The 57,671-nt window shown below is 73.7% G+C and carries 49 protein-coding genes and 2 tRNA genes (2 of these 51 cut by a window edge); 33 read left to right on the forward strand and 18 right to left on the reverse strand.

Going from position 1 to position 57,671, the window contains the following annotated elements; translation table 11 throughout:
- Positions 1-358 carry the end of a Gfo/Idh/MocA family protein gene (locus ACIP67_RS07975; protein WP_401689030.1) on the forward strand. It extends 593 nt beyond the left edge of the window, so 358 of the gene's 951 nt are visible here — the last part of the coding sequence; its start codon lies off the left edge, out of view; it ends in the stop codon at positions 356-358.
- Here ACIP67_RS07975 and ACIP67_RS07980 read toward each other — a convergent pair.
- A complete protein-coding gene (locus ACIP67_RS07980; protein ID WP_401689033.1) occupies positions 340-1,509 on the reverse strand; it encodes a radical SAM protein in 1,170 nt (389 codons plus the stop codon). The genes ACIP67_RS07975 and ACIP67_RS07980 overlap by 19 nt on opposite strands.
- A gap of 215 nt (positions 1,510-1,724) precedes the next feature.
- Here ACIP67_RS07980 and ACIP67_RS07985 point away from each other — a divergent pair, with 215 nt between their 5' ends.
- The 15 genes from ACIP67_RS07985 (at position 1,725) to ACIP67_RS08055 (ending at position 18,618) form a co-directional block, all read left to right on the forward strand.
- Positions 1,725-2,813: a 3-dehydroquinate synthase family protein gene (locus ACIP67_RS07985; protein ID WP_401689036.1), complete on the forward strand. Its 1,089-nt coding sequence runs from the start codon at positions 1,725-1,727 to the stop codon at positions 2,811-2,813.
- An 8-nt stretch (positions 2,814-2,821) separates the two neighbouring features.
- Positions 2,822-3,667 (forward strand): shikimate dehydrogenase family protein, encoded by an 846-nt coding sequence (locus tag ACIP67_RS07990; protein ID WP_401689039.1) that lies wholly within the window; start codon positions 2,822-2,824, stop codon positions 3,665-3,667.
- On the forward strand, positions 3,664-4,815 hold the full coding sequence (locus ACIP67_RS07995; protein ID WP_401689042.1) for an aromatic ring-hydroxylating dioxygenase subunit alpha: 1,152 nt from the start codon (positions 3,664-3,666) through the stop codon (positions 4,813-4,815). Before ACIP67_RS07990 ends, ACIP67_RS07995 begins: the two co-directional genes overlap by 4 nt.
- A gap of 95 nt (positions 4,816-4,910) precedes the next feature.
- A complete protein-coding gene (locus ACIP67_RS08000; RefSeq protein ID WP_401689045.1) occupies positions 4,911-5,162 on the forward strand; it encodes a phosphopantetheine-binding protein in 252 nt (83 codons plus the stop codon).
- Between the two features lie 20 nt (positions 5,163-5,182).
- Complete coding sequence (locus ACIP67_RS08005) at positions 5,183-5,929, forward strand: FkbM family methyltransferase (RefSeq protein ID WP_401689048.1); 747 nt, start codon at positions 5,183-5,185, stop codon at positions 5,927-5,929.
- Positions 5,930-5,970: 41 nt separating this feature from the next.
- Positions 5,971-7,683: a carbamoyltransferase gene (locus ACIP67_RS08010; RefSeq protein WP_401689050.1), complete on the forward strand. Its 1,713-nt coding sequence runs from the start codon at positions 5,971-5,973 to the stop codon at positions 7,681-7,683.
- Positions 7,684-7,695: 12 nt separating this feature from the next.
- Positions 7,696-8,904, forward strand: coding sequence for a DegT/DnrJ/EryC1/StrS family aminotransferase (locus tag ACIP67_RS08015; protein WP_401689053.1), 1,209 nt, complete (start codon positions 7,696-7,698; stop codon positions 8,902-8,904).
- Positions 8,904-9,950 carry a Gfo/Idh/MocA family protein gene (locus ACIP67_RS08020; protein WP_401689055.1) on the forward strand — a complete coding sequence of 349 codons (1,047 nt, stop codon included), beginning with the start codon at positions 8,904-8,906 and terminating at the stop codon, positions 9,948-9,950. The genes ACIP67_RS08015 and ACIP67_RS08020 overlap by 1 nt, the downstream gene beginning before the upstream one ends.
- Before the next feature lie 21 nt (positions 9,951-9,971).
- Complete coding sequence (locus tag ACIP67_RS08025; RefSeq protein ID WP_401689057.1) at positions 9,972-11,180, forward strand: DegT/DnrJ/EryC1/StrS family aminotransferase; 1,209 nt, start codon at positions 9,972-9,974, stop codon at positions 11,178-11,180.
- On the forward strand, positions 11,173-12,048 hold the full coding sequence (locus ACIP67_RS08030) for an HAD-IA family hydrolase (RefSeq protein WP_401689059.1): 876 nt from the start codon (positions 11,173-11,175) through the stop codon (positions 12,046-12,048). Before ACIP67_RS08025 ends, ACIP67_RS08030 begins: the two co-directional genes overlap by 8 nt.
- The gene (locus ACIP67_RS08035) at positions 12,045-12,515 is read left to right on the forward strand and encodes a type II 3-dehydroquinate dehydratase (RefSeq protein WP_401689061.1); all 471 of its coding nucleotides are present in this window, start codon (positions 12,045-12,047) and stop codon (positions 12,513-12,515) included. The genes ACIP67_RS08030 and ACIP67_RS08035 overlap by 4 nt, the downstream gene beginning before the upstream one ends.
- The gene (locus tag ACIP67_RS08040; RefSeq protein ID WP_401689064.1) at positions 12,505-15,414 is read left to right on the forward strand and encodes an AMP-binding protein; all 2,910 of its coding nucleotides are present in this window, start codon (positions 12,505-12,507) and stop codon (positions 15,412-15,414) included. Before ACIP67_RS08035 ends, ACIP67_RS08040 begins: the two co-directional genes overlap by 11 nt.
- Positions 15,411-16,325, forward strand: a complete 915-nt coding sequence (locus ACIP67_RS08045; RefSeq protein ID WP_401689067.1) for an ROK family protein — start codon at positions 15,411-15,413, stop codon at positions 16,323-16,325. The genes ACIP67_RS08040 and ACIP67_RS08045 overlap by 4 nt, the downstream gene beginning before the upstream one ends.
- Entirely contained in the window at positions 16,322-17,236 is a 915-nt protein-coding gene (locus ACIP67_RS08050) for a glycosyltransferase family 2 protein (protein ID WP_401689070.1), read from the forward strand. The genes ACIP67_RS08045 and ACIP67_RS08050 overlap by 4 nt, the downstream gene beginning before the upstream one ends.
- A complete protein-coding gene (locus tag ACIP67_RS08055; protein WP_401689073.1) occupies positions 17,233-18,618 on the forward strand; it encodes a condensation domain-containing protein in 1,386 nt (461 codons plus the stop codon). The genes ACIP67_RS08050 and ACIP67_RS08055 overlap by 4 nt, the downstream gene beginning before the upstream one ends.
- Before the next feature lie 86 nt (positions 18,619-18,704).
- On the opposite strand, the gene ACIP67_RS08060 is transcribed toward ACIP67_RS08055, so the two are convergent.
- Entirely contained in the window at positions 18,705-19,589 is an 885-nt protein-coding gene (locus ACIP67_RS08060; RefSeq protein WP_401689075.1) for a hypothetical protein, read from the reverse strand.
- Here ACIP67_RS08060 and ACIP67_RS08065 point away from each other — a divergent pair.
- The gene (locus ACIP67_RS08065; protein WP_401689078.1) at positions 19,569-20,402 is read left to right on the forward strand and encodes a hypothetical protein; all 834 of its coding nucleotides are present in this window, start codon (positions 19,569-19,571) and stop codon (positions 20,400-20,402) included. The genes ACIP67_RS08060 and ACIP67_RS08065 overlap by 21 nt on opposite strands.
- 7 nt (positions 20,403-20,409) lie before the next feature.
- On the opposite strand, the gene ACIP67_RS08070 is transcribed toward ACIP67_RS08065, so the two are convergent.
- On the reverse strand, positions 20,410-20,712 hold the full coding sequence (locus ACIP67_RS08070; RefSeq protein WP_401689081.1) for a phosphopantetheine-binding protein: 303 nt from the start codon (positions 20,710-20,712) through the stop codon (positions 20,410-20,412).
- Positions 20,713-21,056: 344 nt separating this feature from the next.
- Here ACIP67_RS08070 and ACIP67_RS08075 point away from each other — a divergent pair, with 344 nt between their 5' ends.
- Positions 21,057-22,403, forward strand: coding sequence for an MFS transporter (locus tag ACIP67_RS08075; RefSeq protein ID WP_401689084.1), 1,347 nt, complete (start codon positions 21,057-21,059; stop codon positions 22,401-22,403).
- On the opposite strand, the gene ACIP67_RS08080 is transcribed toward ACIP67_RS08075, so the two are convergent.
- A tRNA-Arg gene (locus ACIP67_RS08080) sits at positions 22,365-22,446 on the reverse strand. The two genes, ACIP67_RS08075 and ACIP67_RS08080, sit on opposite strands and share 39 nt — an antisense overlap.
- Before the next feature lie 110 nt (positions 22,447-22,556).
- Entirely contained in the window at positions 22,557-22,757 is a 201-nt protein-coding gene (locus ACIP67_RS08085; RefSeq protein WP_401689087.1) for a hypothetical protein, read from the reverse strand.
- A gap of 555 nt (positions 22,758-23,312) precedes the next feature.
- On the opposite strand from ACIP67_RS08085, the gene ACIP67_RS08090 reads away from it, so the two are divergent.
- A complete protein-coding gene (locus tag ACIP67_RS08090) occupies positions 23,313-23,885 on the forward strand; it encodes a hypothetical protein (protein WP_401689090.1) in 573 nt (190 codons plus the stop codon).
- A 279-nt stretch (positions 23,886-24,164) separates the two neighbouring features.
- On the opposite strand, the gene ACIP67_RS08095 is transcribed toward ACIP67_RS08090, so the two are convergent.
- Positions 24,165-24,237 (reverse strand) — tRNA-Arg (locus ACIP67_RS08095).
- Between the two features lie 321 nt (positions 24,238-24,558).
- On the opposite strand from ACIP67_RS08095, the gene ACIP67_RS08100 reads away from it, so the two are divergent.
- The 7 genes from ACIP67_RS08100 (at position 24,559) to ACIP67_RS08130 (ending at position 34,915) form a co-directional block, all read left to right on the forward strand.
- Positions 24,559-26,166 (forward strand): dynamin family protein, encoded by a 1,608-nt coding sequence (locus ACIP67_RS08100; RefSeq protein WP_401689092.1) that lies wholly within the window; start codon positions 24,559-24,561, stop codon positions 26,164-26,166.
- Positions 26,167-27,168: 1,002 nt separating this feature from the next.
- Complete coding sequence (locus ACIP67_RS08105) at positions 27,169-29,451, forward strand: GTPase (RefSeq protein ID WP_401689287.1); 2,283 nt, start codon at positions 27,169-27,171, stop codon at positions 29,449-29,451.
- A gap of 219 nt (positions 29,452-29,670) precedes the next feature.
- Positions 29,671-30,144: a single-stranded DNA-binding protein gene (locus ACIP67_RS08110; RefSeq protein ID WP_401689095.1), complete on the forward strand. Its 474-nt coding sequence runs from the start codon at positions 29,671-29,673 to the stop codon at positions 30,142-30,144.
- 318 nt (positions 30,145-30,462) lie between these two features.
- The gene (locus ACIP67_RS08115; protein WP_401689098.1) at positions 30,463-31,875 is read left to right on the forward strand and encodes a TQXA domain-containing protein; all 1,413 of its coding nucleotides are present in this window, start codon (positions 30,463-30,465) and stop codon (positions 31,873-31,875) included.
- 257 nt (positions 31,876-32,132) lie between these two features.
- Positions 32,133-33,797 carry an energy-dependent translational throttle protein EttA gene (gene ettA / locus ACIP67_RS08120; protein WP_401689101.1) on the forward strand — a complete coding sequence of 555 codons (1,665 nt, stop codon included), beginning with the start codon at positions 32,133-32,135 and terminating at the stop codon, positions 33,795-33,797.
- Between the two features lie 6 nt (positions 33,798-33,803).
- Complete coding sequence (locus tag ACIP67_RS08125) at positions 33,804-34,211, forward strand: acyl-CoA thioesterase (protein ID WP_389512460.1); 408 nt, start codon at positions 33,804-33,806, stop codon at positions 34,209-34,211.
- Entirely contained in the window at positions 34,208-34,915 is a 708-nt protein-coding gene (locus ACIP67_RS08130; protein WP_401689104.1) for a hypothetical protein, read from the forward strand. Before ACIP67_RS08125 ends, ACIP67_RS08130 begins: the two co-directional genes overlap by 4 nt.
- Before the next feature lie 31 nt (positions 34,916-34,946).
- Here the strand turns inward: ACIP67_RS08130 and ACIP67_RS08135 are convergent, their stop codons facing one another.
- A complete protein-coding gene (locus ACIP67_RS08135) occupies positions 34,947-35,360 on the reverse strand; it encodes a globin (RefSeq protein ID WP_401689107.1) in 414 nt (137 codons plus the stop codon).
- Positions 35,361-35,506: 146 nt separating this feature from the next.
- Here ACIP67_RS08135 and ACIP67_RS08140 point away from each other — a divergent pair, with 146 nt between their 5' ends.
- The gene (locus tag ACIP67_RS08140) at positions 35,507-36,490 is read left to right on the forward strand and encodes a methyltransferase domain-containing protein (RefSeq protein ID WP_401689110.1); all 984 of its coding nucleotides are present in this window, start codon (positions 35,507-35,509) and stop codon (positions 36,488-36,490) included.
- A 33-nt stretch (positions 36,491-36,523) separates the two neighbouring features.
- Here the strand turns inward: ACIP67_RS08140 and ACIP67_RS08145 are convergent, their stop codons facing one another.
- From ACIP67_RS08145 to ACIP67_RS08185, 9 genes are all read right to left on the reverse strand, one after another.
- Positions 36,524-38,203: an FHA domain-containing protein gene (locus ACIP67_RS08145; RefSeq protein ID WP_401689113.1), complete on the reverse strand. Its 1,680-nt coding sequence runs from the start codon at positions 38,201-38,203 to the stop codon at positions 36,524-36,526.
- Positions 38,204-38,263: 60 nt separating this feature from the next.
- Positions 38,264-39,610 carry a VWA domain-containing protein gene (locus ACIP67_RS08150; protein ID WP_401689116.1) on the reverse strand — a complete coding sequence of 449 codons (1,347 nt, stop codon included), beginning with the start codon at positions 39,608-39,610 and terminating at the stop codon, positions 38,264-38,266.
- Positions 39,611-39,728: 118 nt separating this feature from the next.
- A complete protein-coding gene (locus ACIP67_RS08155; RefSeq protein ID WP_401689119.1) occupies positions 39,729-41,186 on the reverse strand; it encodes a PP2C family serine/threonine-protein phosphatase in 1,458 nt (485 codons plus the stop codon).
- 3 nt (positions 41,187-41,189) lie between these two features.
- Positions 41,190-43,751 carry a tetratricopeptide repeat protein gene (locus tag ACIP67_RS08160; RefSeq protein ID WP_401689122.1) on the reverse strand — a complete coding sequence of 854 codons (2,562 nt, stop codon included), beginning with the start codon at positions 43,749-43,751 and terminating at the stop codon, positions 41,190-41,192.
- A complete protein-coding gene (locus ACIP67_RS08165) occupies positions 43,748-45,073 on the reverse strand; it encodes a hypothetical protein (RefSeq protein ID WP_401689125.1) in 1,326 nt (441 codons plus the stop codon). Before ACIP67_RS08165 ends, ACIP67_RS08160 begins: the two co-directional genes overlap by 4 nt.
- 74 nt (positions 45,074-45,147) lie before the next feature.
- Positions 45,148-46,119: a glutamate ABC transporter substrate-binding protein gene (locus tag ACIP67_RS08170; RefSeq protein ID WP_401689290.1), complete on the reverse strand. Its 972-nt coding sequence runs from the start codon at positions 46,117-46,119 to the stop codon at positions 45,148-45,150.
- Between the two features lie 104 nt (positions 46,120-46,223).
- Positions 46,224-47,579: a hypothetical protein gene (locus ACIP67_RS08175; protein ID WP_401689128.1), complete on the reverse strand. Its 1,356-nt coding sequence runs from the start codon at positions 47,577-47,579 to the stop codon at positions 46,224-46,226.
- A 321-nt stretch (positions 47,580-47,900) separates the two neighbouring features.
- Complete coding sequence (locus ACIP67_RS08180; protein ID WP_401689293.1) at positions 47,901-48,173, reverse strand: zinc ribbon domain-containing protein; 273 nt, start codon at positions 48,171-48,173, stop codon at positions 47,901-47,903.
- A 109-nt stretch (positions 48,174-48,282) separates the two neighbouring features.
- Complete coding sequence (locus tag ACIP67_RS08185; RefSeq protein ID WP_401689131.1) at positions 48,283-49,377, reverse strand: mechanosensitive ion channel family protein; 1,095 nt, start codon at positions 49,375-49,377, stop codon at positions 48,283-48,285.
- A gap of 342 nt (positions 49,378-49,719) precedes the next feature.
- Between ACIP67_RS08185 and ACIP67_RS08190 the strand changes: the two genes are divergently transcribed.
- The 4 genes from ACIP67_RS08190 to ACIP67_RS08205 all read left to right on the forward strand — a co-directional run bounded on the left by ACIP67_RS08190 (position 49,720) and on the right by ACIP67_RS08205 (position 53,377).
- Positions 49,720-50,256, forward strand: a complete 537-nt coding sequence (locus tag ACIP67_RS08190) for an HNH endonuclease (protein ID WP_018545075.1) — start codon at positions 49,720-49,722, stop codon at positions 50,254-50,256.
- A gap of 409 nt (positions 50,257-50,665) precedes the next feature.
- Positions 50,666-50,878, forward strand: coding sequence for a hypothetical protein (locus tag ACIP67_RS08195; protein ID WP_401689135.1), 213 nt, complete (start codon positions 50,666-50,668; stop codon positions 50,876-50,878).
- A complete protein-coding gene (gene malQ / locus ACIP67_RS08200) occupies positions 50,879-52,984 on the forward strand; it encodes a 4-alpha-glucanotransferase (RefSeq protein ID WP_401689138.1) in 2,106 nt (701 codons plus the stop codon). It abuts the gene before it with no gap.
- Between the two features lie 108 nt (positions 52,985-53,092).
- A complete protein-coding gene (locus ACIP67_RS08205) occupies positions 53,093-53,377 on the forward strand; it encodes a hypothetical protein (RefSeq protein ID WP_401689141.1) in 285 nt (94 codons plus the stop codon).
- A 271-nt stretch (positions 53,378-53,648) separates the two neighbouring features.
- Here ACIP67_RS08205 and ACIP67_RS08210 read toward each other — a convergent pair whose 3' ends face one another.
- Positions 53,649-54,224 (reverse strand): TetR family transcriptional regulator, encoded by a 576-nt coding sequence (locus ACIP67_RS08210; RefSeq protein WP_401689144.1) that lies wholly within the window; start codon positions 54,222-54,224, stop codon positions 53,649-53,651.
- Between the two features lie 271 nt (positions 54,225-54,495).
- Between ACIP67_RS08210 and ACIP67_RS08215 the strand changes: the two genes are divergently transcribed.
- A complete protein-coding gene (locus tag ACIP67_RS08215) occupies positions 54,496-55,965 on the forward strand; it encodes an FAD-dependent monooxygenase (RefSeq protein WP_401689147.1) in 1,470 nt (489 codons plus the stop codon).
- 290 nt (positions 55,966-56,255) lie between these two features.
- Here the strand turns inward: ACIP67_RS08215 and ACIP67_RS08220 are convergent, their stop codons facing one another.
- Entirely contained in the window at positions 56,256-56,765 is a 510-nt protein-coding gene (locus ACIP67_RS08220) for a MarR family winged helix-turn-helix transcriptional regulator (protein ID WP_401689150.1), read from the reverse strand.
- Positions 56,766-56,929: 164 nt separating this feature from the next.
- Between ACIP67_RS08220 and ACIP67_RS08225 the strand changes: the two genes are divergently transcribed.
- On the forward strand, positions 56,930-57,671 hold the 5' portion of the coding sequence (locus ACIP67_RS08225) for an EamA family transporter (RefSeq protein WP_401689153.1). 344 nt of this gene lie beyond the right edge of the window; only the first 742 of its 1,086 coding nucleotides appear in the window; it begins with the start codon at positions 56,930-56,932; its stop codon lies off the right edge, out of view.

Consider the following 57,671-nt stretch of genomic DNA (forward strand, 5'->3'; position numbering starts at 1 on the left):
CCGCGTCGACGCGGTGGGCGTGGAGGAACGGGTCGTCGCCGACCTGGAGTTCCCGGCCGGGCCGGGCCGGCTGCGCATCGACCGCCGCAGCCGGGTCATGGGCCTGACCCTCGAGGCCGCGGCGGCGAACGGCGAGAGCGCCGTCCTCGACCTGCGCCGCGGCGAGGTCCGCGGCCGCGACGGCACGGTCGTGGCCGAGGACCGCAGGCCCGAGCTGGCGGCGATCCGCGGCTTCCTCGACACGGTCGCCGGCCGGGTGACCGGCCGGACGGTGACCCCGGCGCAGGCGCTCCAGGTGCAGGAGATCGTCTCCGCCCTGTACGCCCGCGCCGAGACCGATCAGGAGCTGACGCTGTGAACCGCGTCCGGGCGGTCCTCGGGAGCACCGGAGAGGACCGGCCGGAACCTCTCCTTCAGCTCCCGCAGCCGGGCCCGTGACCGCTCGCCCGAGTACAGGTGCGTCGCGCCGATCTCCTCCTCGGTGATCCGGTCGAGGAAGTACAGGTTGATGACGTCGGACGGTGTGGCGCACGTCTTGCAGAAGCCGAACCGCGGCCGGTCGTGCATGAACAGGTCGTAGTGCTGGTGGCTGCCGTACTGGTCGAGCAGCAGGGTGCGGTTCTCCGCGAGGTTGCCCATCGGCTTGACCCAGGCGTGCGGGCAGGCCGAGACGTCGCCCTGGCCGAAGAGCTGTGCCATGGTCGCGGTGACGAAGCAGCCGAGCGTGCGGACGTTCGTCTGCAGCTGGAGGGCCATGTGCTCGACGTAGGCGCGCGGCGGCAGGACGCCGGCGAACTCGTCGTAGCGCTCCACGAGCGGCATCAGGTGGTCGCCGGGCGGCGGGCCCATCCGCTCGGCGGTCTCGCCCCGCACCGGGAAGAAGTACAGGGTCGTGCTGCCGTCGACCCGGTCGCGCAGGTACTCGGCGAACTCCAGCTGGCCGGCGTAGTTGGCATCGGTGAGCACCGACTGGATGTCCAGGCGCAGGCCCGCCTCGGCCGCCGCGTGCAGGGCGCGCATGATGACGTCGTGCAGCCGGGCCTGTTTCGGGGGGAGCCGGTGCCGGTTCAGCTCGAGCGTGTGTCCGTCGAGGGAGATGTTCAGCTGGACGTTTCCCAGCGCGGCCAGTGCCTCGATGCGCCGTTCGTTGAGGAAGACGCCGTTGGTGATGACCTGGACGGTCTCGTAGCGGCGGCTCGCCTCCTCGACGAACTCGGTGGAGCCTTTCAGCCAGAAGAACTCCCCGCCGGACAGCCGGAGAATGGGGGCGTCGACGTGGGCGTGATACAGATCGAGTATCTCGTGCCAGTCCTGTCGGCGGTCGGTGGTCAGCCGCAGCCGGGCGTCGGGCACGTTCATGAGGAGGTTGTACTCCTCGGTGAGGCAGTAGGAGCACCGCATTTGGCAAAGTTGTTCCTCGATGACCATGTCGTTCATCAGGAACGGCAGTCGGCCGCCCTCGGCCGCCGAGGCGGTGAGGGCGGCACGAAACTTTTCCTTAAGGCGCATGAAAGTCCCCGTATTCGGCCGTCGGCTTCCTGCGGGCACCCTAACGGCTCGTCAAGTGCGCTACCAGAGCGCGCGTTCCGGACAGGAGGCTCGTGAAACAGTGTGCGTGCAACGAGAATTGGGCCAATCACTCTCTCGGGGGGTGACCATGATCAGTACCTGTGCGCTAGCATGCCCGTCGGTGAAGGCCGGACAGCCACGGGGGCATTGAAGGCATGAGCGCAATCCGTTCACGGGCGGAGGGCGGCGGGGGTGCGGAATCCGGCCTCAGCCGTGTCGACGTCACCTCGAAAGATCATGATTACGCCGTCCACGTCGGGCCGGGGGCCCGACGGCTGCTGCCCGCGGTGCTGGAGGAACTCGGCGTCGGCCGCGTCGCCGTCGTCACCGCCGTCCGGGAACCACGGCTCCCCGACCCCGGCGTGCCGTTCACGGTCGTCCCGGTCGCCGACGGGGAGCACCACAAGACGCTCGCCACGGTCGAGACGTACTGCCGGGCGTTCGTCGCGGCCGGGCTCACCCGGGCCGACGCGGTCGTCGCCTGCGGCGGCGGGACCACCACGGACACCGTCGGCCTGGCCGCCGCCCTCTACCATCGCGGGATCAAGGTCGTGCACCTGCCGACCACGCTGCTCGGGCAGGTCGACGCCAGTGTCGGCGGGAAGACCGCCGTCAACCTCCCCGAGGGCAAGAACCTCGTCGGCGCCTACTGGCAGCCGAGCGCGGTGCTCTGCGACACCGACTTCCTGCACACCCTGCCCCGGCGCGAACTCGCCAGCGGCTACGGCGAGATCGCCCGCTGCGCCTTCATCGGCGCCGGCGACCTGCGCGGCCTCGGCCTGCGGGAGCAGATCGTGGCGAGCGTCCGGCTCAAGGCGTCCGTCGTCGCGCGGGACCAGCGCGACCAGGGCGTCCGGCACCTCCTCAACTACGGTCACACCCTTGCCCACGCCGTCGAGCGGGCCACCGACTACACCTGGCGGCACGGCGAGGCGGTGGCCGCCGGAACCGTGTTCGCGGGACTCCTCGCGGGCCGGCTCGGACGGATCGGCACCGACCGCGTGACCCTCCACCGGGAGATGGTGGAGAGCTTCGGCCTGCCCACCTGGCGGCCCGCGGACGTCCCCGTGCCGGCCCTGGTGGAGCTCATGCGGCGGGACAAGAAGGGACGGGACACCGACACCGGGCTCACCTTCGTCCTCGACGGGCCGGACGGCGCGGAACTGGTCACCGGCGTCGACGAACGGCTCGTCGCCTCCGTCCTGGCGGACCTGCCCACGGGCCCCGCCCCGGCCGCCGCCTGAGGAGCGCCATGACCGACCCCCGGCCCGCCGTCTCCGGCACCACCCGCCTCTACGTCGTCCTGGGCGACCCGGTGGCCCAGGTGCGCGCCCCCGGCCTGCTCAACGACCTGTTCGCCCGCACCGCGACGGACGCCGTGCTGGTCCCCGTCCACGTCGGCCCCGACGGCCTCGACGAGGTGATGCGCGGACTGCGCCGCACCCGCAACCTCGACGGCATCCTCGTCACCGTCCCGCACAAGATCGACGTGTGCCGGTACGCCGACGAGCTGGGACCGGCCGCCGAGCTCGCCGGCAGCGCCAACGCCCTGCGCCGCACCGCGGACGGCACCTGGCGGGCCGACAACTTCGACGGAGCCGGCTTCGTCCACGGGCTGCGCGGCCACGGCCACGACCCCGCCGGGGAGCGGGTCGCCCTGTTCGGCGCCGGGGGAGCCGGGCGGGCCCTCGCCGCCGCCCTGCTCACCTCCGGCGCGGACCGGCTGCTGCTGTTCGAGCCCGACCCGGGGCGCCGTACCGACCTCCTCGACCGGCTCGCGGCACACCGGCCGGGCTGGGCGCGGGCGGGCACCGACGGCGACCTCGCCACCGCCGGTCTCGCGGTGAACGCCACCCCGCTCGGCATGCGCCCCGACGACCCGCTGCCGTTCGACCTCGTACACCTGCGCGCGGACTGCACGGTCGCCGACATCGTGATGAAACCCGCCGAGACCGCCCTGCTCCGGGCCGCCGCGGACAGCGGCCGACCCATCGTGCCGGGCCGCTCCATGCTGGACAGCCAGGTCCTGCTCTACCAGCGGTTCTTCGGACTGCCCGGCGGAGAAGGACACCGAGGAAACGGGAGGTTGGAGCGGTGATCGACCACGCCCGGGCCGTGGCCCTCGCACAGCGGGCCCTGGTCCACCTGGAGGCCGGCACGACCGATCAGGCCGACGACGTGATGCAGGTCCCCGTCGAGGAGTACCTCGACCCCGAACGCTGGCGGCGCGAGCTCGACACCGTGTTCCGGCGCGTCCCGCTCGCCCTCGCGCTCTCCGCCGAACTGCCCGCCGCCGGCACCTACAAGGCCCTCGACGCGCTGGGCACCCCGGTCCTCCTCAGCCGCGGCCGGGACGGCGCCGTACGGGCCTTCCTCAACGTCTGCCGCCACCGCGGCGCCCAGCTCTGCCCCGTCGGCACCGGCACCCGCCACCGCTTCCGCTGCCCGTACCACGCCTGGGTCTACGACGACCACGGCTCCCTCGTCGCTGTCCACAAGCCCGGCACCTTCGGCGACGTCGACACCGGTGCCCTGGGGCTGCGGCCGCTGCCCGCCGTCGAGGGGTACGGGTTCGTGTGGGTCTCCCTCACCCCGGACCGGCCGATCGACCTCGACTCCTGGCTCGGCGACTACGCGCGGGAACTGGAACGGCTCGAACTCGACCGGTGGCACGTGTACGAGCAGCGGGAACTGGACGGCCCCGGCTGGAAGGTCGCCTACGACGGCTACCTGGAGAGCTACCACATCCAGGCGCTGCACCGGACGACGTTCGCCCCGACCTCCACCTCCAACCTGATGGTGGTGGACGCCTTCGGCCCGCACCAGCGGATCCTGTACCCCGCCAAGTCGATCCGGACCCTGCGCGAGGTGCCGGTCGAGGAGTGGGACCCCGCCCCGCACTGCGGCACCGTCTACACCGTCTTCCCCAACGTGTCGGTCGCCGGCGCCTGGGAGGGACACGGGGTGGTCTCCCGGATCATGCCCGGACCCACCCCCGACCGCAGCCGCACCGTGCAGACCATCGTGACCCGCGTCCCGCCGGTCACCGAGGAGGACAAGAAGTACACGGCGGAGTTCAGCGAACTCGTCGAACGCGGTGTGCTCGAAGAGGACTACCGCACCGGATTCGACGTACAGGCAGCCTTGTCCTCGGGGGCGAATACGCACTTCGTCTTCGGCCGGAACGAGATGGCGCTGCAACATCAGCGGAGATGGCTCGAACGTCTCCTTGCCGATGCCAAGTAGCGTGTCAAGTCGCCTTTCTGATGGACATTCAGCATGGACAGCTCTGGTTCCCGCCCACTAGATTGTGATCAGACCGATCGAATGAAAGGCTGCGTGTGAACCGCGACGAAGTGCTTCAGGAGATACACCAAATCGCCAAGGAGTTCGCCGCCTCCAGTGGTCGTACGGTGAATGAGAACAGCAGCAACTTCCTCGAGGCGTACGGCTTCACTTCACTGGACGCGCTGGAGTTCCTGCTCCTCCTCGAAGAACGCTTCGGTGTCACCTTCGAGGACGAGGATCTGACCGAGGACACCCTGACGTCCGAGGACCGCCTCGCCGACTACGTCGTCGAGCGTCTCGACTGAGTCCCGGGAGAGCACCGGAAATGACGCCGCCGAAGCTGACGGAAGTGGCGGACGGTATCTCCGTGCACGCCGTCAGCGCGCTGGACGCGCGCTTTCTGTACGGGGAGATATTCGAGGGCGGCACCTATGCGGGCATTTCACTGCCCGACGATCCGTTCGTCGTCGACGTCGGCGCGAACATCGGGCTGTTCACGCTCTTCGTGAAGCAGCGGCGCCCCCGGGCGCGCGTACTGGCCTTCGAGCCGCTGCCCGAACTCGTCGCCGCCCTGCGCGCCAACGCGGCCCGCTTCGGCCTGGACGGCGTCGAGGCGCACGACGTGGCCCTCGGCGCCGAGGCGTCGGACGGCGTCTCCTTCCGCTACTACCCGCTGCTGCCCAGCAGTTCCACGCGGTACCCGCAGGACCAGGGACAGCTGAAGGAACTGCTCGGCCGGAGCTTCCCGCCGAGGGTCGTGGAGCGGATGTTCCAGGGGCGGGAGACCACCGTCCGCGTCGACCGCCTCTCCCGGTACCTCGGCACCGAGCGTCCCGTCGACCTGCTGAAGATCGACGCGGTGGGCTCCGAACTGGACATCCTGCGGGGGATCGACGAGCGGCAGCTCCCCCTGGTGCGCACCGTCGTCATCGACGCCCAGGACGTGCGCGGCCGGGTGGCCGAACTCTGCGCGTACCTGACGGAGATGGGGCTGGAACCGAACGTACTGACACCCCCGGCGGCGGCCGGCGACGACGGACTGAACTGCCTGATCCACGCCGTGCGCCCGTGACCACGGCCCACGCGCAGAGCTCGAAGAGGGGAAACCAGGGGATGCTGACGCTCGGCCTCGGCGGCTCCAACCACGACTTCGCGGCCTGTCTCGTCTCCGACGGCACCATCGCCGCCGGCATCGAGGAGGAACGGGTCCGCCGGGTCAAGTACTCGGTCGGGGTCAACTCACTGTTCAACCAGTCCTGGCGGTACTGCCTCGACATGGCCGGGGCGCGCCTCGCCGACGTCGACGTCGTCGTCGCCGACGACACCCTGCTGGCCCCCGCCTGGTTCCCGTTCCGCAAGCGGATCCACCTGATACGGCATCACATGGCGCACGCGGCCAGCACCTTCTTCCCCTCGCCCTTCGAGCGGGCCGCCATCCTCGTCGTCGACGGCGCGGGCAGCCTCATCGACGACCGGGGCGTGGAGACCCTCACCACCGCCGTCGGCGACGGCACCACCATCACCGAGCTGACCAAGGTGCTCGGCACGAACTGGTCCACCGACGGCCTCAGCGCCCTGCGCGTCTACCAGGCCGGCGACAGCGACCACTCCCTCGGCTACCTGTACAAGGCGGTCAGCCGGGCCATCGGCTTCGTTCTCTACGAGGACGAGTACGAGGGCCGGCACTGGTACCTGTCCGAGGACGGCAAGACGATGGGCCTCGCGCCCTACGGAACCCCCCGCTACCGCAAGAAGTTCGCCGAGTACCTCACCCTCCTGCCCGACGGCCGCTACGAACTCCACCTGAAGAACGGCGGCCTCCTCGACTTCATCGAGCACGCCCTCGACGGCTACGAGGGCGAGGAGCGCTTCGCCCGCGCCGCCGACCTCGCCTGGGCCGCGCAGGACACCCTGGAGGAGACCCTCCTGCACGTCGCCCGGCGACTGCACGCCGACACCGGCCTGACCGACCTGTGCCTGGCCGGCGGCGTCGCGCTGAACTGCGTGGCCAACGGTCGGCTGCTGCGCGAGACGCCGTTCGAGAACGTCTTCGTCCAGCCCGCCGCGGGCGACGGCGGCTGCGCCGTCGGCACCGCCTACTACGGCTACCACGTCATCGCCGGGCAGCCCCGCAAGGAGCCCGCCCGCACCGCCCAGCGCCACGCCTACCTCGGCCGCACCTACGACGACCGTGAGGTGCGGGCCGCCCTCGACGCCTCCGGCCTGCCCTACCGCAAGGTCGCCGAGCCCGCCCGCACCGCCGCCGAGCTGCTCGCCGACGGCAAGCTGCTGGGCTGGTTCACCGGAGGCTCGGAGTTCGGGCCGCGGGCGCTCGGCCACCGCAGCATCCTCGCCGACCCGCGGCACGCCGAGACGAAGGACGTCATCAACGCCCGCGTCAAGCACCGCGAGGCGTTCCGGCCGTTCGCCCCGGCCGTGCTGCGCGAGCACGCCGCCGACTGGTTCGACCTCGACATCGAGTCGCCGTACATGCTCATCGTCGCGCCGGTACGGCCCGAGAAACAGGCGCACGTGCCGGCGATCGTGCACGTCGACGGGACGGCACGGGTGCAGACCGTGACGGCCGCCGACAACGGCGCCTACCACGAGCTCATCGCGCACTTCCACCGGCTGACCGGAGTGCCGGTGGTGCTGAACACGTCGTTCAACGACAACGGCCAGCCGATCGTCGAGACCCCCCGGCAGGCCCTGGAGTTCTACGGCTCCAGCCAACTGGACCTGCTGGTCATCGAGGACTACGTGGTCGGGCACTCCGCCGACGACCTGGACGCGTTGCCGTCGGCCGGCAACCGCACCACCGACTGAGAGGGACGCACAGTGGTTCTGGCACTCGACGGCGGCACCCCGGTCCGCCGCCACGACTTCCCGGCCTGGCCGTACCACGACGACGCCGAACGCGAGGCGCTCGTCCGGGCCGTCGACCAGGGCCAGTGGTGGCGGGTCGGCGGCAGCGAGGTCACCTCGTTCGAGGCGGAGTTCGGCGCGTACCACGGCGGCACCACGCTCGCCGTCACCAACGGCACGCACGCCCTGGAGCTCGGCCTGGAACTGCTGGGCCTGGAGCCGGGCGACGAGGTGATCGTCCCCGCGTTCACCTTCATCTCCACCTCCATCGCCGTGCAGCGGGCCGGCGGCGTCCCGGTCCCGGTGGACGTCGACCCCGACACGTACTGCCTCGACCCGGCCGCGCTGGAGGCCGCGCGCACCGAGCGGACCCGGGTGGTCATCCCCGTGCACATGGCCGGGCACATCGCCGACATGGACGCCATCGGCGCCTGGGCGGACCGGCACGGCGTCGTCGTCTTCCAGGACGCGGCGCACGCCCACGGCGCCGTCCGCTCCGGGCGGCGCGTCGGCGACTTCGGCACGCTCGCCGCGTTCAGCTTCCAGAACGGCAAGCTGATGACGGCGGGCGAGGGCGGTGCGCTGCTGCTGCCGTCGGCGGACCGGTTCGACGAGGCGTTCGCGCGGCACAGCTGCGGCCGGCCCATCGGCGACACCCACTACGAGCACCGCAGCCCGTCCTCCAACTACCGCATGACCGAGTTCGCCGGCGCGGTGCTGCGCGTCCAGCTCGGCCGGCTCGCGGAGCAGAACGAGCGCCGGGAGAGCCGCTGGAAGACCCTGTCGGCGGCGCTGCGCGAGATACCCGGTGTGGTCCCGCAGGGCCGCGACCCGCACTGCGACCTCAACCCGCACTACATGGCCATGGCCGCCCTCGACCCCGAGGTGCACGCCGACGTCGACCGCGACCACCTGGTGCGGGCCCTGGTCGCCGAGGGCATCCCCGCCTTCGTCAACTACCCGCCCGTGTACCGCACCGAGGCCCACGCCGCCCTGATCGGCAACGGCCTGCCCGGCGTCGACGAGCTCGCCGAGCGCAACCCGGTCAGCGAGCACCTCGGCGCACGGGGCTTCTGGCTGCACCACCGGGTGCTGCTGGGCACCGACGCCGACTGCGCCGACGTCGCCGAGGCACTGGCCAAGGTGCTGTCCGCGGCGGCGGGGAAGAAGCGTCCCGCTTGATGAGGGTCGCCGTCGTGGGACTGGGCTGGGTGGCCCGCGAGGTGTGGCTGCCCCGGCTGGTGAAGCACCCCGCGTTCGAGGTCGTCGCCGTGGTGGAGCCGCGGCCCGAGGCCGTCGAGCGGGCCGGGGAGCTGATCGCCGGGGCCCGGCGGTGCGCCGGCCCCGGGGAGATCGGGCGCGACGACGCCGACCTGGTCTTCGTCCTCACCCCCAACCACACCCACGGCACCCTCGCGAGCGGCTTCCTCCGCCGCGGCCTCGACGTCTTCCTGGAGAAGCCCACCGGCACCGCACCGGGCCACCTGCGGCTGCTGGAGGACGCGGCCCGCGAGGGCGGCGGCCGGCTGCTGCTGTCCACCGCCGCCCGCCACCGCGCCGACATCGGGGAACTGGCCCGGATCGTCGCCACCGGGGCGCTCGGTACGCCCCGCCTCGCCGAACTGAGCTGGGTGCGCTCCCGGGGCATCCCCGGCAGCGACTGGTTCGCCCGCCGGGAGACCGCCGGCGGCGGCGTCCTGGTCGACCTGGGCTGGCACCTCGTCGACGTCCTGCACCATCTGTGGGGCGCCTCCGCCGTGCGCGGCGCCACCGCCCTCGCCTCCAGCGACTTCCTCACCCGCGAGGGCTGGGGCGCCGAGTGGCACGCCGGCGCGGCCGCCCGCCCGGCGGCCGACGTCGAGGACCAGCTGACCGCCCTGGTGGCCACCGAACGGTACGGCCTGCACCTGAGGTGCGCCTGGGCGTCGTACGAGACCGTCGACGTCACCCGGCTGGTGCTGCACGGCACCGAGGGCACCGCCGAGCTGACCACCACCTTCGGCTTCAGCACCCGCCGGGTGACCGAACCGGCCCTGACCCTGCGGGACAAGGACGGAGAACGGCGCGTACCGCTGCCCCCGGCCGGCATCGGGGACGAGTACGACCTGCACCTGGACGCGCTGCGGGACGAGGCGGTGCGCGCCGACGCCACGGAGCGCGCCCTGCGGGAGGCCCGCGACGCCCTGGCCGTCGTCGACACCTGCTACCGCGCCACGGCTGCCCTCTAGACAGCACCGGAGACGAATGCCATGACCACATCCCTGTCCGAGCCCACCGCCCTGCGCTACGAACCGCTGCGCGGACTGGCCCTGTGGGGCGAGGAGGAGAAGGCGGCCGCGCTGGAGGTGCTGGAGAGCCGCTCCCTCTTCCGCTACTACGGGCCCGCCCTCCAGCGTCGCGTCGAGACCTTCGAGGAACGGTTCGCCGCCCTCCACCAGGCGCCCCACGCGGTGGGCGTGTCCTCCGGCACCGCCGCCCTGACCTGCGCCCTCATCGGCATGGGCATCCCCGAGGGCGGCGAGGTGATCGTGCCGTCCGCCACCTTCATCGGCTGTGTCAACGCCGTCGTCGCCGCGCGCGGCGTCCCGGTCTTCGCCGACATCGACGAGTCGCTCACCCTGGACCCGACGGCCTGGGAGGAGCTCGTCACCGAACGGACCTTCGCCGTCATGCCGGTCCACCTCAACAACGCCGCCGCCGACCTGGACCCGATCCTCGCCGTCGCCGCGCGGCACGGCCTGCGGGTGCTGGAGGACGCCGCCCAGGCCTGCGGGGTCGGCTACCGGGGGCGGCCCGTCGGGGCGATCGGGGACGCGGGGGCGTTCAGCTTCCAGCTGGAGAAGAACATCACCGCGGGCGAGGGCGGCGCCGTCGTCACCCGTGACGCGGACGTCCACGACCGCGTCGTGCGCTACCAGGACCAGGGCGGGCAGTTCACCACCTCCCGCGGCGGGGACCGCGGTGGCACGGCGGGCGAGGCCTTCCTCGGCGCCAACCTGCGGATGACCGAGATCGCGGGCGCCGTCCTCGCCGTCCAGCTGGAGCGGCTCACCCCGATGCTGCGGCGGCTGCGCGACACCGCCCGCACCGTCCGCGCCGAACTCGCCGACCTGGGCCTCCAGTGGCGGCGGCTGCCGGACGAGGAGGGCAGCGGCGGCGACCTCACCCTGCTGCTGGAGAACCGCCTGGCCGCCCGCCGCTTCGTCACCGCGCTCACCGCGGCGGGCATCCCCGCCGGCACCCTCTACCAGGGCCGCCTCGTCCACCAGAACCCCGCCGTCCGGGCCGGCCGCACCGCCTGGGGCACCGCCTGGGACGCCCCCGGCCGGCTGCGCGCCAGCGAGGCGATCCTCGGCCGGTCGGTCACCGTCGGGCTCGGCGCGACCATGACCGACGACGACGTCGCCCACCTGGTGAGCAGCCTGCGGGCGGCCGCCGGCGGAGCGACCGGTGAGTGACGTGCCGCCGGAGGGGCCGGTGGGCGATCTGTCGTCGCGGGTGCCGGTGGGCGGCCTGTCGTCGGAGGGGCCGGTGGGTGGTCTGTCGTCGCGGGTGCCGGTGGGCGGCCTGTCGTCGGAGGGGCCGGTGGGTGGTCTGTCGTCGCGGGGGCCGGTGGGTGGTCTGCCGTCGCAGGGACCGGTGGGCGGCCTGCCGTCGCAGCGACCGGTGGGTGAACCGCCGCTCCGGGCCGTCGTCCTGGACCTCGACGGCGTCCTCATCGACAGCATCCACGTGATGCGCAGGGCCTTCCAGCGCGCGTACGCCCTCACCGTCGGCGCCGGCGAGGCGCCCTTCGAGGAGTACCTCGCCCACCTGGGCCGGCACATGCCCGACACGCTCCGGATCATGGGCCTGCCCGTCGCGATGTACGAGCCGTTCGTCATCGAGAGCCGCAAGCTCGTGCACGAGATCGAACCCTGCCCCGGCGCCGCCGAGCTGCTCACCGGCCTGCGCGAGGCCGGCCTCGCGCTCGCCGTCGCCACCGGCAAGACCCACGGGCGGGCCGTCGAGGCGCTCGCCGCGACCGGACTGCTCGACCTGGTGGACGCCGTCTGCGGCAGCGACGAGGTCGCCCACGGCAAACCCGCCCCGGACATCGTCCTGCTCGCCCTCGACAAGATCGGCGCCACCGCCGAGGACGCCGTCATGGTCGGCGACTCCGCCCTCGACCTGCGGGCCGGCCGCGCCGCCGGCACCCGCACCGCCGCCTGCCTGTGGGGCCAGGGCGACCGGGAGGAACTCCTCGGCCACCGGCCCGACCTCGTCGCCGCGTCCTGCGCCGAACTCGCCGTCCTCCTGCACCACCGTGAAGGGACCCCCGCGTGACCACCGCCCCGACCTCCCGTGACGTCCTGCTGCTCAACGGACCCAACCTGGGCACCCTGGGCACCCGCGAACCCGGGATCTACGGCACCACCACCCTCGCCGAGATGGAGGAGGCGGTCGCCGCCCGGCTGGCCGCGGCCGGGTACGGGCTGCGCAGCGAACAGCACGACGGCGAGGGCGAGGTGATCCGCGCCCTGCACAAGCACCGCGACACCGCCGCCGCGATCGTCAACCCCGGCGCGCTGATGATCGCCGGCTGGAGCCTGCGCGACGCCCTCGCCGACTACCCGGCGCCCTGGGCGGAGGTGCACATCTCCAACGTCTGGGCCCGCGAGTCCTTCCGGCACAACTCCGTCATCTCCCCGCTCGCCGTCGGCGTCATCGCCGGCTTCGGCACCCACGGGTACGAACTGGCGGCGGACGCGCTGCTGCGACGGCTGGCGGAGGCGGGCGGCGATGGGCGCTGAGCGGTCACGACCGCGGACACGTCCGACAGCCCACCCCGGGACCGGTCCGAGGACGCCCCGGGGTGGGCCGGCGGACGTACCCCGGGATCTGTGGGAGGCGTTCTCCCGGCCGGGCCTCGATCCGGACGCGCCCGCGCTGGGCGAGCTGACCCGGCGGGAAGCCGTCGCCCGGGTGGAGGAGCTGGCGGAGCGGCTGCGCGCGGCGGGTGTGCGTCCGGGCGAGTCCGTCGGCCTGCACGGCCCCAACCAGCCGGAGTGGGTCGTCGGACTGCTCGCCCTGACCGCGGCCGGAGCGTGCCCGCTGCTGCTGCCGGCCGACGCGCCTCCGGCGGAGGTACGACGGCTGTCCCGGGCCGTCGGGGCGGCACGACGGCTGCTGACGGACGGGGGGACACGGATCGAGGAGGGCGGGGACGCGGGGGGAGGGGACGCGGAGGGCGGTCCGGTGGGCGGGGACGGCCTGGTGGGGGCCTGTCATGAGCCTGGCACCCTGCTCCTCGCCTCCTCCGGCTCGACCGGTACCCCGAAGGCGGTGGCCCGCACCCCGGCTTCGGTGATCGACGAGGGCCTCCGCTACCACCGCGCCGGCCTGGCCCTGCCCGACGACTCCGTGCTGCTGCCGCTGCCGCTGAGCCATGCCTACGCGCTCGGCTGGCTGGCCGGTGCGCTGGTCGCCGGGGCGCACGCCGACCCCGTGCCGCCCCGCGCCGTCGGCGCCGTGCACGCCCGGCTGCGGCAGGGGGCGACCGTCCTGGTCACCGTGCCCGGCCTGGCCCGCGTGCTGGCCCGGCGCCGGGCGCTCGCCGAGGACGCGCCCTACCCGGCCCTGCGGCGCGTGATGGCGGGCGCCGGCTATGTGGACGCCGAACTGGACGCCCTGTGGACCCGCGCCCTCGGCATCGGCGTCTCCCGCAACTTCGGCTCCAGCGAGACGGGCGCCGTGCTGTGGGGCGACCCCGGGCTGCCCTCGGGAGCCGTCGGCCACCCGATGCCAGGAGTCCGCGTCGATCTGCTGGGACCGGACGGCGAGCCCCTGCCGGGCCCGGCCCAGGGAGAGCTGGCGGTCGTCCTGGAGGACGGCTCGACCCACCGCATGCACGACCTCGCCGAGCGCGACGAGCACGGCGTCCACCGCATCCTGGGCCGGGCCCGTCGCGGAGTGGTCCGCCGGGGCGCGCGCTGGGTCTCCACCCTGGAGGTCGAGTCGGTGCTGCGCGGCGCCCCGGGCGTCGCCGACGTCTCGGTCACGGCGACCGGTCCGGACGACTCCGACGACCAGGGCCTCACCGTCGAGTACGTGCCCGCCGACGCCGGTCTCGCCGCGCCGGAGCGCGTCCAGGCGTACGCCCGCGCCCAACTGGCCGCCCACAAGGTCCCGGACGCCTTCCTGCCGCGGTACCGGCTGCGCCGCTCCGCCGTGGGCAAGGCGCAGGCGGCACCCGTGTACCGCCTCGCCCGGCCCGCCGGTGACACCGCCGAGCGGGTCCTCGCGGCCGCCCTCACCGACCTCGGCCTGCCGCCGCGACTGTCGACGGGCGCCACGGCCGCGGACCTGGCCCGGACGGACACGGTGCGCGCGGAGGTGCTGATCCCCCTGCTGGACACGGCATGCGCGCTGGGCCTGCTGGGGACGGACACGGGCGCCGCGGTGCCGGCCGAGGCCTGGGAACGGCCGACGCGGGCCGGCACGACGGTGACGGAGCCGGCGGCCACGGCAGTGGCGGCCACGTCGGTGGCGGTGACGGGGGCCACGGCGGTGGCGGCCACGTCGGTGGCGGTGACGGGGGCCACGGCGGTGGCGGCCACGTCGGTGCCGGCGACGGAGGCCACGGCGGTGCCGGCGACCGCGGTGACGTCGACGGCGGTCGTGACGTCGACGGCGGCGGCGGAGACGGCGGCAGGGCGGATGCTGGCCGACCGGGTGCGGTACGGCGCCGCGTACACGCCGGGCGGCGGCCCCCTGCCACCGGCCGCTGCCGTGAGCGGGCCCGACGGCGAGGGCTCGGCCCGGACCGCCGTCGACGAGCCCTGCGTGCCGGCCCCCGCCGGTCCGCCCTCCGCAGAGGCTGTCGTCGACGAGCCCTGCGTACAGGCTGCCTCCGACGGCTCCCTCGCAGGGCCCGCCGCCGTCGAGGACGTGTCCTGCGCGCGTGCCGTCGTCGAGGGCCACCTCGCGCATGCCGCCGTCGACGACGAGTCCTGCGCGCGTGCCGTCGTCGAGGGCCACCTCGCGCATGCCGCCGTCGACGACGAGTCCTGCGCGCGTGCCGCCGTCGAGGGCCACCTCGCGCATGCCGCCGTCGACGACGAGTCCTGCGCGCGTGCCGTCGTGGACGACTTCCTCGCGCGGGCCGCCGTGGACGGCCCGCTCCTGGAGGTGGGCGCGGGCGGCCTCCCGCCGTCCGCCGGTGCGGGGTACGACGAGTACGGCGGGTCCGGTGAGTCCGGCGAGTCCGGGGAACACGGCGGGTCCAGCGGATCCGGTGAGTCCGGCGAGTCCGGGGAACACGGCGGATCCGGTGAGTACGTTGGGTCCGGTGGGTCCGGTGGGTCCGGTGGGTCCGTTGGGTCCGGCGGGTCCGGTGAGTCCGGCGGGTACGGCGCCTGCGTCGTCGTCGGCGGGGTGCACGACCCCGTGCCCCGGCTCGGGGCCCTCGCGGCGCTGCTGAGCCCCGGCGGCCTGCTGGTGCTGGCCGACGCCTTCGTGGCCGACGCGCGGGTCCTGCCCGACGGGGCGAGCCGTACGGCGGCCGTCCGATGGCTGGCCGGGGGACGCCTGCACTGGTGGACGGTGCCGGAGCTCCAGGCGGGACTGGAGTCCGTGGGGCTGCGGGTGGAGGAGAGCCGGGCCGTGGGAGCGGGCGCCTGGTCGGTCGTGATCGCGCGGAAGCCGGCATGACCGGCGCGGTCCTCGCCGTGGACATCGGCGGCACCAAACTCGCCGTCCGCGCCCTGGCCGACGGCGTCACCGTGCACGAGCGCACCCTCCCCTGGCGCGACGACGCCGACCCGGACGCCGACCTGGACCTGCTCGGGGCGTCGGTGTCCGAGGCGGCCGGGGCGCTCGGGACCGCGCCGGTGCGGATCGGCGTGGCGGCGGCGCCCAACGTCGACGGTGACGGGCGTGTCGTCGGCTGGCCCAACCGGCCGGGCTGGACCGGCCGTTCCCTGCGCGTGCCGTTCGCGCGCACCGGTGCCGAGGTCCTGTTCGGCGACGACGCGACGCTCGCCGCACTGGCCGAGGCCCACGCCACCGGCTGCCGCGACCTGGTCTACCTGGGCCTCGGCACGGGCGTCGGCGGCGGCCTGGTCTGCGGTGGCCGGCTGCTCACGGGGGCGTGGGGGACGGCGGGCGAGGTCGGCCATCTGGTGGTCGACCCGGCCGGTCCGCTCTGCCGGTGCGGCCGGCGCGGCTGCCTCCAGGCCGGCGTGTCGGGCCCCGCCCTGGCCGCCCACGCCGCCGCGCGGCGCGGCCGTACCACCACGACCGCGGAGCTGGTGGCGGGCGTGGCGGACGCCGAGGACTGGGCGGAGCACACCCTCGATCACGCGGCCGACCTGATCGCCCGTGCCCTGGCCGTCCTCACGGAGCTCGTGCAGCCGGCCCGCGTCCACATCGGCGGCGGCCTCGGCTCCGCGCTCACGGCCCTGCCGGAGCGGGTGGCGCCGCGGCTGGCCGCGACGGTACGGGCGGGGCGTCCGGTGCCGGAGGTCCGGCCCGCCGTGCACGGTGCCCACGCGTCTCTCGCCGGAGCGGCCCTGCTCGCCGCCCGCGGGGCGGCCCTGCTCGGTGAGGAGAGCGTGGCATGACCCGTCCGGTGCTCAGCGTGGTGATCCCCACCCGCGACAAGGCCGCCAGCCTGCGGCTCGTACTGGCCTGTCTGGCCCGGCAGACGGGGGCGGGCCCGTACGAGACCGTGGTGGTCGACGACGGGTGCACCGACGGCACCCCCCGGGTCGTGGCGGACGCCGCGGGCCGGCTGCCGCTGCGGACCGTCCCCGGGCCGGGGGCGGGCCGGGCCGCGGCCCGCAACGCCGGCGCCCGGGCCGCGCGCGGGACGCTCCTGCTCTTCCTCGACGACGACATCCTGCTCCCGCCCGCCGCGCTGGCGGCCCACGTCGCCGAGCACGCCCGCCCCGGCCCCGCCTGCGTCCACGGACCGCTGCGCGAGCTGCCCGGCGCCCGGCGTCTGCTGGCGTCGGCGGACGAGGCGCTCGACGACCCGTACGGGACGGCGGCCGGCGGCCGCTTCGGACGTACCGTGTCGACCGCGCTGGAGCGCCTGGTCCTCGGCATGGCCGACGGCGGGCTGCCGCCCGTGTCGCCGTGGCTGACGTGCGTCGGGGCCAACACTTCCATGCCGTACGAGGTGTGGGAGGCGGCCGGCGGGTACGACGAGGGGTTCGGGACCACGTGGGGCTGCGAGGACCTCGAACTCGGACTCCGGCTCTGGCGGTCGGGGGCGCGGATGCGGCTGGCACCCGCCGCGCCGGGCATCCACCTCACCCACGAACGCGCGGACCGCTGGGAGCAGCACACCGTCAACCTCACCCGCTTCACCGCCAAGCACCCGATCCCCGCCGTGCGGGCCCTGCCGGAACTCCTCGGCCCCTCGGGCGACGCCCGGCGCTACGTCACGGCCGTCCGCACCCTGGACGAGACGCGGCAAGAGGCCGTCCGCACCCTGGACGAGACCCAGGAAGAGAGCGACCGCTCATGACGCACACCTCCGCGAGTGCGGATGCGCTGCCCCTGTACTCCCGCCAGGACTGGTGCTGGCAGTGGATGCGCAGCTACCCCGTCGACTCGGCGCCGATCGAGTCGACCGAGACGCTGCTGCTGCGGGGCCCTCTCGACGTGGGTGCGCTGCGGGACGCGCTCGCCGAGATCGAGACCCGGCACGACGCGCTGCGCCTGCGGCTGACGGCCCTGCCCGGACCCGACCCGTCCGCCGTGTGGCCCGGCCAGACGCTCCGGCCCGACCCGGGGCGGCTGACCACCGTCCGGGTGCGGCCGGAGGAGCTGACGGCCGAGGCGAAACGAATACTCGGCCGGCCCCTCGACCTGACCGACCGCATGGTGCGCGCGACCCTGCTCCGGGCGGGCGAGCGGGAACACCTGCTCGTCGTCCAACTGCACCACCTGATCTTCGACGGCTCCTGCCACCACCTCTTCCGCGCCCTGCTCGCCGAGGCCTACACCCGGCGTGTCGCGCCCGGCCGGAGCGCCACGCCCGGCACGCGCCGTACCGAGCCGGAGAGCTACACCGGGCTGATCCGGCGCGAGCGGGAACCCGAGGCGCGGTCCCGGGTGCGGAAGCGGGCGGCCGTGCTCGCCGCGGAACTGCGTGCGCACGGCACCAGGGAGCCGCTGCCCGGCGATGCCGCTGCGGTCGTCGCCGACACGCGGTTCGCTTCCGTGTCCCTCGATCTGACGGCGGACCGGACGCGCCGGCTGCTGCGGAGGTCGCGCGCCGAACGGGTCACCCCGCACACCGTCCTGCTCGCGGCCCTCGCCCGTGCCGTGGCCACGGAGTACGGCCGGGACCGGCTGGTGTGCTCGGTGTACACGCACGGGCGGACCTCACCGGCCGCCCACGAGACGCTCGGCCTGTTCAGCAACGTCGTGTCGGTGCCGCTGGAGACGGCCGGCGGGCCGCTGCCCGAGTACGTCCGGTCCGTCCACGAGGGCGTACGACGGGCCTCGGACACCGCCGACCTGCCGTTCACGGAGGTCGCCTCCCGCATCCTGGACCGCCCGTCGGACGACGGGGCGTACTGCCGCAGCGCGCTGGCCCACCTGGAGCTGAGGCTGACCGGGGTGACGGGCCTGCTGCCGGTGGACCAGTACCGGTCGACGGCGCTGGCGCCGGAGGTGGAGGTGATCCCGCAGATCATCACCGCCGACCACCCGGTGCCCGTCTTCAACGGCCTGGAGCGGGCCTTGGCGTGCGCCGCCACGCTCTTCACCGACATGCGGCTGAAAGGCGGAGCCCTTATCGGCGAACTCTGGTTCGAGCGGGGCTATCACGACGCCGAACGAATCGCACGTGTGGCCGAGAATTACCACGACTTCGTGGGCCTGTTGTCGGACGACGTCTGAATTACCGGGCCCCGGGGGCGCCGATTGCCACTCCCGGAAGCTCCGAAAATCGGACGCCCTTTTCCAAAGAGCGTGTTGACGGCGGATCATCCAGGCTGGAAGCATTTCCCTGCCACCGTTCGGTGGCAGACGGAACAGCGTCGATAGGAGTCGAAATGGTCAAGGTCAACTCGGTGAGCCTCGCCCTGATCGATGTCAAGCAGCTGCGTCGTCAGGCCGCGGCCAAGTAGAACCCTCGGAGGGTGCCGCCCGGCGGCCTCGGGCACCGGGTGGCACTCGCCGCACCTTTCCGGGAAGCGGGGCGCATGCGACGGGCGAGCGGGACAGAAACGGTTTTTCACGCGACGGAATTGAGTCGGCACCAGCTGCGGCTGTGGCAAGTGGAATGCGCGGTCCGGGGAAGTGCGCTGCTGCATACGGGCATTGCGCTGAGACTCGACGGCGAACTGGACGAGAAACGGCTCACCCGGGCCGTGGCTTCCGTCTTCGGCCGTCATGAACTGCTCGCCACCGGATTCCACGCGGACGGCGAGACCCTGACCCTCGGCCCCGCGGCCCCCCACGAGACCCGTGTCCGGTACCGCCCCGACCTGCGTCCCGACGACACCGGGCACCTCGCGGAGGTCCGCCGGTGGGCGACCGAGGCCCAGACGGAGCCCTTCCCCCTCACCGGGGAGGCACCGGCCCGAGCGGACCTGATGATCCTCGGCGACGGTCACGGTGATCGTGACGGCGACGGTCATCGGGACGGCCAGGGCCACCGTGACAGCCAAGGCCACCGTGACAGCCAAGGCAACTGTGGCGGCCAGGGCCACCGTGACAGCCAAGGCAACTGTGGCGGCCAAGGCCACCGTGACGGCCAAGGCAACTGTGGCGGCCAAGGTCTCCGTGACGGCCAAGGCCGCCATGACGGTTGTGCCGTCCTCGTCCTGACCTTCCACCGCCTCGTGATGGACCTCTTCTCCCTGCACCAGGTGGTGGCGGACCTCCAGGAGGCCTACGCCGCCGACGGGCCGCCCGCCCGCGCCGACCGCTACTCCGCCCTCCTGGCCGCCCGGGAGAACCGCCGGTCCCGCGACTGGGAGTTCTGGCGGGGCGCACTGGCCGACTTCCCCACGCCGTGGATCGGCGAGCGGCGACCGGAACCGGGCTGGCTCCCGGCCGGCGCCGAGCTGCGCCTCCCCCTCCCCGCGGACCTGCCCGCCGTACTCCGGGCCGGCGCCCGGGCGGCCCGCTGCACCCCCACCGTGCTCGTCGTCGCCGCGGCCGCCCGCCGGGTCCTGGAACACTCCGGTGCCGACGACCTCGTCCTCGGCACCATGTCCGCCAACCGGATGAATTCCGACGCCGTGGGCCCGCTCGCCCAGGCCGTCCTCGTCCGTGTCGGCGCCCGCGCACCGTACGGCGAGGAAGGGCCCCTGGCCCAGGTCAGGCGGGGGATGCGGGAGGGAATGGCGCACCAGGGGGTGGAGTTCGAGGAGATCGTCGAACTGCTCACGGACGAGAAGGGCGTGGCCCGCGACGACCTGGCCCCGCTGAGCGTCACCGTGACCGACGACTCCTGGCGGACCTCCGCGGCCGGTCTCACCTTCACCCCGTTCGACCCGGAGGAGGACGACGGCACGGCCCCGGCCGCGCCGGTGGTGCGCCCGTCCCAGCTGGACGTGGAGCTGAACCTGTCCGACACCCGGCCGGAGCTGGTCGTCACCTACGACCGCGCGTGCTTCGGCCCCGACTGGTGCGCGCGGTTCGCGGCCGGCCTCCTGGCCGACCTGCGGACCTGACCGCGGCTCAGGCGGCGCCGTGCGTCAAGTCGATGAGCTCCTGAGCCAGCCGCCGTACGTCGCCGAAACGGGCCTCGTCGAGCAGCGCGGTCATCAGGCAGACGTCCAGGTCCTCCACCTCGGGGGCGCACTCGGCCGCCTCGGCGGCGATCCGGGCGGCGTGCAGGGACGTGCCGCCGGCCTCGTAGAAGTCCGTGTCCTCCTCGGCGGGCGTGCCCAGGACGCCCTGCCAGGCCGCCGCGAGGGCCGTGGCCAGCACGTCCGGGCCGACGGGGTCCCTCGGTGTCCTCGGAGTTGCCGCATGCGCCATGGCAGGAACATAACGCAGCCACGGACACGTCGTCCGCCCCTCGCGGATCACGTGGGTGGTGCGGTGAGGGAGAGGTCGGGGATGCTGACGGGGACGCGGGTGCTGACGGGGACAAGGACGCAGACGGGGATGCGGATGCCGGCGGGAACGAGAGCACGAACGGGGACGAGGACGCGCACCGGGACAGGAGTGCGTACGGAGGCACGAACACGGACCGGAACACGAACGCGTACGGAAGCACGAACGCGGACCGGAACACGAACGCGTACGGAAGCACGAACGCGGACCGGAACACGAACGCGGACGGGAACACGAACGCGGACGATGACGGGAAGGGCCGCCCGATGACGGCCGCCGGCCGACTGGCGGCCCGACTGCCCCTGGACCTCCTGCGCGAGCGCACCCTGCGGCGGCTGTTCGCCGCTCACGCCGCCTCCGTGCTGGGCAGCAGCATGATGCCCATCGCCCTGTCCTTCGCCGTGCTGGACAACGGCGGCGGGGCGAGCGGAGTGGGTCTGGTGCTGGGGGCGCAGACCGCGCCCCTGATGGTGTTCCTGCTGGCGGGCGGGGTGCTGGCGGACCGGTGGGGGCGCCGGGTCACGATGATCGGCAGCGACCTGGTGCGGGCGGCCGTCGAGATCACCATGGTCGTCGTCCTGCTGACGACGGGACTGCCGACGGCCGGGTTCGTGGCGTTCGCGGCGGTGCTCTCCGTCGCCGCGGCCTTCTTCCACCCCGCCTTTCACGGGTTCGTCCCCGAGGTGGTCCCGGAGAAGCGGCTCCAGGAGGCCAACGCCCTGGGGTCCACGCTCCAGTCGATCGGCTCCCTGGTGGGCCCCGCCGTCGGCGGTGTGCTCGTCGCCTGGACCGAGCCGGCCTGGGTGATCGCCATCGACGCGGTGACCTTCCTGGTCAGCGCGCTGCTCCTGGCCGGCGTACGGACGACGCCGGCAGCACGTGCCGACCGCGCGGACGAGAGCTTCCTGCGGCAGCTCAAGGAGGGCTGGCGGGAGTTCCGTTCGCGGACCTGGCTGTGGTCCCTCCTCGCCTACACCTCCCTGGCCTGCACTTTCGTCCTCTGCCCGGTGATGGTCCTCGGCATCACCTCCGTCGGCGGCAAGGAGCACGGCGCCGCCCAGTGGGGCACCGTCCTCGCCGCCGAGGGCGTCGGCGCCCTGCTCGGCGGTCTCCTCGGCATGCGCGTGACGTTCCGCAGACCCCTGCTCGCCTCCGTCTTCTGCACCTTCGGCCTGGGCCTGTTCGCCGCCCTCCTCGCCCTGGACGCCCCGGTCCACGTCCTCGTCGTCGGCTCGCTCCTGTCCGGCGCGGGCTTCGCCCTCCTGCACATCCTGTGGACGAGCAGCCTCCAGACGGACGTCCCCTCCGAGGTCCTGTCCCGCGTCAGTGCCTACGACGGCGTGGCGACGGTCCTGTCCATGACCGTCGGCTACTGGTGGGCCGCCCCGGCCGCCGCCCGCGTCGGCACCGCGCCCCTGCTGTGGTTCGGCGTGGTCTGGACCGTGGCGAGCGCGGCCGTCATGCTCGCCGTACCGCAGATTCGCCGCTCGGCGATCGGGGCGGCCCAGGAGCCGCGCGACGGCCGGAACGCGGCGGCCACGGAAGAGCCCTCCCAGGGGGAAGGCGGAGACTCGCAGCCCCGGCAGGCCTCGAACCTGCGGCCAAGCGCTTAGAAGGCGCCTGCCGGGTCACGCCCCACACCCCCGCTGAGCTGCTGCTGTCCCTGTGTGCTGTGCCTCTGTGCTGTCCCTCTGTTCGGGCTGCCCTCTCCCGGCTTCCTGGGGAGGGAAGGCCGGGGGAGGGGGCTCGTCGGAACTAGTCGGCGGTCACGCGAACGTCTGTGGCCGTCGGGCTGATGCTGCGCTCACCGCAGAGCCGCAGACCAGGACCGCTGACAGTGCGATCAAGCTGGTCAGGACGTCCTGGAGCTGTGCGACGGGGCCGTAGACGACCAGGATGACGACGAGGACGGTCGTCCAGTCTCGCAGTCGGGGGATTGAAAGCGGGTTCGTCGGGGTCACACTCACGGCAGTACCTCCTTGGTGCTCGCCCACCGTCGCTGCTCTTGCCGGTAAGCCTGCGCGGCGACCGGTGGGCGTGAGCGTTGGGACACTGTGATGCGGGTCTCCCCTCAGCGTGCGGCGGAGTAACGGCCCGTAAGCGTGACCTTCGCGCGCATTCGGCCCCAAGTGCCGCGAGGCGCTCTTCACCCACGAGTCCGGTGGCGACCCGCACATCGAGTTGTCCCCGAACCCCCGGCGTCGCCGACGGCGGCCCGCCACACTCCATGCCGACAAGGCTCACGAAAACCGCCGCTTACGGCGATGGCTCCGCTTACGCCACATCACGCCGCGTCTCACCGCGCGGGGTTGAGGTGATCTCTCAGTAGGTGACACGCCCGATGCGGACTTCCCGACGAGACCACTGTCATGTCACGAACGTGTCTTGACGACGATCAAAAGGCAACTCGGGCAGCCGCAGCGGCCGTCTGAGGAAACAGAAAGCCACTCGGGCGAACAGTCGCCCAGCTCACTCGCCCGCTCCCCAGGAGCGCCGGCCCCACGCAGAGGACAGCCACCAGCATGCGCACTCGGAAGATCTCGGTACTGGCCATGACCGCAGTGGCCCTCGGCCTGGCGCTGACGGCATGCAACAACAACGACGCCGGCGACAACACGTCCTCCTCTGCGAGCAGCTCATCGGCGACGGCCACGACCACCCCGCAGTCCGGCACCGCGGAGGGAACGTCGTCCGGCACGCCCGCCAAGTCCGGCACGAAGTGCACGGACCAGGTCGACTACACGGGCGACTCCCGTTCGAACGCGGAGATCAATTCCATCGGTGAGGACACGGGTACCTGCCCGCCGGTGCAGACGTCCGACGAGACGTCGGGTACACCGAAGGACCCTGACACGAAGTGCACGGACCAGGTCGACTACACGGGCGACTCCCGTTCGAACGCGGAGATCAATTCCATCGGTGAGGACACGGGTACCTGCCCGCCGGTGCAGACGTCCGACGAGACGTCGGGTACACCGAAGGACCCTGACACGAAGTGCACGGACCAGGTCGACTACACGGGCGACTCCCGTTCGAACGCGGAGATCAACTCCATCGGTGAGGACACGGGCACCTGCCCGCCGGTGCAGAAGTGAAGCGCTGATCGTCCCTGGAAGAAGGAGTCCCGGGGCCGGCCGGCGGCGAACGGAATCAAGCCGCGGGCTGCCCTGGCACTCGGGAGCTGCCCTGGCACCACGGTCAGCCCCGGTCGCAGGGTGGGGAACCAGGTGGCGAGGGCGCGACTGCGTCATCCGGGCGAAGTGCGGGCACCTCGCCCAGGCGGAATCCCGGACGGTGTCCCTGTAGATCGCTGTGATCTGCATCCGGACATGAAAAGGGCCCCTCACACGTCACCGCCGGTGAGAGGCCGTTTGCGCCCCCGGCAGGACTCGAACCTGCGGCCAAGCGCTTAGAAGGCGCCTGCTCTATCCACTGAGCTACGGGGGCCGGTGTGGTGGCCTCGTACCTGGTGCCCGGGGTGCGGGCGGACCCTCGACGTTGCCGGGGACAAGGATAGGGCTCCCGGCTCCTTGTCCTGAGCGCTTCGCCTCCGTGGCTCGATGTGGAGGTTCAGTGAAGCGGTCCTGATAATCGCAGGCAGGTGCGAATCGTGCACCGCTTTTGGCGTCCCGAGCCCCGGGTGTTGTGCACTCGTTATGCCTGGGCTGTGCCTGTGTCCCGGTCGCCCCTTCCGTCCCTTGTGTCCTATCGGCGCGCAGGCATGCTCATATGCTTCATAAATCCCCCGAAATTGGGCATTCTTCGCATGTGGTGACCTTGGACGTACGGCCTCAGCTGCTCGACGCACTCTCCGCCCTGCGCGACCGTGTCGCCGCCGCACGCTTCCCGCTGCCCCTGGCGGGGGCTCCACGCGCGCGTGCCAACCGCGACGAACTGCTCGCCCAGCTCGACGACTATCTGGTGCCCCGGCTCAGGCAGCCCGAAGCGCCCCTGCTGGCCGTCGTGGGCGGTTCCACCGGCGCCGGGAAGTCGACACTCGTCAACTCCCTCGTGGGGCGGCGCGTCAGCGAGGCGGGTGTGCTGCGGCCGACGACCCGGACCCCGGTGCTGGTGTGCCACCCGGAGGACCATCACTGGTTCAGCGGCATGCGGGTGCTGCCCGACCTCGCGCGCGTGTGGGTTCCCCACCGGGAGGCGGCGGACGAACTGCTGCTGCCCGGCGGGGAGGGCAGACGCGTGCTGCGCATCGAGACCGCCGAGAGCCTCCCGCCCGGCCTGGCCCTCCTCGACGCCCCCGACGTCGACTCCCTCGTCGCCGACAACCGCTTCCTCGCCGCCGAACTGATCTGCGCCGCCGACATCTGGGTGATGGTCACCACGGCCGCGCGGTACGCCGACGCCGTCCCCTGGCACCTCCTGCGCACCGCCAAGGAGTACCGGGCGACCCTGGTCACCGTCCTGGACCGCGTGCCCCACCAGGTCGTCTCCGAGGTCTCCCGCCAGTACGGCGCCCTGCTCACCAAGGCGGGACTGGGCGACGTACCGCGCTTCACCGTTCCCGAACTGCCCGAGTCCGCCTGGGGCGGCGGGCTGCTCCCGGCGACCGCCGTGGCCCCCCTGCGGGCCTGGCTGGTCCAGCACGCGGAGGACCCCACCGCCCGTCGGCAGGCGATGGCCCGCACGGTCGACGGCGTCCTGGACTCCCTGAAGTCCCGCATGCCCGAACTGGCCGGCGCCGCCGCCGCGCAGTACGCGGCCGCGCTGCGGCTCACCTCCGCCGTCGACGCGGCGTACGACAGCGAGTACGCGCGCGTGCGGGGACGGTTGCAGAGCGGTGCCGTGCTCGCCGGGGACGCCCTGAAGCGCTGGCGGGCCTTCCCGCTGGACTGCACCGCGCGGGAACTCCTCGACGCCCTGGTGGGGAGCCTGGCCGCGCTCCTGCTGTGCGCGGTGACCGCGGCCGACGAACGCATCGACGAGGCCTGGCGCCTCGAACCCGCCGCGGACGCACCTGACCTCCTGGACCGCGACCCCTCCCTGGACACCGCCGAACACCGCATCGGCCTGGCCGTACGGCGTTGGCGGCGCGAGTTGGAGGAGTGCGCCGAGGACGAGGTGCGCGAGCTGGAACGCGGGAGCGCGCCCGACCCCGAACTGGTCGCCGCCCTCGTCGCCACCGCCCTGCTGGGCGGCCGCAGGGCCCGTTCGGCGGGCGAGCAGCTCGCCGACCGTCTCGGAGCCCACGGCGCGCTGCGGCTGCGCGACCGGGGCGGACGGCTGCTCGCCGAGCAACTGGACCGGGTGGTGCACGCCGAACGCGAGCGCCGGCTCGCCCCGCTCGACGGGCTCGACGTCCATGCCGAACCCCAGGCCGAGCTCATCGCCGCGCTGTCCGTACTGCAGAAGGAGAGGTGACCGGTGACGGCCGTCACGGATCACGACCACACGGATCACCCCGATCACCCCGATCACCCCGATCTCCCCGATCACCCCGATCTCCCCGATCACCCCGATCTCCCCGATCACCCTCACGCTGAACATCCCCATCACTCGGACCGCTCCGACCACGCGGATCCGCGGACGCAGCCCCTGGGGCACGTCGGCCGTGCCGGTCTCCCGGGCCGCCTCTGTGGCCCCTCCCTCCCCTCCAGTCACCCCGGTGGGCCGACCGTCGCCGACGCGGCGCCGTCCGAGGAGGGCGCCGGAGAGGAGTCGGACGGCAACGCCGGTGGGAACGCCGCGGACAGACCCCCCGCGGCGGACACCGAGACCGGGCCGGACACCGGTGAAGCGCACCGCGCGGCCGCGGGCGCGGAGAAGGCGTCGGACACGGACGGGGTGGGCGGGGCCATGACGGACGTGGACGAGACGGACGTGGGCAAGACGGACGTGGGCAAGACGGACGTGGGCAAGACGGACGTGGGCAAGACGGACGTGGACGAGACGGATGCCGGCGAAGCGGACGTTACTGAGGCGAACGTGACCGAGGTGGACGTGACCGAGGCGGACGTGACCGAAGCGGACGTCGCCAAGCGGGACGAGGGTGAGGCGGACGGGGAGGGAGCCCGGGGGACGCCGCGCGGCGGGCGAGCCGAGACGGGCGGGAACGGCGGGGACATCGGGAAGGCCGGGGCCGCCCGGGACGCCGGGGCCGCCGGGGAGCCCGAACGCGCCGTCGGGCGAGTGGAGGCCGAGCCTGCTCCCGTGCGCGGGGAGGCTGATCGGGCGCCAGGACGCGCGGAGGCCGAGCATCCGCCCGTGCACACGGAGCCCGAGCGCGCCCCGGGACGCGGGGAAGCGCCGCACGCGCGCGTGCCACAGGGAGAGAAGGAGCACGCGGACGGGCGGAAGGGCGAGGAGCCTGCGCGCGGACCGCTCGGCGGCGACCGTGCGCGGGGACCGCTCGGCGGCAACCGTGTGCGCGGACTGTTCGGCGGCGACCGGACCCGCGGACAGCGGGACGAGCACCGGACACGCGGACGAAGGGGCGAAGACCGGCCACGCGGCCGCCGCCACGACGGCGACGGCTCCGCCCCGGACCGCGCCCCCGACCGTTCCGGCGACCGCGCTCGTGATCAAGCTGGCACCCGCGCTCCGGACCGGGCCTCCGACCGTTCCGGCGACCGGGCCTCCGACCGAGCCGGTACCCGCGCTTCGGACCGGGCCTCCGACCGTTCCGGCGACTGGGCCTCCGACCGAGCCGGTACCCGCGCTCCGGACCGGGCCCCCGTCCGTTCCGGCGACCGGGCCTCAGACCGAGCCGGTACCCGCGCTCCTGACCGGGCCCCCGTCCGTGCCACGGACCGGACCCCCGTCCGCGCCACGGACCGGACCCCCGTCCGTACCCGGCCGGACGACGGCCCCGTACGCGCCCGGGAGGGCGAGCGGCGTGCGCGCGGGGGGCCGAAGGACGGTCACGCGCGCGTGCGTGAGGACGACCGCCGCCCGCGCGGACGGGACGGCAACGGCCACGCTCCCGCCGCGGCCCCGGACCCCGCCGACACCGGCCCCTGGGACGACGGTCTCATCGCCCGCCGCGTGAACGAGACCGCCGAACAGCCATCCGCCGTGGAGATCCGCACCGGCGGCTCCCAGGCCGTCCCCCCGCTCGCCTACGACGGCCCCCTGCGCTCCCGCCTCGATGCGCTGCGTGAACTCGTGGGACTCTCCCGGGCCCGGCTCGACAACCGCACGCTCGCCGAGGCCGGCCGCGTCCTGGACGAGGCGCAGGCGCGGCGCAGACTCTCCGGCCAGCACACCGTCGTCGCCATCGCGGGCGCCACCGGCAGCGGCAAGTCCCTGCTGTTCAACGCCCTCGCCGGGGTGACCATCTCGGAGACCGGCGTACGCCGGCCGACGACGGCCGCGCCGATCGCGTGCAGCTGGAGCGACGGCGCGGCGAGTCTCATCGACCGGCTGGGCATCCCCGGCCGGCTGCGCCGGCGCCCGGTGCAGAGCGCGGACGCGGAGGCCCAGCTGCGCGGGCTCGTCCTGATCGACCTGCCCGACCACGACTCGGCGGCCGTGCAGCACCGCGAGCAGGTCGACCGCGTCCTGGCCCTCGTCGACGCCGTCATCTGGGTCGTCGACCCGGAGAAGTACGCCGACGCCGTCCTGCACGAGCGGTACCTGCGTCCCCTGGCGGGCCACGCCGAGGTCATGTTCGTCGTCCTCAACCAGGTCGACCGGCTGCCCGGTGAGGCAGCCGAGATGGTCCTCGACGACCTGCGGCGGCTGCTCGACGAGGACGGCATCGCCCTCGGCGAGTACGGCGAACCGGGCGCGACCGTGCTCGCGCTGTCCGCGCTCACCGGGGACGGCGTCGGGGAACTCAGGGAGCTGCTCGGACAGTTCGTCTCGGAACGCGGTGCTCCGGCGCGGCGCATCGCGGCCGACGTGGACGCCGCCGCGTGGCGGCTGCGGCCCGTCTACGCCACGGGACGGCGCACGGGGCTGAGCGAGGAGGCGCGCGAGGAGTTCGCCGCCCGGCTCGCGGACGCGGTGGGCGCCACCGCCGCGGGGGAGGCCGCCGAACGCGCCTGGCTGCGCAACGCCAACCGCGCGTGCGGGACGCCGTGGCTGCGGCTGTGGCGGTGGTGCCAAGGCCGGAGCGACCCTGCCACCGGCCCGCTTCCGGCCCGTGCGCAGGCCGACGAGGAGGCCACGGCCCGCCAGCGCGTCGAGCAGGCGGTGCGCACGGTGTCCGAGCGGGCCTCGGTGGGGCTGCCCGCGCCCTGGGCCCAGGCCGTGAAGGAGGCGGCGGTACGAGGTGCCCAGGGGCTGCCCGAGGCGCTGGACGAACTGGCCCTGCGGGCCGGGCTGCCCCCGGGGCGGCCGCCGCGTCCGGGCTGGTGGCCGATGGCCGTCCTGACGCAGGCCGCGATGACGATCCTCCAGGTGGTCGGCGGTACGTGGCTGGTCTGCCAGATCGCCGGCCTCGTGTCACCGAACCTGGGCGTGCCGGTGCTGCTGATGGTGGCCGGCATCGTCGGCGGCCCGCTCGTCGAGTGGGGCTGCCGGATGGCGGCCCGCGGCCCGGCCCGCAGATACGGCCAGGACGCGGAACGGCGCCTGCGGGAGACGGCCGCCGGGTGCGGCCGGGCCCGGGTCCTGGATCCCGTGGCCGCGGAGCTGCTGCGGTACCGGGAGGTGCGGGAGCAGTACGGGCGGGTCACGGGGGTGGAGGCCGTGGCGAGATGAGTGCCGCCCGGAGGGTTCTTCCCTCGTCCGGGTGACGAGGTTCTCCACAGACCCGGGCTGGTCCACAGCGCTCGGCGGGCCCGGCCCGGCGGCGGCAGTCTGAGGGCACGGCGATCGCGGCGGACGCGGCGGCCGCCGTGCCAGAGACAGCCGTACGGGACGGGCCCGTACGCGTATCCGCCCGGCGTGCGCGTCCGGGCGAGGGAGGGGTTCGCGACGATGAACGAGACGATGGTGTGCGCGGTGGGGAACGTGGCGACGCAGCCGGTCTACCGGGAGCTGTCGGCGGGCGGGTCGGCGAGGTTCCGGCTGGCGGTGACCGCGCGCTACTGGGACCGCGAGAAGAGCACCTGGACCGACGGACACACCAACTTCTTCACGGTGTGGGCCAACCGCCAGCTCGCCTCGAACGCGATGGCGTCCCTGAACGTGGGCGACCCGGTGATGGTGCAAGGCCGGCTGAAGGTGCGCACCGAGACGCGCGAGGGGCAGAGCTGGACCTCGGCCGACATCGACGCCGTGGCGATCGGCCACGATCTCGCGCGGGGCACCTCGGCCTTCCGTCGCACGGGCCGCACGGAGCCGGCGGCGGCCGGCTCGCCTCCACCACCCGAACCCGCCTGGGAGACACCGGCCGGCGACAGCCCGGAGCGGGAGAACCGGCAGCGACGGGAACCGGTGGCGGTGGCCTGACGGCCGGTGGCCTGACGAAGGGGCCTGACGGCCGGTGGCCTGACGGCCGGTGACGCGATGTCAGGCGAGGTCCCCCGGTGAGGTGATGGCGGCTTATCGGCGGATCCACCCGGAAAGATCCAGTGGATTTGTCGATAAGCCCGGCCAGTGAACGATCTTGGGGATAACGATTCCGATTCGGATCGCCCCTCCGCCGACCTCATCGGGAAGGGTGGTGCGTCGCCTCTCTAGGATGCCGCACGTGGCTCTCGGGGCTTCTGATTCTGCAGGTGGGACCGTACCCCCCACGTCAATGGGTCCCGCTCGAAGGGGAATTACGTGATTTCTTCGTTCTCCGCGCCGTTCACGCGCGGGCGGGGCGCGGTCCGCCTCGCCGCCGGGACGCTGGTGTCCGGACTCGTCGCCGCCGCTGTCGTCGCCTCCGCGGGCACGGCCGCCGCCGAGGGGACGACGCCGAGCCGAAGCGGAGCGACGGCGACCATAGGCGGCCTCAAGACGTACGGCGCCGCCGTGATCCACGACGACGGCGGGGACCAGGAGATCTCCGCGGGCCTGTTCGAGATGTCCGTCGACGGCGGCGGCACCCTGCAGACCTACTGCGTGGACCTCTACAACCCCACGCAGAAGGACGCCCAGTACCACGAGACGCCCTGGAGCGGCACCTCGCTGGGCGTCAACGAGGACGCGGGCCGGATCCGCTGGATCCTGCAGAACTCCTACCCGCAGGTCAACGACCTCGCCACGCTCGCCGGGAAGGCCGGCATCGACGGCGGCCTCACCGAGCAGGACGCGGCGGCCGGCACCCAGGTGGCCATCTGGCGCTACTCCGACGGCGCCGACGTCGACGCCGTCGACCCGCAGGCCGAGCGGCTCGCGGACTACCTCCAGAAGACCGCCCGGAACGTGGCGGAACCCGAGGCCTCGCTCACCCTCGACGGGGCGGCCGTCTCCGGACGCCCGGGCGGACTGCTCGGCCCCGTGACGGTCCGCACCGACGCGAACACGGTCACCGTCACGCCCCCGCTGGACGCCGCCACCAGCGGGGTGCGGATCGTCGGCCTGGACGGCCAGGACGTCACGTCCGCCGCGGACGGCACCCAGCTGTTCTTCGACGTGCCCGCCGACGCCGCCGCCGGATCGGCCGAACTGACCGTGCAGGCGTCGACCACCGTCCCCGTCGGCCGGGCCTTCACCTCCGACAGCCGCAGCCAGACCCAGATCCTCGCCGGTTCCAGCGAGTCCACCGTCTCGGCCACCGCGACCGCGACCTGGGCGGCGAGGGGTGCCGTGCCGGCCCTGTCGGCGGCGGAGGACTGCACCCGCAACGGCGTGGACATCACCGCCGCCAACCAGGGCGACGAGGCGTTCACCTTCGACCTTCTGGGCACCCAGCACAGCATTCCGGCCGGTACGTCCCAGACGGTGACCCTCCCCCTCCAGGAGGACCAGGCCTACGACTTCACGATCGACGGCCCCCAGGGCATCACCACCCGCTTCACCGGCGTCCTCGACTGCAAGACCCAGGCCGAGGAAACCGCCCTCACCACCCAGACCGTCGCCGAACCCAGCCCCGCCACGGTCGGCGGCACCACCCCCACGGACACCAACCTCGCCGAGACCGGCAGCTCCGACGCCACCCTCCTCATCGCCGGCACGGCGATCGGCCTGGTGGTCGTCGGCGGAGCGGTACTCCTGCTGCTGGGCCGCAAGGACACCCCGGTACGCGAGTGAGGAAGCCCGCCCCCCGGGGCGACCGGCTCCGGCCCCTCCCGGGGCCGTCCTGGGGCCGCCCTCGGGCCGTTCCGGGCCGCGCGAGGTCCCCTAAGCCGCTCGACGACGGCCGGCCGTGACAGGTCGGCCGCCGTCGTCGGTGGAGAAAGCCGAGGTCACAGGGGTCCGGTCGGATGAGTTTCCCCCCAGGGGTGGCCGTCCGGCAAGATGGGGTGTATCTGCCCACTGCCGTATTTCAAGCTGCCGGACGGTTTCTCTTGGCTGAGTACATCTACACCATGCGCAAGACGCGCAAGGCACACGGCGACAAGGTGATCCTTGACGACGTAACGCTGAGCTTCCTGCCCGGCGCGAAGATCGGTGTGGTCGGGCCGAACGGCGCCGGTAAGTCCACCGTTCTGAAGATCATGGCGGGGCTCGAGCAGCCCTCCAACGGTGACGCGTTCCTGTCGCCCGGATACACCGTCGGCATGCTGCTGCAGGAGCCCCCGCTCGACGAGTCCAAGACCGTTCTGGAGAACGTGCAGGACGGCGCCGCCGAGGTCATGGGCAAGCTCAAGCGCTTCAACGAGGTCGCCGAGCTGATGGCGACCGACTACTCCGACGCGCTGCTGGACGAGATGGGCAAGCTCCAGGAGGACCTGGACCACGCCAACGCGTGGGACCTGGACACCCAGCTGGAGCAGGCCATGGACGCCCTGGGCTGCCCGCCCGGAGACTGGCCCGTCACCAACCTCTCCGGTGGTGAGCGCCGCCGCGTCGCCCTGTGCAAGCTGCTGCTCGAGGCCCCCGACCTGCTGCTCCTCGACGAGCCCACCAACCACCTGGACGCCGAGTCCGTGCAGTGGCTGGAGCAGCACCTCGCGAAGTACCCCGGCACCGTCGTCGCCGTCACCCACGACCGGTACTTCCTCGACAACGTCGCCGAGTGGATCCTGGAGCTCGACCGCGGTCGCGCCCACCCCTACGAGGGCAACTACTCCACCTACCTCGACACCAAGGCGACCCGTCTCAAGGTCGAGGGCCAGAAGGACGCCAAGCGCCAGAAGCGGCTCAAGGAAGAGCTCGAGTGGGTGCGGTCGAACGCCAAGGGGCGTCAGGCCAAGTCCAAGGCGCGTCTGGCCCGGTACGAGGAGATGGCCGCCGAGGCCGACAAGATGCGGAAGCTGGACTTCGAGGAGATCCAGATCCCGCCGGGCCCGCGGCTGGGCTCGATCGTCGTCGAGGTCAACAACCTCGCCAAGGCCTTCGGCGAGAAGGTGCTCATCGACGATCTCAGCTTCACGCTGCCGCGCAACGGCATCGTCGGGGTCATCGGCCCCAACGGCGCCGGCAAGACCACCCTCTTCAAGATGATCCAGGGGCTCGAGGAGCCCGACTCCGGTTCCATCAAGGTCGGCGAGACCGTCAAGATCTCGTACGTCGACCAGAGCCGCGAGAACATCGACCCGAAGAAGACCCTGTGGGCCGTCGTCTCCGACGAGCTGGACTACATCAACGTGGGCCAGGTCGAGATGCCGTCCCGGGCGTACGTCTCCGCCTTCGGGTTCAAGGGCCCCGACCAGCAGAAGCCGGCCGGTGTGCTCTCCGGTGGTGAGCGCAACCGTCTGAACCTCGCGCTCACCCTGAAGCAGGGCGGCAACCTGCTCCTCCTCGACGAGCCGACCAACGACCTCGACGTCGAGACGCTGTCCTCCCTCGAGAACGCGCTGCTGGAGTTCCCGGGCTGCGCCGTGGTCGTCTCCCACGACCGCTGGTTCCTCGACCGGGTCGCGACCCACATCCTCGCCTACGAGGGCGACTCCAAGTGGTTCTGGTTCGAGGGCAACTTCGAGTCGTACGAGAAGAACAAGATCGAGCGGCTCGGGCCGGACGCGGCGCGTCCGCACCGCGCCACCTACAAGAAGCTCACCCGGGGCTGATCGAGCTTGCGGCACATCTACCGCTGCCCGCTGCGCTGGGCGGACATGGACGCGTACGGCCACGTCAACAACGTGGTCTTCCTCCGCTACCTGGAGGAGGCGCGCATCGACTTCCTGTTCCGCCCGGAGAAGGACTTCCAGCAGGGGTCCGTGGTGGCGCGCCACGAGATCGACTACAAGCGGCAGCTCGTCCACCGGCACTCGCCCGTGGACATCGAGCTGTGGGTCACGGAGATACGGGCCGCGTCCTTCACCATCGCCTACGAGGTGAAGGACGGCGACCAAGTCTACGTCCGCGCGTCGACGGTGATCGTGCCGTTCGACTTCGAGGCGCAGCGGCCCCGCCGGATCACCGGCGAGGAGCGTGCGTTCCTCGAGGAGTACCGGGACGACAAGGAGGCCGTCGCCGCATGACGGTGCTCCACCTGGCCGACGAGGGGGAGGCGGCGGATCTTGCGGCCTTCCTCTCCCGGCTGCTCCGCTACGACCGCGGAGCGGCGGTCCGGCTACAGGCGGCCGGCACCGCGCTGGCCGTCTTCGGACGGCCGCCGTCCTTCGAGGTCCTGGCGATCCGGGCGGTGCGGCTGGCCAAGCCGTACGAGAACGGGCTGGACGTCTCGCTGGACGTGACCGTGTCCGCCGGTGAGCTGCTGGAGGGCGTGGACGAGACGGCGGTGACGGCCGTCGTGCCCGCCGCGGTCACCGGGCCGCCCTGGGCCGGAGTGCTGCCGCCGCGCGGCGGCTGGCGGCCGGAGCCGGGGCTGCCCGCACCGGACGCGCTGCGCACGCTGGTCGGCGCCGCGGTCGCCGAGTTCCGGCGCCGGACCGAGGAGCTGGCGCCCGAACGGCGCAACCGCGCCGAACTCGACCGCATCGGGCGGGAGATCTGGTCCCGGACGGTCGGCGGCACCGGCCTGCCCGTGCGGGCCGTCCACGCCGCCCAGTCCCTGGGCTTCCTGCGCCCGGCCGCCACCACCGCCCCCCGGCAGACCGACCCGCAGGCCGCTCAGCCCGCCGGACTGTTCTCCTCCGGGGCGTGGCTGCGGCTGCGGACACCGTACGGGTCGGTCGCCGTACGGCGGTCGGGCCTCGGCGGGCTGGACCTCAGCGTCCGCTGAGCGCCGCCGGGAGCGCGGGAGCGCCGAAGGTTCAGTCGGGGGTGTTCACCATGGATGCCGCCGCGTACGTCAGGTACCGCCACAGCGTCTCCTCGTGCTCCTCGGAGAGGCCGAGCTCGTCGACCGCGTCCCGCATGTGCCGCAGCCAGGCGTCGTGCGCCGCCCGGTCCACGACGAAGGGGGCGTGCCGCATCCGCAGCCGGGGGTGGCCGCGCCGGTCGCTGTACGTCGTCGGACCGCCCCAGTACTGGATCATGAAGAGCAGCATGCGCTCCTCGGCCGGACCCAGGTCCTCCTCGGGGTACATGGGCCGCAGGATCGGGTCCTCGGCGACTCCCTCGTAGAAACGGTGGACGAGCCGGCGGAAGGTCTCCTCCCCGCCGACCTGCTCGTAGAAGGTCTGCTCCTGAAGCGTGCCGCGCCGAATCTCTTTCACGTCCCCCATGCTCTCAGACCCGGAGACCGAGGACCGCAGGCTTAGGACCGCAGGCCTAGGACCCCCGGTCCGGACCGGGGGTCGTCCCGTCCCTCCGGCCCCCCGGGAACGCGGGGGCACTCGCCTCCGGCGGTGTGGCGCAGCACAGTGGAGGCATGGGTGCGCACGCAGTCGACAAGGACCTCGAGCAGCTCGCCGCCTCGGCGCGGGCGGCGCTGGTGCGGGAGATCGAGGCGAGCGGGGCCTTCGTCGCCGATCCGGCGTGGAAGGAGGCCTTCGCCGCGGTCCCGCGCCACCTCTTCGTGCCGTACTACTACGCGGGCGGAGCCGGCGGCTACGAGCGGCGCTGGGGGGAGAGCCCCGACCCGCGCGTGCGGGAACGCTGGGTGACCGGCGCCTACGAGGACGCCCCGCTGGCGACCCGGTTGCGCGACGGCGAGCTGCTCTCCTCCAGCAGCCAGCCCTCGCTGATGGCCCTGATGCTGGCCGAGCTGCGGGTGGAGGAGGGGGACCGGGTGCTGGAGATCGGCGCCGGCACCGGCTACAACGCGGCGCTGCTGGCGTACCGGCTGGGGGACGAGCAGGTCACGACGGTGGACCTCGATCCGGAGATCACCGAGTCGGCCCGGCGGCACCTCGCCGTCGCCGGCCGCCACCCGGCCGTCGTCACCGGGGACGGGGCGCGGGGCGTCCCGGAGCGGGCGCCCTTCGACCGGATCATCGCCACCTGCCAGCTGCCCTCCGTCCCGCGCGCCTGGCTCGCCCAGTGCCGGCCGGGCGCCCTGATCCTGACGCCGATGGCGACCGGGCTGGTCGCGCTGACGGTACGGGACGCGGGGTACGCGGAGGGGAACTTCCTGCACACCCCCGCCTTCTTCGTGCCGTTGCGCGGCGCGGAGCGGCACGATCCGGCGCCGGTGGCGCTCGGTGGGGTGCCGCAGCCGGCCCGGGGGAGCGATCTGTTCCAGTTCCTGCTGTCCCTGACCCGGGCCACCCTGGACCCGCAGGAGGCGTACGCGCTGTGGGAGCGGGAGGGCAGGCCCCGGCGGGAGCGATACGGCATCACCGTCGGCGGCGAGCACGCGTGGGCCTGGCTGGACGACCCGGAGGGGCCGTACGCCTGGCCCCTGCCGGGTTAGGACGGGGGAATCCCGCCCCGCCCGTCGGTGCCGTCAGCCGCGGCGGACCGTGATCGTCGTCCAGGCGCCGACGTGGACCCGGTCGCCGTCCTGGAGCGGTACCGGCACGAAGGGCTGGATCGGCTCCTCCGAGCCGTTGACCGTGGTGCCGTTCGTCGAGTTCTGGTCGACGACCGCCCAGCTCCCGTCCGGCTGCTGCACCAGCACCGCGTGCTGGTGGGAGACGCCGGGGTCCTCCGGCGGCACCGACAGGTCGATGTCGGGGGTCTCACCGGTGGAGTGGCGGCGGCGGCCGATGGTGATCTGGTTGCCGGCGAGCGTGCGCTGCTGCTCCGGCGAGTACGCGGGCAGGTTGAGCCCCGCGGCCTCGGGGCCGGAGCGCTGCATCATCGCCATGAAGTACTCGCGGTCCGGCCCTATCGTCGCCGTCCAGGTGGCCGGCTGCTGCGGGAACGCCGGTCCGGGCGGGGGCGGCGCCTGGGTGCCACCGGGCTGGGGGGAGCCGTAGCCCCCGCCCTGGGGGCCGCCGGGGCCGCCCGGGCCGCCGGGGGCGTGGTGGGACGGAGGGGAGATCACCCAGTCGTCGTCACCGCCGAACGCCCCGCCGGAGGGGCCGCCAGGCTGCGGGCGGCCGGTCTCCTGGGGGAATCCGGGCGGCGCCTGCGGACCGGACGGCTGGAAGGCCTGCGGAGCGCCGGGCGCGGCGCCACCGGGCCCGCCGGGTCCACCGTGCGGCGGGCCCGGCCGTGCGGGGTCGCCGCCGAAGCCCGAGGGGCCGGCGGGCGCACCCGGACCACCCGGACCGCCGGGGCCGGTGGGCTCGTGTCCGAAGGGCGGCGCGGGGGGCCGGCCGGACGGCTCGCGGCGGAAGGGGTCCCCGGACGGGCCCGAGGGCTCCCGTCCGAACGGGTCCGCGGACGGCCCGGAGGCCGGACCGCGACCGAACGGGTCGCCGGGCGCACCCTGCGGACCACCGGCGGGACCTCCCGGACCTCCCGGCACGCCCGGTTCCCGCCCGAACGGCTGCTGGCCGCCCGGAACGCCCGGAGCACCGGGGCCGCCCGGAGCACCGGGACCTCCCGGACCGCCCGGCTCATGTCCGAACGGCTGCCGACCGCCGCCCGGGCCCGCGGGCCGCGACGGCTCGCCGCCGAAGGGCGGGCCCGGCGGGATCGGCTCGGCGGGACGGTTCACCTGGGACGGACGGGAACTCTGGTACTCGAAGGAGTCGCCGCCGCCGAACGACGGCGGCGGCTGGAACCGCCCACCCGGCCCGCCCGGCCCGGCACCGGGACCCGCGCCCGGCCCGCCCGGCCCGGCGCCATGGCCGCCCGGAGCACCGGGACCACCGGGACCGCCCGGGCCCGCTCCCGGCCCCGAGGGCACCGGCGGGCGCGGGGCGGCCGGGGTGTACGAGGTCGCCGTGTTGGTCAGGAAGTTCCACCGGCACTCCTCGCAGAACGGCGCACCGCCCTCACGGGGCGTACGGCACTGCGGGCACAGCTCCGGCTCGGCGTTCGGCACGGAGGACAGGTGACGGCCGTCGGGACGGCCGCCGGGGCCGCCCGGCGGGGGCGGCGGGAAGCCGTACCCGCCACCGGCCGGGGGCGGCGGCGGGGGAGGGGGCGGCGGTACGGCACCGGCCATGCGGTGACCGCAGACCTCGCACCAGTCGTCGGAACCCGACTGGTGTCCGTTCGGGCAGGTCGGCATGTCGGCGCGTCCCCCTTTCCTTCCGTGTCCCACCAGGGTGCTGCGGCGGGTGCTGCTGGGTCACTTCTTTACACGAACAGTCTTTGTGGACCGGGTCTCGAGGGTCATCTCGTCGGCCTCGGCGACCTTCGCCTTCAGTCGCACAGTACCTGTCGTGGCATCGACGACGTCCACCACCTTCGCCAGCAGTTTCGCAGTATCGGCGTTGCCCGAGACGCTGGCGAGCTGAACCGCCCGGCCCAGTTTGGCCGTTGCTCCGTCCATATCGCCCGCTTTGCGAAGGTCCAGTCCCTGTTGGATGACCCGTGCCAGTTCGGCCTGCCCGGTGTAGTGCGCGACCTGCGGGTTGATCGAGGTGGAGGCGGCCATGTCGTCCGTCCACACGGCCCGTACGAGACCCTGGGCGCCCAGGTTCCGCACCGTGCCGTCGGGCTGGGGCACCACCAGCGACACCCGGGCGGCCAGCATCTCCTGCCCGAGGTGGGCGGCGGGGACCTCGACGCACACGTGGTAGTCGCGGGACTCGTCGCCCCAGGAGCCGGTGGGGTAGTCGCCGGAGCGAGGCCCGGACTCGGTGCGCCGGTCGGTCAACTCCTCCACGGTGGGAGCGACTTGCTTGACGAACCTGACGGTGGTGCCGACCGGGGTCCACAGCCGCAGGGCCACGTCCGCGACCTCCTTGCCCATGGCCGTCTCCATCATCCGCGTGAAGTCGGCGGCGAGGCCGGCCGGGTCGGCGACGATGTCGGCGGTGCCGAGCAGGGCCGAGGCGATCCCTGTGACTTCTTTCACTTCCCAGTCGGTGCCCACGCCGCGGGCGTCACAGGTGAAGCGCCCGGCGCAGGAGTCCAGGGTGGCCTTGAGGTCCTCGGGCGACTCGTGTTCGTTGCGGCCGTCGGTGAGCAGGATGCCGTGCCGGATGGCGACGTCGGCCGAGGACAGCAGCCGGTCGGCCAGGCGCAGCCAGGTCCCGATCGCGGTGCCGCCGCTCGCATTGAGCCGGCGCAGGGCCTGCTTGGCCTGTTCGCGGGTGGTGGCGTCGGCGACCGCGAGGCGCCCGCCGCCCGGGTACACCTCCGTGGCCACGTGCGTGCCGCCGATCACCGCGAAGTGCACGCCGTCGCGGAGGGTGTCGACGGCGGCGGCCGTGGCGTCACGGGCGTTGCGCATCTTGGTGGGCGGGTAGTCCATCGAGCCGGAGCAGTCGACCATGACCGCCACGGCGGCGGAGGGGCCCCGGCCCGGCGCGTAGAGGTGCGGTGCCGCGACGGCGCTGCCGACCGTGCCGCCGCCGGTCGCGGTGACCGTGACGATCGCGTTGACCTCGCGGCCGCCCTCGGGCAGGTACTCGTTCTGGTAGACGTCGACCGAGAACTGCGGCACGTTCGACTTCGAGAAATTGGCCATGCCTACTCACATCCCCCTAGTCCCCACGGCCGTGGGGCGATGACGGTGGGCGGACCGGTCCCCTCCGGTCCGCCGCTGCTTCCCCGTGTGCGGCGTGTGCGAAGCGCTGTGCGTGGCCTCAGGCCGATCCTGCCCCCTGCGCGGGGGCGGGGAACGGCAGGACGGCCACTGTTACGTTGTCGTGCCCGCCGCCGTCCAGGGCGTGCCCGACGAGCACCCGGGCGGCGTGCAGCGGCCGTACGGCGGCGTCGAGCGGGAGCGCCTCGGCCATCTCCTGGGCCGCCTCGGCGTAGTTCCACAGCCCGTCGGTGCACACGACGACCACGCCGGGACGGTCCGGCTTGAAGGACGCGGTGTGCGGCTCCAGTTCGTAGGCGTCGGCGCCGAGCCAGCCGGTGATCGCGTGGGCGCGGTCGTCGGCGTAGGCCTCCGCCTCGTTCATCAGGCCCGCGGCGACCATCTGGGCGGCCCAGGAGTCGTCCTCGGTGAGCCGGGCCGGGGGCGCGCCGCGGTCCGCCGGGACCCAGTAGACGCGGCTGTCCCCGACCCAGCCGACGACCAGCAGGCCGGCGGTGACGACCGCGCCGACGAGGGTGCAGGCGGGGGCGTTCTGGTGCGGGGCGTGCTCGCGGGCCGTGGCGGGTTCCTCGGCGAGGGCGTTGACCGCGTGCGAGGCGGCGACGATCGCGTCGTGCATGGCCTGCTGCGGGTGCGTGCCCTGCGGCAGGGCCGTCAGCAGCGACCGGCTCGCCACCCGGGACGCGGCGAGGGAGGCGTCGTCCGGGCGGGTCGCGGAGGACACGCCGTCGCAGACGATCGCCACGGACACGGGGGTGCCGTCGGGCAGCGCGGTGTGGCCGACGCCGAACGCGTCCTCGTTGCGGTGGTGGCGCAGACCGCGGTCGCTGACGGCGGCGACGGGGCCCGACTCCTGCTCCATGTGGTCCCGTTCACGCGGCTGGGCGTGCCCGCAGTTCTCGCAGTAGCCGTCGTCGTCGACCCGGCCCGCGCGGCAGGCCACGCACACCGTGCCGCTCTCGGCCACCGCAGCGGCCTCGGCGGCCACCCGCGGGTCGGGCGCCTGGAGCGGGTACTCCTCGGGCTCCGCGGGCCGGTCGAAACGGACACCGGCGGAGGGCGCGGCGGGGGCCCCGGCTGCTCCGGGTGCCCCGGGTGCGGCGGACGCCGCGGGAGGCGGGAGCGGTGCGCCGGGGTGCACAGGTGTTCCCTGGTGCACAGGTGTTCCGGGGGACACCTGTGCACCACCGGAACCACCGAAGGCTCCGGGAGCACCTGGAACACCTGGAGTGCCTGCGGTACTCGGAGTACCGGGAGCAGCACCGGCAGCCCCGGAGGTGCCCGCGACACCAGGAGCACCGGAAGCACCAGGGGCCTTTGCGGCGGACGTCCCGCCGGGTTCCGGGGAGTTCATCATGAGGGTCGGGCTGTCGTCCGGGCGGGGCGGCACGGCGGACAGGTCGCATCCGCACGCTCCGCAGAAACGGTCGCCCGCGTCGAGCGGCTCCGCGCAGCTCGGGCAGGTCGGCAGGGCGGCCTGCCGGGGCATCTGGGACATCAACTACACCCACGTCCGGGGGCGGTAACGATTGGCACGTTCCACCAGGTCGATCCTCTCCTCACCGCCGGTCGCCAGCCGGGCCAGCGTGCGGTACGAACGCTCCAGGCCGAAGCGGAGCCCCCGCTCGTCCAGGTCACTGCCGAGCAGCACCCGCCGGTGGCCGGGGCCGGCGCCCTGGCCACCGGAGAGTATCCAGTCCAGGGCACTGCCGAGCACCTCCGCGGACAACTCCTCGCGCCGCGTCGGGTCCAGGCCGTACGCGTCCAGCGCCTCGACCTGCGCCGCGGCGGCGGTGAGGTCCTCCAGGAAGGGTACGTCGGCGGCGGCCGCCGTTCGCTGCCGGAGCCGGGCGCGGACGGCCGCGACCCGGGCGGCCGTGTAGTGGATGGAGGACTCCGGCACCGACTCCAGCGTCCGTACGGCGCTCGCCCGGTCGCCGGCCGCGAGCCGGACGCGGGCCAGGCCGAACGCGGCGCTCACATAGCTCGGGTCGGTCGACCACACCAGCCGGTAGTACTCGGCGGCGTTGTCCAACTGGCCCAGCACCTCGGCGCACACGCCCAGCGCCAGCTTGGGCGCGGGCTCGCCCGGGAAGGCGTCGTAGATCGCGTCGAAGGCGAGCGCGGCGACCTCGTGGTCGCCGGTGACCAGCGAGGCCAGGCCCCGGTACCACACCACCCGCCAGTCGTCGGGCCGTTCGTCCTCCAGCTCGGTCAGGGTCGTGAGGGCCGCGCCGGCATCGCCGTTCTCCAGCCGGGCGCGGACCTGGCGCAGCCGGGTCTCGACGGACGGCGCCGGCGCGGCGGCCAGGGCCGTGAGCAGCTCCGCCGGGGCGGAGGCGGACAGACCGGCGAGGAACCCCGCGTTGGGGTCGCCCGCGTCGACGAGCGGGGCGGGCAGCGCGAGGGAGGCGGCGGGGGTGTCGACGGGCCGGACGAGACCGGGGGCGGCGGGAACCTGTGCGGGGAGGGCGGTGAGCGTCGGCGTGGGACGGCCCGGCGCGGGGGCGGCCGGGAGGGCCGCCGGACCGGTGGCCCTCCCGGCCGTCCGGCGCGCGCCGGCCACCCGGGCGCCCAGCCGGGACACCTCGCCGTCCAGCCGGGGGAACAGCTCCCGGTCGGTGACCTTGATCTCCGGCCCGAACAGCGTCGACAGCGCGGGCCGCGCCCGCCCGCTCTGGAGGGAGACGACCTCGCGCAGCACACCCGTCAGCTGCTCCGCCATCTCCTGCGCGGAGCCGAACCGGCGGGCCGGGTCGGGGTCGGTGGCCCGGACCAGCAGCCGGTAGAAGGACTCGTACCGGCGGAAGACCTCGATGGTGTCGGGGTCGGGCAGCGAGTCGACGAAGGCGGTCGTGTAGCCCTGGAAGTCGAAGGTCAGGACGGCGAGCGTGCGGCCGACCGTGTACAGGTCGCTGGCGACCGACGGGCCGACGTCGGCGACCTCCGGGGCCTGGTAGCCGATCGTGCCGTAGATGGCCGACTCCTCGTCGTCCATCCGGCGCACCGCGCCCATGTCGATCAGCTTGAGCTGGTCCTCGGTCTGGATCGCGTTGTCGACCTTGAAGTCGCAGTACAGCAGGTTGCGGCTGTGCAGGTGCCCGAGGGCCTCCAGCGCCTCGATCCCGTAGGCGCACGCCTGCTCCACGGGCAGCGGGTCCCGCCGGCCGTCCGGGGTGCGGCGGGCGTTGGCGATCTCCTTGAGGGACTTGCCGCCGACGTACTCCATGACGATGTAGCCGTCGAGCGAACCGGTGCGCTGGTCGAGGTGTTCGACGAAGTTGTAGATCCGCACGATGTTGGCGTGCTCGATCTCGGCGAGGAAGCGCCGTTCGGAGATCGCGGCGGCCATCGCGTCCTGGTCGCCGGTGTCCAGCAGGCCCTTCAGCACCACCCAGCGGTCCGCCACCGCCCGGTCCACGGCCAGGTAGATCCAGCCGAGGCCGCCGTGCGCCAGGCAGCCCGCGACCTCGTACTGGCCATGCACGACGTCCCCGGACGTCAGCTTCGGGACGAACGAGTACGGGTGGCCGCACTTGGTGCAGAAGCCCTCCGTGCGCCCGGGCCGCTCCCCTCGCGCGCGGCCCACCGGGGCGCCGCAGTCCGAGCGCGAGCAGAACCGCTTGCGCTCGGGCACCTCGGGGTTCTCCAGGGCCATCGCGCGCGGGTCCGGTCTCGGCACCTGCGGCACCGAGACCAGGCCCGCGCCCAGCCGGGCCCGCCCGGAGGAGCCGGCCGCCGAACCGGAGCTGCGCACCGACACCGACCGTCCCGTCGGCCTGCCGGACAGCGACCGCGAGAGCCGTCCGGACACCGAGCGGCGCGACCTCGACGACTGCGAGGACGTACGCGAACTGCGGGCGCTGCGCGCGCTGGGGCGCGAGCCGCCGCTGCCCGACGCGCCACCGCCGCCGGTCACCCCGGTGGGCGGCGAGCCGACCAGTCCGTTCGCGGCGACGACCGGGGCGAGACCGCAGGTGTCGCAGTACAGCTCGCCGCCGCCCACATCCTCGTACGACCCGTCGCAGCCCGGCCGCTGGCACGTCTGCCCTGCCTGACTCATGACCCCTGCTCCCCCCTGTGGTCCTCGGGTCCGCCCCGCTCGGCCGCGTGCGGCGCGGCGAGCAGTTCGGCGGCCGCCCGCTGGTAGCGCAGGACGGCCTGCTCGGCGACGCGCAGGTCGCAGGGCGCGCTCCACAGCATGCGGCGGGCCGCGTCGTACCGCTCGACGAGGAACGCGTCCTCCGCCAGACCGTGCCGGGCGACCTTCGCCTTGTACGCGTCGAGCCGGCCGCGCAGCTCCGCGCGGACCGCGAGCGGCGCGGTGACCGCACCCAACGACTCGCGGGCGCGCAGCAGTTCGTCCTCCGCCTTCTGCTCCAGCGACTCCAGCAGCGGGGACAGCCGGTGCCACTGGGCCTGCCGGCGGTACTCGGCGGCGGTCGCCAGCTGCTCCTGGAGGACGGTCGGCGGTCCGCCGACCACCGGCACCTCCGTCGCGGCGATCTTCGCCAGCACCTCGCCGCGCGCGGCCCGCGCCTCGGCCAGGGTGCGGTCGGCGCGGCTGAGCACGTCCCGCAGCCGCACCAGCCGCTTCTCCGCGTCCTGGCGGACCGTCAGCACCGCGTCGATCTCCCGGCGCACGTCCTCCAGGGCGCGCGCCTCACGGTCGTAGACCGTCGTGTCCGGCCGCCCGCCGCCGGGCGCCGAACTGCCCTGTGCGCGCACCCAGAACGCCAGCGGGTCGGAGACGACCTGCTCGCGCAGCCGGGTCAGCGTGTGCGTGATGTGCTCCAGGTCGTCACCGGCGGGGTGCTCGCCCGGGCGGACGCCCACGGAGTGCGCGAGCTGCCGGGTGCGCCGGAGCTCCGCGGCCAGCAGGTCGATCCGGGCGGGCAGCGCCGACCACACCGCGTCGGCGGCGACGACCATGTCCAGCGACGAGGCGTACAGCTCGTTCATCCGGTCGACGAGTCCGGCGAGCGAGAAGCTCTGGCTGAGCCTGCCGGTGCCGTGCGGCGCGGGCGCGTTCGCGAGGGCCGCGCCGGCCACGGTGACCGACGCGCCGCGCAGCAGCTCGGTCAGCTCCACCAGGTCCTCACGGCTGGACCAGCGGCGGCGCGAGCGGATCTCCCGGGCGGCGCGCAACGCGTCGGAGTACGCGTCGAAGTACGCCCACAGCAGCGTGACCGACGCCTCCGTGTCCGCCCAGCGTTCCTCGGTGACGCCGGTGAGCCGGGCACCCTCGAGGAGTCTGCGGCCGGCGTGGTCCTGGAGGGCGAGGAGCGAGGTCTCGATCGCCTCGTGCTCCTGGCCGAGCCGCGCCAGCGCACGGTCCACCTCGTCCCGGTCCATCACCGGCCCGGGGGGTCCCGTGACGCCCATCGATCACCTCTCGCTGCCGTGTCGGTTGTCCGCTCGGTCCGCTGCCTGTCGGTTCCTGCCCGCGGGTGGGGCCGTCAACTCGTGCGCAGGTACTGCGGTGCGGGCGGCCTCGACGTCGCCGCGTCCGCCCCCAGTGTCGCCGACAGCCACGTGTCGTACGACGCCTGCCAGCCGTCCGTCCGGTACCGCACCAGGATCTGGTTGACCCGGCGGACCAGATCGTCGGCGTCCTTCTTCATCGCCACCCCGTAGTACTCGGTCGTGAAGGGGGCGCCCTTGAGGGCCACCGTGGGGTCCTGGGCGGCCTGGCTGGCCGCCAGCGCGCCGTCGGTGACGACCGCGTCGGCCTCGCCGAGCTGCAACCGGACCAGGCAGTCGAGCTGGTTGGGGACGGTGGTGGAGATGTCGGTGGTGGCGGGCAGCCGGCCGGACTTGCGGTCCTCGGTCAGCCGGGTGTTGGCGGTCGAACCGGTCGCCGTGCAGACCTTCTTCTTCGCCAGCGTGTCGTTGTAGCCGGTGATGGTGGACGACTTGGGGGCGAGGACGGTCTGTCCGGTCCTGAAGTAGGGAGCGGAGAACGCGACGTCCTCGATGCGGTCGCAGGTGATGGTCATCGTGCGCACCACCATGTCGACCCGGCCCTCCTGGATCGCGGGGATGCGCTGGTTGGTGGGGATGGCCTTGAACTGCACCGCGTCGGGGTCGCCCAGGATGTCCTGCGCGATCCGCCGCACCAGGTCGATGTCGAAGCCCTCCAGGGCCGCCCCGGTGGTGTTCGGGTCGCGGTAACCCCAGCGGTAGCTGTTCTGGTCGACGCCGACGATCAGCTTGCGCTTCTCGCCCTGCCGGGCCTTGATCGTGGCGATGGTCGGGCCCTCCGCGGCCGACGGCGCCAGCGTCTGCTTCTCCGGGTCCCGGCACGTGGAGTCGGCCGCCGGGGTGCCCTCGGCGACGCCCCGGCCGCCGGTCCCGGCGCCGGCGCCGTGCGACTGGGTCCATGGCAGCAGCAGGACGAAGGCCAGGGCGAGGGCGCAGACGGCCGCCATCGCGCCGACCCCGCCCCAGCCCTTCAGGCCGGCCCGTATCCGTCGCGTCCGTGTCGTCACGCCCTCTGCCACCGGAACGCCACCCTTCACCGGTCCGCCCCCTCTCACCGGTACTCCGACAGCCTGCGGCCGATGCCGAGGACCGCGCCCGCGGCGCCCAGGACGGCGAGGACGGCCGCGCCCGCCGGCAGGCCGCCCATCGCGTCCAGGCCGTCCCCGGCCGCCCGCCTGAACTCGTTCTGCTCGTGCTCGAGCGCGCTCGCCAGGTTGGCGTCCACGCTGTCGAAGCACTCGCCCGTGGCGCCCTTGCCGCCGATCACCAGGGCCAGCGCCTGCTCGTAGTTGCCGTTGTCGTCCTGGGCGCGGGCGGCGGTGTGGCGGTTCTTCCACTCCGCCATGTTGCTCTCGGCCTGGGCGACCGGCGTCGCGCCGTCCCGGTCGTCGGCGAGCCGCCGCGCCAGGGTGAGGCCCTCGCCGAGGGCGCCCATGTCCTCGGTGAAGTCGTGGTCGTAGGCGTCGACCGTCTCCTCGCCGACCTTCACGGTCTCGGCCCCGCGGGCCACCAGGGTGAGGTTCTCGTTGCCGCGGGCCTTGAGGGAGGCGATGCGGGCGTCCTGGAGGACGTTCAGCGAGCGGACGCCGTGCTCGTAGGAGTCCTCAAGGCCCGCGCGGGCCACGGTGTGACCGACGACCAGCCACAGCAGGACGACGGTGGCGGCCGCCGTCGCCGCGACCAGGCCGTGGTTGAGCACCCGGTGGGTACGGCGGTAGGTGCGGTGCTGGGCCCAGGCCAGGGCGGCCAGCGCGAGGACGCCCAGCGCGATCGCCGCCCAGGGGTAGGGGGTGGCGTCCGCGTAGTCGTCCCGCAGCCGCTGGTTCTCCTTCTTGTAGAGGTCCTCGGCGGCCGGGAGCATCTCCTTCTGCATCTTCTGGTTGGCGTAGCGCAGGTAGGCGCCGCCGACCGGGAAACCCTGCCGGTTGTAGGTGCGGGCCCGTTCGACCAGGCCCTTGTACTCCGGCAGCAGCTTGTTCAGTTTCGTGACGGCCGCCGAGGAGGGGGAGCCCGGGTCGGAGTTGCCGGCGGCGGTGACGAGCCCCTCGGCGGCCGTGTCGATGTCCTTCTCGTACCGCTCGCGGGACTCGGCCGTCTCCTGCCCGCCGGCCAGGAAGCCGCTGGAGGCCGCGGTGTTGGCGTCGGCGAGGGAGCGGTAGATGTCGGCGGCGGCCGTGGTCAGCGGCTGGCTCTGGTGCAGGACGTCGTCGGCCGCGGCCGCCCGGTCGGACGTCTGCCAGGCCGTGACGGCGCCGAACGCGACGACGAGGAGGGCGAGAAGGGCACCGATGATGCGGAGGCGGCCGGGCTCGGTGGTCGCGGCGGCCCGCACCTGGTCGACGCCCTCGGCGAACGCCGTGCGGCGCGTGGGCGGTGGTGCGGTGCTGCTCGTTGCCGGGTCTGCCACGTTGTCTGACCTCCCCCATGGTCATGGCCCGTCGCAAGTATCGCTGGCGGGAGGGGGAATGCGCACCGGCCTTCACGGGATCTTGGTCGGATCGCACTCACCCCTGCTCATGAGTACGCGGTGGCAATGTGTTCGGTTCCCTGACGGGGCCGCCGTGGCCTGCCGTGGCCATGGGCCGCGGACGCCCCGCGCCCGTCCGGTCCGGCCCCGGCAGCGCCGCCTCCATGCGGGCCACTTCGGAGGCCCGGGAGGGCTTGGTCCGCAGGTCCGCTCCTCGGGCGGAGGCCCGGGGGTCCGGCCTTCTCGATCGTTGCTGTGCCGTCACGCGGCACGGGGTTCGGTCGGGAATCCGTGGCTTCCTGTTTCTTCACGCTGTGCCAGGATCGCTCCTGGTCTTACCGGCGCTCCGCAGGCCGTCACCGCCGGTCCGGCGGCCGTCTTGACGTTGATCGCGGCGTTGTGGTCCCGGTCGTGGCGGGTGCCGCAGGCGGCACAGGTCCACGCTCTGATGCCGAGGGGATGGGGTCCTGTTGCGTCATGACCGGCTCCGTGAGGGTCTCGGGGCTCATCCCTGGTTCTCCTCGTGCCACTGATGCCAGGCTAGGCCCGCGTCGGGCGCCCCGGGAGAACGACGGGGCATCCCGCGCCGCGACGGCGTCGGAATGCCCCGAACCTTCACTCGAACGTGTGCTGAACCGTTCCGCTACTTCGTGGGCGCCACCGGTGTGATCGGCGTCGCGGCCTGGGCCTGCGGGGACGCCGTGTTCGCGTACACCGACGGGGCCGCGACGGCGGCCGTCGGGTCCACGTCCGGGTCGTCCTCCGGCGGAACGGTGGCGCCGCCGACGATGCGGATGTCGGCCGCGTCGAAGGCCCGCTTGATGCGCCAGCGCAGTTCGCGCTCGACCGCGAGGGACTTGCCGGGCATCGTCTTCGCGGTGACCCGCACGACCATCGAGTCCAGCAGCACGCTGTCCAGGCCGAGCACCTCGATCGCGCTCCACAGGAGCTCGTTCCAGGGCTCCTCCTTGCCCATCTTGTCGGCGACCTCGACGAGGGTGGCCTTGACCCTGTCCAGGTCCTCGGAGGCCTTCACCGTCACGTCGACGCCGGCCGTGGCCCAGCCCTGGGAGAGGTTGCCGATCCGCTTGACCTCGCCGTTGCGGACGTACCAGATCTCGCCGTTGTCGCCGCGCAGCTTGGTCACCCGCAGCCCGACCTCGATGACCTCGCCGGTGGCGACGCCCGCGTCGATCTGGTCGCCCACGCCGTACTGGTCCTCCAGGATCATGAAGACGCCGGAGAGGAAATCCGTGACCAGGTTCCGGGCGCCGAAACCGATCGCCACGCCCGCGACACCGGCGGACGCGAGCAGCGGGGCCAGGTTGATCTCGAACGTGCCGAGGATCATCAGCGCGGCCGTGCCGAGGATGAGGAAGCTCGCCACCGAACGCAGCACCGAGCCGATCGCCTGCGAGCGCTGGCGGCGGCGCTCGACGTTCACCAGCAGACCGCCCAGGGCCGTGCCGTCCACGGCCTGCACGGTGCGGTTCATCCGGTCTATGAGCTTGGTGATCGCCCGCCGCACCACCACTCTCAGCACCCCGGCGATCACCATGATCAGCAGGACGCGGAGGCCGATCGCGAGCCACGTCGACCAGTTCTCCTCGACCCAGCCGGCGGCGTTCGTCGCGCTCTCCTGGGCGTCCTGGAGCGTCGGGACCGTCACCGCCGACGACTCCGAGGGGGTCGGCGACGGCGACGAACCGGCGGCCAGCAGGACGGCGGACAAGGACACGGCAGGTACCTCCACGTACGGCACTGCTCCGTCCGGCGCGGCGGACAGGGCGTTCCGCGGCGGTCAAGGTGGTCAAGGTGTTCAAGGTCACGAAAAGGTCACCGGACGGGCAGGATCACCACACTAACGGGGCATCGTGTGTGTTTCGGCGGGATGCGCGAAGGAGAGACGGTGCTCACCCGTGCTTGAACGGGTTGTCAACCCGGGCATGGTTCCGATGTGGTCGAAAACACTCCCAGCCCGTTACCGGCACATGGTGGCGCGTCCACCAGCCAAGAGGGGAGACTGACCACAGATCGTCCCGGCGCGAGCCACGCGCCGCCGACGCCCGAGGAGGCATCCGTGCCGCATGTCCTGGTCCTGAACGCGTCGTACGAGCCGCTCGGCGTCGTACCGCTCCGCCGCGCGCTCGTCCTCGTCCTGGAGAACAAGGCCGTCTCCCTCGAGGAATCCGGCGCCTTCCTGCACAGCGCGACCGTCACAGTCCCCGCACCCAGCGTGGTCCGGCTCAAGCGATTCGTCCGGGTTCCCTATCGGGGGCCCGTTCCTCTGACCCGCCGGGCGCTGTTCGCCCGGGACGGGGGCCGGTGCATGTACTGCGGTGGCGTCGCAACCAGCGTCGACCACGTCATCCCGCGCAGCCGCGGGGGCAAGCACGTCTGGGACAACGTGGTGGCGTCCTGCCGCCGCTGCAACCACGTCAAGGCCGACCGGCACCTCGTCGAGCTCGGCTGGCGGCTGCGCCACAAACCCGCCCCGCCCACCGGTCTGGCCTGGCGCATCATCGGCACCGGCCATAGGGACCCGCGCTGGCTGCCGTACTTGCAGCCGTACGGCGCGGACGACGCACTGGCCCGGATCGACGGCATCTCCGCCTGACGACCCGGGCTTTCGCATCCCCCGTGGCCGGCACCCGGCCACGGGGCCCTCCGGGGTGCCGGCCGCCGGGCCGTGCCGCCACCCCGGCTCCGCACAGGGCCGCGCGCCGCGCCCACGTCGACGACGGCCCCGCGAGCGCCATGCCGACGACGGCCCCGCCCCGTCTGCCGCCCGGCCTTGCCCCGTCTGCCGCCCGGCCCCGCCCCGTCTGCCGCCCGGCCCGCCGCGAACGGTCCGTACCCGCCGCCCCGAAGCAGCCGGCATGTCATGATTGCCCCGCTTTGTCGAGAGTGTCGGCGTGAGGAATGTGACGAGATGCGCGTGGTCGGCTCCTCGGACGTCTGCGGTCGCGCCCACGGGGTAGGGCTGCGGTGACCCGTCAGACTCCGTACGCGACAAGGAGGCCACCGTGGCCGCATCGACCACTGAGCTGCTCCCGGCCCACTCCAAACGCCCGGCGGTGCCGACCGCCGACCTCGAGGAGACCCGCCTGTTCGTGTTCAGCGCGGAGGGAACCTGCGCCGAGGCCCCGCTGACCAGCGAGCCGCCGCTGCCCGCCGCCGAACCCCTCACCAGCGAGCCGCCGCTCGCCGCCCTGGACGCCGACGTCACGAGGCCCTAGATGAGCGCACCCCGGCCGGCCGGACCCCCCGACGCGGAGCTGACCCGCCTCGCCGCCCTGCACGGCGTCGCCGTCTCCTACGAGCCCTCCCCCGGCCGTACGGTCACGGCCTCGGCCGGGGCCGTCGCCCGCGCCCTGGCCGCCCTGGACGTCGACGCGGGCACCCCCCGGGCCGTCCGGGACGCGCTGGCCGCCCGGGAGCGGGAGCTGGCCGGGCGGCTGCTGCCGCCGACCCTGGTGTCCTGGACCGACCGCCCCGCGGACGCCCTGACCGCCCTCCCCGACGGCACCCGCCTGCTGGTGGAGACCGAGCGGGGCGGCACCCGCGGGTCCGCCGAGGGGCTCCCGCCGGGTGTCCACCGGCTGACCGCCACCGCGCCCGACGGGCGCACCGCCCACGCCCACCTGATCGTGGCCCCGCCCCGCCTGCCGGCGCCCGAGGGCCGCGCGTACGGGCTCCTCGTCCAGCTCTACTCCCTCCTGTCGGCACGTTCCTGGGGCATGGGGGACCTCGGCGACCTCGCCGAGCTGGCCGACTGGGCCGGGCGGACGGCGGGGGCCGGGTTCGTCCAGGTCAACCCGTTGCACGCGGCCGTGCCCGGCACACCGACCGACCCCTCCCCGTACCGTCCCTCCTCGCGCCGCTTCCCCGACCCGGTGCACCTGCGGGTGGCGGACGTCCCCGAGTACGCCCACGTCGACGCCCCGGACCGGGTGCGGGTGCTGCTGGAACGGGCCGGGCGGCTGCGGGAGACCGTGCTGGACAAGGGCGCGCTGATCGACCGCGACGCGGTGTGGGAGCTGAAGCGGGAGGCCCTGGAGCTGGTCGCCGCCGTACCGCTCGGGCCCGGCCGGCAGGCCGCCTACCGCGACTTCCTCGCCGAGGAGGGCGAGGCGCTCCAGGACCACGCCACCTGGTGCGCGCTCGCCGAGGTGCACGGCTCCGACTGGCACCGGTGGCCGGAGGGGCTGCGGGACCCCCGTTCCGCGCGGACCGTGCGGGCCCGCGACGAGCTGAGGAACCGGGTCGACTTCTGGTCGCGCCTCGCCTGGCTCACGGACACCCAGCTCACCGCCGCCCAGCGGACCGCGCGCGAGGCCGGCATGCCGGTCGGGATCGTGCACGACCTCGCGGTCGGCGTGCACCCCGGGGGCGCCGACGCCTGGGCCCAGCAGGACCACTTCGCCGCCGGCATGTCGATCGGCGCGCCCCCGGACGCCTTCACCGCGCTCGGCCAGGACTGGAGCCTGCCGCCATGGCGCCCGGACCGGCTCGCCGATTCGGGCTACGCGCCGTTCCGACGGCTGTTGAGGGCGCTGTTCCGGTACGCCGGCGCCCTGCGCATCGACCACGTCATGGGCCTGTTCCGGCTGTGGTGGGTGCCCGAGGGCGAGCCCCCGACCGAAGGCACCTACGTCCGCTACGACGCCGAGGCCATGCTCGCCGTCCTGGTGTTGGAGGCGTCCCGGGCGGGCGCGGTGGTGATCGGCGAGGACCTGGGCACCGTGGAGCCGGGCGTGCGGGAGGCGCTGCGCGAGCGCGGGGTGCTCGGCACGTCGGTGCTCTGGTTCGAGCGGGACTGGGAGGGCGACGGCCGCCCCCTGCCGCCCGGCCGCTGGCGCGCCGACTGCCTCGCCACCGCCACCACCCACGACCTGCCGTCCACCGCCGCCCGCCTCACCGGCGAGCACGTCGGACTCCGTGACCGGCTGGGCCTGCTCACCCGCCCCCTGGAGGAGGAACGCGCCGAGGCCGCCGCCGACACGGAGGAGTGGCTGGAGCTGCTCGCCCGGCTCGGGCTCCTCCACGACACCGGCGGGGGCGGCGACGCGTCCTCGGAGGAGGCCCGCGTCCGGGCCGTCCACCGCTTCCTGCTGCACACCCCTGCCCGCATGATCGGCGTCTGGCTCCCCGACGGCGTCGGCGACCGCCGCCCCCAGAACGTGCCCGGCACCTGGGACCAGTACCCGAACTGGCGTCTGCCCGTGGCGGACGCGGAGGGACGCCCGGTGACGTTGGAGGAACTGGCGGCCTCGCCGAGGGTGCGGGCGCTGCTGGACGTGCTGAGGGAGACGGACGGCGCGGCCGGGCCGTCCGGCGGGTGAGGCACCCCGTACGGCATCCCGTAGGGCACCCCCCGCGGGACTGCGCACCGCACCTCCTACGGCACCCCGGGCGCGCGGGCCTCCGGGCCGTTCGCTAACTTGGGCACCGTGGACAATAAGAACGCCCTGCGCGCCGGCGCCCTGGCCGCCGGTACGACGCTGATGATGCTGCTCATGTCGTCCCCCGCGCTCGCGCTGACCCGCGACGACGGCGACGACCCCGGCACGGGCCTGAGCGTCGTCGAGACGCTGGGTCTCTACGTGGTGGCCCCGCTGGTGCTGTTCGCGGTCATCGCCGGATTGGTGTGGGTCCTCGACAAGTCCAAGGACCGGCAGGACCCGACCAGCTCCAACATCACCGTCAAGGGCGGGAAGGCCCAGGCCGAGGCCTGACCGGCCCGGGGCCGCCGCAGGCACGCCGCAAGGCCTGCCGCAGGGCCCGCCGCACACTTCACCGCCGAGGGCGCCGCCCCCTCGCCGTACGCGCGTTCCGCCGTACGGCGACGGGGGCGGCGCCCTCGTGCGTCGTGCCGGTGAGGTGCCGGGGGCCGGGGCTGGGACCCTGCCCGCCCGGAACCCCGAGCCGGTCGCTCACGAGGGCAGGGCAAGGCAGGGCGAGGCAAGGCAGGGCGAGGCAAGGCAGGGCGAGGCAAGGCAGGGTGGGTCAGGCCGGGTGCGGGGCGGTCAGGTACCGCTGGACGGTGGGCGCCAGCCAGGCCACCGCCTCCTCCCGCGCCAGCGCCACGGCCGGCGGGAAGCGCAGGACGTAACGGGTGAGCGCGAGCCCGAGCAGCTGGCTGGCGCAGAGCGCCGCCCGGGCCGGCACCTGCTCGGCGTCCGGGCACACCGCGGCCGCCACCGGCAGGATCTGGTCGCGGAAGATGCCCTGCATCCGCTCGGCGCCCGCCTGGTTGGTCACGCCGACCCGGAGCAGGGCGGTGAGGACCTCGTTCTCCTCCCACAGGCGCAGGAAGTGGCTCACCAGGGTGTGGCCGACCGTGTGGTGGGGGAGGGCGGTCAGGTCGGGTAGCTCCAGGTCGACGGAGACGGCCGCCGCGAACAGGCCCTCCTTGCTGCCGTAGTAGCGCATCACCATCGACGGGTCGATCCGCGCGTCCCGGGCGATGGCGCGGATGGTGGCCCGCTCGTACCCGTCGGCGGCGAAGCGCTCGCGGGCCGCGTCGAGGATGGTGGCGCGGGTGGCGTCGGAACGGCGGGGGGCGGGAGGGCTCACTGACATGCCAACGATCGTAGGCCAACGTGCGTAGGCCAACAAGCGTGGGCGAACGGCTGTAGGTCAATAAGTGTGGGGCCGGCGGCCGGAGGTCAACAAGTGTAGGCCAACGAGCGTTGACATCCTGCGTCGGGCCGCCCTAGGCTTGCCAACAAGCGTTGACCAACAGGTGTTGGCCAGCGAGTGTTGACCAACGAGTGGTGACCGGCCGCAGCGTCGGCCCACACGGGTTGGCCGACTTGTGTTGGACAACAGGCGTAGGCATTGGGAGGCCACCATGACCGGCACCGCGCACCCGCACCCCGCCCTCCGCTCCGTGATCGTCGTCGGTGCCGGCCCCACCGGTCTGCTCCTCGCCGGGGACCTCGCCGCCGCCGGTGTCCCGGTGACCCTGCTCGAGCGGCGCCCGGACCGGATCAGCAACCTCTCCCGCGCCTTCGGTGTGCACGCCCGCACCCTGGAGCAGCTCGACGCCCGCGGCCTCGCCGATCCGCTGCTGGCCACCGGCACGACCATCACCGGCCTGCGCCTCTTCCGCCGCCTCTCGCTCGACCTGGGGACCCTGCCCTCCCGCTTCCCGTTCCTGCTGGTCACTCCGCAGTACGAGGTGGAACGGCTGCTGGAGCGCAGGGCGCGCGAGGCCGGTGTCGAGTTCGCCCACGAGAGCGAGGTGGTGGGGCTGCGGCAGGACGACGACGGCGTGGACCTCGACGTGCGCGGCCCGGACGGCACGGTCGTCACCCGTCGCGCCGCCTACGTCGTCGGCGCGGACGGCCACCGCAGCGCCGTACGCGCGGCGCTCGGGCTGCCCTTCCCCGGCGTCGCCGTCATCAAGTCGCTGTTCCTCGCCGACGTCCGGCTCGCCCGGGAGCCCGAGGACGTGCTCACCGTCAACGGCGCGGGCGACTCCTTCGCCATGATCGCTTCCTTCGGTGACGGCTGGTACCGGGTGATGGGATGGAACCGCCGCAACGAGGTGTCCGACGACGTCCCGATCGACCTCGACGAGGTCAAGGAGGTCACCCGCCGCGCCCTGGGCACCGACTACGGCATGCACGACGCCCGTTGGCTCTCCCGTTTCCACAGCGACGAGCGCCAGGCGCCGCGCTACCGGGTCGGGCGGGTCTTCCTCGCCGGCGACGCCGCGCACGTCCACTCGCCGGCCGGCGGCCAGGGCATGAACACCGGACTCCAGGACGCGGCGAATCTCGGCTGGAAGCTGGCCGCCGCCGTCCACGGCCGGGCACCCGAGGGGTTGCTGGACACCTACGAGGCCGAACGTCACCCGGTCGGTAAAGCCGTGCTGCGCAGCAGCGGCGCGCTGGTGCGGCTGGCGCGGGCGCGGGGCCCCCTGCTGCGCACCGCGCGCACCCTCGTCACGGCCCTTGCCAAGGCTGCCCGCCCGCTCCGCCGCAAGGCGCTGGCCCAGATCTCCGGCATCGGCTACCGCTACCCCGCCCCCTCGGGCGCCCACCGCCTCACCGGCACCCGCGTCCCGGACGTCGCCCTCGCCGGCGGTGGCCGCCTCTACGAGGCCCTGCGCGGCGGCCGTTTCGTCCTCATCGCCCCGAAGGACGCCGACGACGTCCGGGTGGACGCCGCTCACGCGGACCGGCTGGACCGTGCGCACTGGGCGAGCGACCGGCGTACGGCGCTGCTGGTGCGGCCCGACGGGTACGTGGCCTGGGCGGCCGACACCGCCGGCCGGCCGGAGATCGAGGCCGCGCTGACGGCGCACCTCGCCTGAGGAGTCCCGTCCGGGCCGAGGAGGTCCCCGAGTCCCGCCCGGGCCGAGACGTTCCCCGAGTCCCGCCCGGGCCGGGGAAGTCCTCCGGGCCCGCGGCCACCGGCGTCCACCCGCGGCCACTGGCGTCCATCCGCGGCCACCGACGGCCACCCGCGGTGCCACCGGCGTCCATCCGCGGCCACCGACGGCCACCCGCGGTGCCACCGGCGTCCATCCGCGGCCACCGGCGTCCACCCGCGGCCACTGGCGTCCATCCGCGGCCACCGGCGTCCACCCGCGCCCACCGGTGGCTACCGGTGGGCGTCCGTGGTGAGCAGCAACTCCCGCAGCAGGCCGGCCAGATGGCCGGCCTGTTCGGCGTCCAGGGCGGCGGACAGCGCCTCCGTCTGGACGGCGAGCCCCGTGCCGACCGCCTCCTCGACGAGGTCCAGTCCCTGCCCGGTGAGCGTCACCTGAAGGCCCCGGCGGTCGTGCGGGTCGGGGGAGCGGCGCAGCAGTCCGGCCCGTTCCAGCTTGTCGAGGCGGCCGGTCATCCCGCCGGTGGTGAGCATGAGCGTGGCCGACAGCTCACGGGGCGAGAGGGTGTACGGCGAGCCGGCGCGGCGCAGGGCGGCCAGGACGTCGAACTCGCCGCGCGAGACCCCGAGCGGAGCGTAGGCGCGCTCCACGCGGTCGCCGATCGCGCGCGCGAGCCGCTGGACGCGGCCGAAGACCTCCATGGCGGTGGTGTCGAGGTCGGGCCGCTCGACCGCCCACTGCGCGACGATCGCGTCGACGGCGTCCCTGCGCTGTGCACTCATGGGGCGAGTATCCGCCGGGATTCCGGCCGCCCGCAAGCAAGTCGCTTGACGGCAAGTTGCTTAGAGCTAAGCTAATGACTACCAAGCAACAATGCCCCCAGCAACCTGATGCCTGTCCAGCGACCTCGTTGACCGTCGATCCGCCTCGGAGAGGGGTGCCGGCCATGAGACGGCCCGCCACCGTCCTGCTCACCGCCCTCGCCCCCCTCTCATGGGGCACCACCTTCGCCGTCACCACGGAGTTCCTCCCGCCCGACCGCCCCCTCTTCACCGCGCTGGTCCGCGCGCTGCCGGCCGGCCTGCTGCTGCTCGCCCTCGCCCGGGTCCTGCCCCGCGGCGTCTGGTGGGCCAAGGCGGCGGTGCTCGGCGCCCTCAACATCGGCGCGTTCTTCCCGCTGCTCTTCCTCTCCGCCTACCGGCTGCCCGGCGGCACGGCGGCCGCCGTCGGCTCGCTCGCACCGCTCTTCGTCGTCGGCCTCTCGGCCCCGCTGCTGGGGCAGCGTCCGACCTCCCGCGCCCTGCTGACCGGCGTCGCGGCCGCGGGCGGCGTGAGCCTGGTCGTGCTGAAGGCGGCCGGCGGGCTCGACGCGGTCGGCGTACTGGCGGCGCTCGCCTCCACGGCCTGCATGTCGGCCGGCACCGTCCTGACGAAGAAGTGGGGCCGCCCGGAGGGAGCAGGCCCCCTCGCGCTCACCGCCTGGCAGCTCATCGCCGGCGGCCTGCTCATCGCGCCCGTCGCCCTTCTCGTGGAGGGCGCCCCGCCCGCCCTGGACGCCCGGGCCGTCGGCGGCTACCTCTACCTGGCCCTGGCCAACACCGCCGTCGCGTACTGGCTCTGGTTCCGCGGGATCGGCCGGCTCACCGCCCCGCAGGCCACCTTCCTCGGCCCGCTCTCCCCGCTCACCG

Origin of the sequence: Streptomyces sp. NPDC088812 (assembly GCF_044750285.1) — a bacterium.
Lineage (GTDB): Bacteria > Actinomycetota > Actinomycetes > Streptomycetales > Streptomycetaceae > Streptomyces.

Excerpts from the sequence above, each read along its gene's own strand:
- ACIP67_RS07985 (WP_401689036.1), top strand. The coding sequence starts at position 1,725 with ATGAGCGCAATCCGTTCACGGGCGGAGGGCGGCGGGGGTGCGGAATCC.
- ACIP67_RS07990 (WP_401689039.1), top strand. The coding sequence starts at position 2,822 with ATGACCGACCCCCGGCCCGCCGTCTCCGGCACCACCCGCCTCTACGTC.
- ACIP67_RS08135 (WP_401689107.1), bottom strand. The coding sequence starts at position 35,360 with ATGGGGGACGTGAAAGAGATTCGGCGCGGCACGCTTCAGGAGCAGACC.
- ACIP67_RS08215 (WP_401689147.1), top strand. The coding sequence starts at position 54,496 with ATGACCGGCACCGCGCACCCGCACCCCGCCCTCCGCTCCGTGATCGTC.
- ACIP67_RS08145 (WP_401689113.1), bottom strand. The coding sequence starts at position 38,203 with ATGCCGACCTGCCCGAACGGACACCAGTCGGGTTCCGACGACTGGTGC.
- ACIP67_RS08090 (WP_401689090.1), top strand. The coding sequence starts at position 23,313 with ATGCGCACTCGGAAGATCTCGGTACTGGCCATGACCGCAGTGGCCCTC.
- ACIP67_RS08170 (WP_401689290.1), bottom strand. The coding sequence starts at position 46,119 with ATGGCGGCCGTCTGCGCCCTCGCCCTGGCCTTCGTCCTGCTGCTGCCA.
- ACIP67_RS08075 (WP_401689084.1), top strand. The coding sequence starts at position 21,057 with ATGACGGCCGCCGGCCGACTGGCGGCCCGACTGCCCCTGGACCTCCTG.
- ACIP67_RS08165 (WP_401689125.1), bottom strand. The coding sequence starts at position 45,073 with ATGGGCGTCACGGGACCCCCCGGGCCGGTGATGGACCGGGACGAGGTG.
- ACIP67_RS08065 (WP_401689078.1), top strand. The coding sequence starts at position 19,569 with ATGGACCTCTTCTCCCTGCACCAGGTGGTGGCGGACCTCCAGGAGGCC.
- ACIP67_RS08140 (WP_401689110.1), top strand. The coding sequence starts at position 35,507 with ATGGGTGCGCACGCAGTCGACAAGGACCTCGAGCAGCTCGCCGCCTCG.
- ACIP67_RS08150 (WP_401689116.1), bottom strand. The coding sequence starts at position 39,610 with ATGGCCAATTTCTCGAAGTCGAACGTGCCGCAGTTCTCGGTCGACGTC.
- ACIP67_RS07980 (WP_401689033.1), bottom strand. The coding sequence starts at position 1,509 with ATGCGCCTTAAGGAAAAGTTTCGTGCCGCCCTCACCGCCTCGGCGGCC.
- ACIP67_RS08130 (WP_401689104.1), top strand. The coding sequence starts at position 34,208 with ATGACGGTGCTCCACCTGGCCGACGAGGGGGAGGCGGCGGATCTTGCG.
- ACIP67_RS08005 (WP_401689048.1), top strand. The coding sequence starts at position 5,183 with ATGACGCCGCCGAAGCTGACGGAAGTGGCGGACGGTATCTCCGTGCAC.
- ACIP67_RS08160 (WP_401689122.1), bottom strand. The coding sequence starts at position 43,751 with ATGAGTCAGGCAGGGCAGACGTGCCAGCGGCCGGGCTGCGACGGGTCG.
- malQ (WP_401689138.1), top strand. The coding sequence starts at position 50,879 with ATGAGCGCACCCCGGCCGGCCGGACCCCCCGACGCGGAGCTGACCCGC.
- ACIP67_RS08040 (WP_401689064.1), top strand. The coding sequence starts at position 12,505 with ATGGGCGCTGAGCGGTCACGACCGCGGACACGTCCGACAGCCCACCCC.
- ACIP67_RS08220 (WP_401689150.1), bottom strand. The coding sequence starts at position 56,765 with ATGAGTGCACAGCGCAGGGACGCCGTCGACGCGATCGTCGCGCAGTGG.
- ACIP67_RS08045 (WP_401689067.1), top strand. The coding sequence starts at position 15,411 with ATGACCGGCGCGGTCCTCGCCGTGGACATCGGCGGCACCAAACTCGCC.
- ACIP67_RS08110 (WP_401689095.1), top strand. The coding sequence starts at position 29,671 with ATGAACGAGACGATGGTGTGCGCGGTGGGGAACGTGGCGACGCAGCCG.
- ACIP67_RS08020 (WP_401689055.1), top strand. The coding sequence starts at position 8,904 with ATGAGGGTCGCCGTCGTGGGACTGGGCTGGGTGGCCCGCGAGGTGTGG.
- ACIP67_RS08210 (WP_401689144.1), bottom strand. The coding sequence starts at position 54,224 with ATGTCAGTGAGCCCTCCCGCCCCCCGCCGTTCCGACGCCACCCGCGCC.
- ACIP67_RS08070 (WP_401689081.1), bottom strand. The coding sequence starts at position 20,712 with ATGGCGCATGCGGCAACTCCGAGGACACCGAGGGACCCCGTCGGCCCG.
- ACIP67_RS08055 (WP_401689073.1), top strand. The coding sequence starts at position 17,233 with ATGACGCACACCTCCGCGAGTGCGGATGCGCTGCCCCTGTACTCCCGC.
- ACIP67_RS08025 (WP_401689057.1), top strand. The coding sequence starts at position 9,972 with ATGACCACATCCCTGTCCGAGCCCACCGCCCTGCGCTACGAACCGCTG.
- ACIP67_RS08050 (WP_401689070.1), top strand. The coding sequence starts at position 16,322 with ATGACCCGTCCGGTGCTCAGCGTGGTGATCCCCACCCGCGACAAGGCC.
- ACIP67_RS08010 (WP_401689050.1), top strand. The coding sequence starts at position 5,971 with ATGCTGACGCTCGGCCTCGGCGGCTCCAACCACGACTTCGCGGCCTGT.
- ACIP67_RS08155 (WP_401689119.1), bottom strand. The coding sequence starts at position 41,186 with ATGTCCCAGATGCCCCGGCAGGCCGCCCTGCCGACCTGCCCGAGCTGC.